General features: G+C 66.2%; 59 protein-coding genes and 1 tRNA gene (1 of these 60 only partly in view). 34 read left to right on the top strand and 26 right to left on the bottom strand.

Going from position 1 to position 55,470, the window contains the following annotated elements; translation table 11 throughout:
- The first annotated feature begins 211 nt into the window (after positions 1-211).
- From ACFWVD_RS19810 to ACFWVD_RS19820, 3 genes are all read left to right on the top strand, one after another.
- A complete protein-coding gene (locus ACFWVD_RS19810) occupies positions 212-799 on the top strand; it encodes a YdcF family protein (RefSeq protein ID WP_379244781.1) in 588 nt (195 codons plus the stop codon).
- A gap of 154 nt (positions 800-953) precedes the next feature.
- The gene (locus tag ACFWVD_RS19815; RefSeq protein WP_379244783.1) at positions 954-1,763 is read left to right on the top strand and encodes an SAM-dependent methyltransferase; all 810 of its coding nucleotides are present in this window, start codon (positions 954-956) and stop codon (positions 1,761-1,763) included.
- Positions 1,764-1,811: 48 nt separating this feature from the next.
- Entirely contained in the window at positions 1,812-3,092 is a 1,281-nt protein-coding gene (locus ACFWVD_RS19820) for a diguanylate cyclase domain-containing protein (protein ID WP_379244785.1), read from the top strand.
- An 18-nt stretch (positions 3,093-3,110) separates the two neighbouring features.
- Here ACFWVD_RS19820 and ACFWVD_RS19825 read toward each other — a convergent pair whose 3' ends face one another.
- Complete coding sequence (locus tag ACFWVD_RS19825) at positions 3,111-4,103, bottom strand: acyl-ACP desaturase (protein ID WP_379244787.1); 993 nt, start codon at positions 4,101-4,103, stop codon at positions 3,111-3,113.
- Positions 4,104-4,308: 205 nt separating this feature from the next.
- Here ACFWVD_RS19825 and ACFWVD_RS19830 point away from each other — a divergent pair, with 205 nt between their 5' ends.
- Positions 4,309-5,556, top strand: coding sequence for a KasA/KasB family beta-ketoacyl-ACP synthase (locus tag ACFWVD_RS19830; RefSeq protein WP_379245128.1), 1,248 nt, complete (start codon positions 4,309-4,311; stop codon positions 5,554-5,556).
- Between the two features lie 56 nt (positions 5,557-5,612).
- A complete protein-coding gene (gene fadD32, locus ACFWVD_RS19835) occupies positions 5,613-7,496 on the top strand; it encodes a long-chain-fatty-acid--AMP ligase FadD32 (protein ID WP_379244789.1) in 1,884 nt (627 codons plus the stop codon).
- Between the two features lie 39 nt (positions 7,497-7,535).
- Here the strand turns inward: fadD32 and ACFWVD_RS19840 are convergent, their stop codons facing one another.
- The 4 genes from ACFWVD_RS19840 to ACFWVD_RS19855 form a co-directional block, all read right to left on the bottom strand.
- The gene (locus ACFWVD_RS19840) at positions 7,536-8,822 is read right to left on the bottom strand and encodes an LCP family protein (RefSeq protein ID WP_379244791.1); all 1,287 of its coding nucleotides are present in this window, start codon (positions 8,820-8,822) and stop codon (positions 7,536-7,538) included.
- Positions 8,819-10,027: an Ig-like domain-containing protein gene (locus tag ACFWVD_RS19845; RefSeq protein WP_379244793.1), complete on the bottom strand. Its 1,209-nt coding sequence runs from the start codon at positions 10,025-10,027 to the stop codon at positions 8,819-8,821. The genes ACFWVD_RS19840 and ACFWVD_RS19845 overlap by 4 nt, the downstream gene beginning before the upstream one ends.
- Positions 10,028-10,051: 24 nt before the next feature.
- Positions 10,052-10,597: a YceI family protein gene (locus ACFWVD_RS19850; RefSeq protein WP_379244795.1), complete on the bottom strand. Its 546-nt coding sequence runs from the start codon at positions 10,595-10,597 to the stop codon at positions 10,052-10,054.
- 113 nt (positions 10,598-10,710) lie between these two features.
- Positions 10,711-11,931, bottom strand: coding sequence for an MFS transporter (locus tag ACFWVD_RS19855; RefSeq protein WP_379244797.1), 1,221 nt, complete (start codon positions 11,929-11,931; stop codon positions 10,711-10,713).
- Positions 11,932-12,058: 127 nt separating this feature from the next.
- On the opposite strand from ACFWVD_RS19855, the gene ACFWVD_RS19860 reads away from it, so the two are divergent.
- Complete coding sequence (locus ACFWVD_RS19860) at positions 12,059-12,889, top strand: DUF72 domain-containing protein (RefSeq protein ID WP_379244799.1); 831 nt, start codon at positions 12,059-12,061, stop codon at positions 12,887-12,889.
- A 350-nt stretch (positions 12,890-13,239) separates the two neighbouring features.
- Positions 13,240-13,605, top strand: a complete 366-nt coding sequence (locus tag ACFWVD_RS19865; RefSeq protein ID WP_379244801.1) for an Rv3235 family protein — start codon at positions 13,240-13,242, stop codon at positions 13,603-13,605.
- A 2-nt stretch (positions 13,606-13,607) separates the two neighbouring features.
- Here ACFWVD_RS19865 and ACFWVD_RS19870 read toward each other — a convergent pair whose 3' ends face one another.
- The 4 genes from ACFWVD_RS19870 to ACFWVD_RS19885 all read right to left on the bottom strand — a co-directional run bounded on the left by ACFWVD_RS19870 (position 13,608) and on the right by ACFWVD_RS19885 (position 17,609).
- Complete coding sequence (locus tag ACFWVD_RS19870; RefSeq protein ID WP_379244803.1) at positions 13,608-14,981, bottom strand: metallophosphoesterase; 1,374 nt, start codon at positions 14,979-14,981, stop codon at positions 13,608-13,610.
- 127 nt (positions 14,982-15,108) lie between these two features.
- Positions 15,109-15,633 (bottom strand): DUF4254 domain-containing protein, encoded by a 525-nt coding sequence (locus ACFWVD_RS19875; protein ID WP_379244805.1) that lies wholly within the window; start codon positions 15,631-15,633, stop codon positions 15,109-15,111.
- A 157-nt stretch (positions 15,634-15,790) separates the two neighbouring features.
- The gene (locus ACFWVD_RS19880; RefSeq protein WP_379244807.1) at positions 15,791-16,936 is read right to left on the bottom strand and encodes an acyl-CoA dehydrogenase family protein; all 1,146 of its coding nucleotides are present in this window, start codon (positions 16,934-16,936) and stop codon (positions 15,791-15,793) included.
- A gap of 112 nt (positions 16,937-17,048) precedes the next feature.
- Entirely contained in the window at positions 17,049-17,609 is a 561-nt protein-coding gene (locus ACFWVD_RS19885) for a hypothetical protein (RefSeq protein ID WP_379244809.1), read from the bottom strand.
- Between the two features lie 321 nt (positions 17,610-17,930).
- Between ACFWVD_RS19885 and ACFWVD_RS19890 the strand changes: the two genes are divergently transcribed.
- Positions 17,931-19,217 (top strand): hypothetical protein, encoded by a 1,287-nt coding sequence (locus ACFWVD_RS19890; protein WP_379244811.1) that lies wholly within the window; start codon positions 17,931-17,933, stop codon positions 19,215-19,217.
- Between the two features lie 4 nt (positions 19,218-19,221).
- Here ACFWVD_RS19890 and ACFWVD_RS19895 read toward each other — a convergent pair whose 3' ends face one another.
- Positions 19,222-19,800: a hypothetical protein gene (locus ACFWVD_RS19895; RefSeq protein WP_379244813.1), complete on the bottom strand. Its 579-nt coding sequence runs from the start codon at positions 19,798-19,800 to the stop codon at positions 19,222-19,224.
- A gap of 302 nt (positions 19,801-20,102) precedes the next feature.
- Here ACFWVD_RS19895 and ACFWVD_RS19900 point away from each other — a divergent pair, with 302 nt between their 5' ends.
- The gene (locus ACFWVD_RS19900) at positions 20,103-21,389 is read left to right on the top strand and encodes a hypothetical protein (protein ID WP_379244815.1); all 1,287 of its coding nucleotides are present in this window, start codon (positions 20,103-20,105) and stop codon (positions 21,387-21,389) included.
- Between the two features lie 29 nt (positions 21,390-21,418).
- On the opposite strand, the gene ACFWVD_RS19905 is transcribed toward ACFWVD_RS19900, so the two are convergent.
- Positions 21,419-22,867, bottom strand: a complete 1,449-nt coding sequence (locus tag ACFWVD_RS19905) for an AIM24 family protein (protein WP_379244816.1) — start codon at positions 22,865-22,867, stop codon at positions 21,419-21,421.
- Positions 22,868-23,015: 148 nt separating this feature from the next.
- Between ACFWVD_RS19905 and ACFWVD_RS19910 the strand changes: the two genes are divergently transcribed.
- Positions 23,016-24,440, top strand: coding sequence for an amidase (locus ACFWVD_RS19910; RefSeq protein ID WP_379244818.1), 1,425 nt, complete (start codon positions 23,016-23,018; stop codon positions 24,438-24,440).
- Here ACFWVD_RS19910 and ACFWVD_RS19915 read toward each other — a convergent pair whose 3' ends face one another.
- Together ACFWVD_RS19915 and ACFWVD_RS19920 are read right to left on the bottom strand one after the other, a co-directional pair.
- Positions 24,441-24,665 carry a hypothetical protein gene (locus ACFWVD_RS19915; protein ID WP_379244820.1) on the bottom strand — a complete coding sequence of 75 codons (225 nt, stop codon included), beginning with the start codon at positions 24,663-24,665 and terminating at the stop codon, positions 24,441-24,443. It abuts the gene before it with no gap.
- A gap of 216 nt (positions 24,666-24,881) precedes the next feature.
- Complete coding sequence (locus ACFWVD_RS19920; RefSeq protein ID WP_379244822.1) at positions 24,882-25,331, bottom strand: MarR family winged helix-turn-helix transcriptional regulator; 450 nt, start codon at positions 25,329-25,331, stop codon at positions 24,882-24,884.
- Between the two features lie 70 nt (positions 25,332-25,401).
- On the opposite strand from ACFWVD_RS19920, the gene ACFWVD_RS19925 reads away from it, so the two are divergent.
- The 8 genes from ACFWVD_RS19925 (at position 25,402) to ACFWVD_RS19960 (ending at position 30,494) form a co-directional block, all read left to right on the top strand.
- Positions 25,402-25,776, top strand: a complete 375-nt coding sequence (locus tag ACFWVD_RS19925; RefSeq protein WP_379244824.1) for a cupin domain-containing protein — start codon at positions 25,402-25,404, stop codon at positions 25,774-25,776.
- A gap of 67 nt (positions 25,777-25,843) precedes the next feature.
- On the top strand, positions 25,844-26,785 hold the full coding sequence (locus ACFWVD_RS19930) for a metal ABC transporter substrate-binding protein (RefSeq protein WP_379244826.1): 942 nt from the start codon (positions 25,844-25,846) through the stop codon (positions 26,783-26,785).
- Complete coding sequence (locus tag ACFWVD_RS19935) at positions 26,782-27,516, top strand: metal ABC transporter ATP-binding protein (RefSeq protein WP_379244828.1); 735 nt, start codon at positions 26,782-26,784, stop codon at positions 27,514-27,516. The genes ACFWVD_RS19930 and ACFWVD_RS19935 overlap by 4 nt, the downstream gene beginning before the upstream one ends.
- On the top strand, positions 27,513-28,388 hold the full coding sequence (locus ACFWVD_RS19940; RefSeq protein ID WP_379244830.1) for a metal ABC transporter permease: 876 nt from the start codon (positions 27,513-27,515) through the stop codon (positions 28,386-28,388). Before ACFWVD_RS19935 ends, ACFWVD_RS19940 begins: the two co-directional genes overlap by 4 nt.
- 116 nt (positions 28,389-28,504) lie before the next feature.
- Positions 28,505-29,026: a hypothetical protein gene (locus ACFWVD_RS19945; RefSeq protein ID WP_379244832.1), complete on the top strand. Its 522-nt coding sequence runs from the start codon at positions 28,505-28,507 to the stop codon at positions 29,024-29,026.
- Positions 29,027-29,138: 112 nt separating this feature from the next.
- Complete coding sequence (locus ACFWVD_RS19950) at positions 29,139-29,576, top strand: hypothetical protein (protein ID WP_379244834.1); 438 nt, start codon at positions 29,139-29,141, stop codon at positions 29,574-29,576.
- On the top strand, positions 29,560-30,120 hold the full coding sequence (locus ACFWVD_RS19955) for a hypothetical protein (RefSeq protein ID WP_379244836.1): 561 nt from the start codon (positions 29,560-29,562) through the stop codon (positions 30,118-30,120). Before ACFWVD_RS19950 ends, ACFWVD_RS19955 begins: the two co-directional genes overlap by 17 nt.
- 38 nt (positions 30,121-30,158) lie before the next feature.
- Positions 30,159-30,494, top strand: a complete 336-nt coding sequence (locus ACFWVD_RS19960; protein ID WP_379244838.1) for an MmcQ/YjbR family DNA-binding protein — start codon at positions 30,159-30,161, stop codon at positions 30,492-30,494.
- A gap of 2 nt (positions 30,495-30,496) precedes the next feature.
- On the opposite strand, the gene ACFWVD_RS19965 is transcribed toward ACFWVD_RS19960, so the two are convergent.
- Complete coding sequence (locus ACFWVD_RS19965) at positions 30,497-30,682, bottom strand: hypothetical protein (protein WP_379244840.1); 186 nt, start codon at positions 30,680-30,682, stop codon at positions 30,497-30,499.
- Between the two features lie 423 nt (positions 30,683-31,105).
- Here ACFWVD_RS19965 and ACFWVD_RS19970 point away from each other — a divergent pair, with 423 nt between their 5' ends.
- On the top strand, positions 31,106-31,960 hold the full coding sequence (locus ACFWVD_RS19970) for a YaeQ family protein (RefSeq protein ID WP_379244842.1): 855 nt from the start codon (positions 31,106-31,108) through the stop codon (positions 31,958-31,960).
- A gap of 79 nt (positions 31,961-32,039) precedes the next feature.
- Complete coding sequence (locus ACFWVD_RS19975; RefSeq protein ID WP_379244843.1) at positions 32,040-32,942, top strand: alpha/beta hydrolase fold domain-containing protein; 903 nt, start codon at positions 32,040-32,042, stop codon at positions 32,940-32,942.
- 2 nt (positions 32,943-32,944) lie between these two features.
- Here ACFWVD_RS19975 and ACFWVD_RS19980 read toward each other — a convergent pair whose 3' ends face one another.
- Entirely contained in the window at positions 32,945-33,526 is a 582-nt protein-coding gene (locus ACFWVD_RS19980; protein WP_379244844.1) for a TetR/AcrR family transcriptional regulator, read from the bottom strand.
- Between the two features lie 89 nt (positions 33,527-33,615).
- Between ACFWVD_RS19980 and ACFWVD_RS19985 the strand changes: the two genes are divergently transcribed.
- The gene (locus ACFWVD_RS19985; RefSeq protein WP_379244845.1) at positions 33,616-34,653 is read left to right on the top strand and encodes a beta-ketoacyl-ACP synthase 3; all 1,038 of its coding nucleotides are present in this window, start codon (positions 33,616-33,618) and stop codon (positions 34,651-34,653) included.
- Here the strand turns inward: ACFWVD_RS19985 and ACFWVD_RS19990 are convergent.
- The 5 genes from ACFWVD_RS19990 to ACFWVD_RS20010 form a co-directional block, all read right to left on the bottom strand.
- Entirely contained in the window at positions 34,650-35,162 is a 513-nt protein-coding gene (locus tag ACFWVD_RS19990) for a DUF1990 family protein (protein WP_379244847.1), read from the bottom strand. The two genes, ACFWVD_RS19985 and ACFWVD_RS19990, sit on opposite strands and share 4 nt — an antisense overlap.
- Before the next feature lie 26 nt (positions 35,163-35,188).
- On the bottom strand, positions 35,189-35,518 hold the full coding sequence (locus ACFWVD_RS19995) for a hypothetical protein (RefSeq protein ID WP_379244849.1): 330 nt from the start codon (positions 35,516-35,518) through the stop codon (positions 35,189-35,191).
- Between the two features lie 165 nt (positions 35,519-35,683).
- Positions 35,684-36,265, bottom strand: coding sequence for a TerD family protein (locus ACFWVD_RS20000; RefSeq protein WP_379244851.1), 582 nt, complete (start codon positions 36,263-36,265; stop codon positions 35,684-35,686).
- A 50-nt stretch (positions 36,266-36,315) separates the two neighbouring features.
- Entirely contained in the window at positions 36,316-37,182 is an 867-nt protein-coding gene (locus tag ACFWVD_RS20005; RefSeq protein WP_379244853.1) for a phosphatase PAP2 family protein, read from the bottom strand.
- A gap of 28 nt (positions 37,183-37,210) precedes the next feature.
- The gene (locus ACFWVD_RS20010) at positions 37,211-37,498 is read right to left on the bottom strand and encodes a hypothetical protein (RefSeq protein WP_379244855.1); all 288 of its coding nucleotides are present in this window, start codon (positions 37,496-37,498) and stop codon (positions 37,211-37,213) included.
- A gap of 109 nt (positions 37,499-37,607) precedes the next feature.
- Between ACFWVD_RS20010 and ACFWVD_RS20015 the strand changes: the two genes are divergently transcribed.
- From ACFWVD_RS20015 to ACFWVD_RS20050, 8 genes are all read left to right on the top strand, one after another.
- The gene (locus ACFWVD_RS20015) at positions 37,608-38,519 is read left to right on the top strand and encodes a crotonase/enoyl-CoA hydratase family protein (RefSeq protein WP_379244857.1); all 912 of its coding nucleotides are present in this window, start codon (positions 37,608-37,610) and stop codon (positions 38,517-38,519) included.
- Positions 38,520-38,591: 72 nt separating this feature from the next.
- Positions 38,592-39,770, top strand: a complete 1,179-nt coding sequence (locus tag ACFWVD_RS20020) for an acyl-CoA dehydrogenase family protein (RefSeq protein WP_379244859.1) — start codon at positions 38,592-38,594, stop codon at positions 39,768-39,770.
- The gene (locus ACFWVD_RS20025; RefSeq protein WP_379244861.1) at positions 39,767-40,867 is read left to right on the top strand and encodes an acyl-CoA dehydrogenase family protein; all 1,101 of its coding nucleotides are present in this window, start codon (positions 39,767-39,769) and stop codon (positions 40,865-40,867) included. Before ACFWVD_RS20020 ends, ACFWVD_RS20025 begins: the two co-directional genes overlap by 4 nt.
- Before the next feature lie 312 nt (positions 40,868-41,179).
- The gene (locus tag ACFWVD_RS20030; protein ID WP_379244863.1) at positions 41,180-42,220 is read left to right on the top strand and encodes an acetyl-CoA carboxylase biotin carboxylase subunit family protein; all 1,041 of its coding nucleotides are present in this window, start codon (positions 41,180-41,182) and stop codon (positions 42,218-42,220) included.
- 26 nt (positions 42,221-42,246) lie between these two features.
- The gene (locus tag ACFWVD_RS20035; protein WP_379244865.1) at positions 42,247-44,277 is read left to right on the top strand and encodes a hypothetical protein; all 2,031 of its coding nucleotides are present in this window, start codon (positions 42,247-42,249) and stop codon (positions 44,275-44,277) included.
- Between the two features lie 59 nt (positions 44,278-44,336).
- Entirely contained in the window at positions 44,337-44,747 is a 411-nt protein-coding gene (locus ACFWVD_RS20040) for a helix-turn-helix domain-containing protein (RefSeq protein ID WP_379244867.1), read from the top strand.
- 69 nt (positions 44,748-44,816) lie between these two features.
- Positions 44,817-45,809, top strand: a complete 993-nt coding sequence (locus ACFWVD_RS20045; RefSeq protein WP_379244869.1) for a DUF3039 domain-containing protein — start codon at positions 44,817-44,819, stop codon at positions 45,807-45,809.
- 92 nt (positions 45,810-45,901) lie between these two features.
- Positions 45,902-46,303: a nuclear transport factor 2 family protein gene (locus tag ACFWVD_RS20050; RefSeq protein WP_379244871.1), complete on the top strand. Its 402-nt coding sequence runs from the start codon at positions 45,902-45,904 to the stop codon at positions 46,301-46,303.
- Between the two features lie 3 nt (positions 46,304-46,306).
- Here ACFWVD_RS20050 and ACFWVD_RS20055 read toward each other — a convergent pair whose 3' ends face one another.
- Entirely contained in the window at positions 46,307-46,642 is a 336-nt protein-coding gene (locus ACFWVD_RS20055; RefSeq protein WP_379244873.1) for a TfoX/Sxy family protein, read from the bottom strand.
- Between the two features lie 259 nt (positions 46,643-46,901).
- Between ACFWVD_RS20055 and ACFWVD_RS20060 the strand changes: the two genes are divergently transcribed.
- Positions 46,902-47,423 (top strand): hypothetical protein, encoded by a 522-nt coding sequence (locus ACFWVD_RS20060; RefSeq protein WP_379244875.1) that lies wholly within the window; start codon positions 46,902-46,904, stop codon positions 47,421-47,423.
- Positions 47,424-47,457: 34 nt separating this feature from the next.
- Here the strand turns inward: ACFWVD_RS20060 and ACFWVD_RS20065 are convergent, their stop codons facing one another.
- Positions 47,458-48,621: a serine hydrolase domain-containing protein gene (locus ACFWVD_RS20065; protein ID WP_379244877.1), complete on the bottom strand. Its 1,164-nt coding sequence runs from the start codon at positions 48,619-48,621 to the stop codon at positions 47,458-47,460.
- 129 nt (positions 48,622-48,750) lie between these two features.
- Here ACFWVD_RS20065 and ACFWVD_RS20070 point away from each other — a divergent pair, with 129 nt between their 5' ends.
- Positions 48,751-49,140 carry a hypothetical protein gene (locus tag ACFWVD_RS20070; RefSeq protein WP_379244879.1) on the top strand — a complete coding sequence of 130 codons (390 nt, stop codon included), beginning with the start codon at positions 48,751-48,753 and terminating at the stop codon, positions 49,138-49,140.
- 55 nt (positions 49,141-49,195) lie between these two features.
- Here the strand turns inward: ACFWVD_RS20070 and ACFWVD_RS20075 are convergent, their stop codons facing one another.
- A complete protein-coding gene (locus ACFWVD_RS20075) occupies positions 49,196-49,504 on the bottom strand; it encodes a MerR family transcriptional regulator (protein WP_379244881.1) in 309 nt (102 codons plus the stop codon).
- Positions 49,505-49,640: 136 nt separating this feature from the next.
- Between ACFWVD_RS20075 and ACFWVD_RS20080 the strand changes: the two genes are divergently transcribed.
- Both ACFWVD_RS20080 and ACFWVD_RS20085 read left to right on the top strand, forming a co-directional pair.
- Positions 49,641-50,075, top strand: a complete 435-nt coding sequence (locus ACFWVD_RS20080) for an Hsp20/alpha crystallin family protein (RefSeq protein WP_379244883.1) — start codon at positions 49,641-49,643, stop codon at positions 50,073-50,075.
- Between the two features lie 310 nt (positions 50,076-50,385).
- On the top strand, positions 50,386-50,796 hold the full coding sequence (locus tag ACFWVD_RS20085; RefSeq protein WP_379244885.1) for a DUF4189 domain-containing protein: 411 nt from the start codon (positions 50,386-50,388) through the stop codon (positions 50,794-50,796).
- 143 nt (positions 50,797-50,939) lie between these two features.
- Here ACFWVD_RS20085 and ACFWVD_RS20090 read toward each other — a convergent pair whose 3' ends face one another.
- The 3 genes from ACFWVD_RS20090 to ACFWVD_RS20100 form a co-directional block, all read right to left on the bottom strand.
- Positions 50,940-51,764 carry a PIG-L deacetylase family protein gene (locus ACFWVD_RS20090; protein ID WP_379244887.1) on the bottom strand — a complete coding sequence of 275 codons (825 nt, stop codon included), beginning with the start codon at positions 51,762-51,764 and terminating at the stop codon, positions 50,940-50,942.
- Positions 51,765-51,811: 47 nt separating this feature from the next.
- Positions 51,812-52,273, bottom strand: a complete 462-nt coding sequence (locus ACFWVD_RS20095) for an NUDIX hydrolase (protein ID WP_379244888.1) — start codon at positions 52,271-52,273, stop codon at positions 51,812-51,814.
- 332 nt (positions 52,274-52,605) lie between these two features.
- Positions 52,606-52,687: transfer RNA gene (locus ACFWVD_RS20100), tRNA-Leu, on the bottom strand.
- Between the two features lie 393 nt (positions 52,688-53,080).
- On the opposite strand from ACFWVD_RS20100, the gene ACFWVD_RS20105 reads away from it, so the two are divergent.
- A protein-coding gene (locus ACFWVD_RS20105) for a fatty acid synthase subunit beta domain-containing protein (protein ID WP_379244890.1) crosses the window boundary here: on the top strand, positions 53,081-55,470 show its 5' end (the start). 6,937 nt of this gene lie beyond the right edge of the window; 2,390 of the gene's 9,327 nt are visible here — the first part of the coding sequence; its start codon is at positions 53,081-53,083; the stop codon falls past the right edge of the window.

Genomic DNA, 55,470 nt, shown 5'->3' on the forward strand with positions numbered 1-55,470 from the left:
ATGGTACTGCACTCGACAGGGTGTGGGAGAGTAGGACACTGCCGGAACATCATTGCGAAAGGCCCCCAACCATTGGTTGGGGGCCTTTTTGCGTTCCCGAACCATGTCGGCGACCCGCGGCTCGCGGTCCGAACCATCGATATTTCAGAAAACCCGCGTGCCCGAAGTGCTGGTGAGCGACGATGATCCCACGTCGCTTCGGGAGGTCACCATGGATTGGCTCTTCACACGTCTCGTACTGCCGGCCGCACTGATCGGTGCCGTCGTTGCCACCGCGGCACCCAGTGTCGCCGCCCCTGATCCGCTGATCGGCGTGGCCGACTCCATCGCCGGTATCGCCGGCATCGAACTGCCCGCTACCTACGGACCCGAGACCGCGATCGTGGTGCTGGGATACGGGTTGCTGCCCGATGGCACGATGCGCGCCGAACTGGGAAATCGCTTGCACGCGGCGCTGATTCAGGCCTACATGTCACCCGAGTCGCCGGTGATCGTGACCGGCGGCAACCCGCGCAACGGCATCACCGAGGCGCAGGTGATGGCCGACTGGCTCAATATCCGCGGCGTTGCCCGGCACCGGTTGCACGCGGAGACCGAAGCCGGTTCCACGGTGCAGAATGCCGAGTTCTCGGCGCGGATGATGGAAGCGCTCGGTGTGACCAAAGCGGTCCTGATCACCTCCGCCGACCATATGCGGCGTGCACTGGACAACTTCGTGGCGGCGGGCATCCCCGTGGTGGCCACCATGACCCCGGACGTCGCCCCTCTCTGGGCGCAGCCGTTCGGCACGGAGAAGTAGACACCGAGCCCTGGATCCTCGCGGCATTGTTAGTTATGTACATGAGCTGTGCTAACTGATCGCCGCGCTGATGTCGGTGCTGCCGTCTACTATGCGACTGGCGTTACTGCGGGGTTGCGCTGTCGAAGTGTGGTTGGCAGATAAGGGGATTCGAATGGACAGGCCTACGTGGGCACCCGAAGGCGTCGACATGCAGAAGCCGAGCCCGGCTCGGATGTATGACGCGCTGCTGGGTGGTTCGCACAACTTCGCGGTGGACCGGATGGCCGCGGAGATGGGCATCAAGCTCGTCCCCGACCTGCCGCGCCTTGCGCTGAGCAATCGCGCCTTCCTGCGCCGGGCGGTCCGGTTCATGCTCGATGCCGGGATCCGGCAGTTCCTCGACATCGGATCGGGCATTCCCACCGCGGGCAACGTGCACGAGATCGTCCACGAACTGGACCCCGAAGCGCGGGTCCTCTATGTCGACATCGACCCGGTCGCCGTCGTGCATTCGCGGACCATTCTGGCGGGCAACGACCGGGCTGGCGCGATCGAAGCCGACCTGCGCAAGTCCGACGACCTGCTGGCCGCGGTCCGCGAGACCGGGCTGATCGACTTCGACGAGCCGGTCGGACTGCTGCTCATCGCGGTGCTGCACCTGGTGGCCGACGACGAGGACCCGGTCGGCAAGGTGGCCGCCCTGCGTGAGGCCGTGGCACCCGGCAGTTTCATAGCCATTTCACATCTCACGTCAGAGCTTCGGCCCGAGGACGCCGGTAAACTGGGTGAGCAGTCGGCGACCGTGAACAAGATCGGCATCATCTTCCGGTCCAAAGACCAGATCGTCGAGTTGTTCCAGGGTTGGGATTCGGTCGAACCCGGCGTGGTCGAGCTGCCGTTGTGGCGGCCCGAGTCGCAGCGTGATCAACACGAGCAGCCGGGCCGTTCGTTGGGTCTGGGCGGGGTTGCGCGCAAGGTATGAGCCGCCCGACGGTGGCGGTGCGATAGACGATGGACAGGTGGAGCAGCAGTGGGGTCGTGGGAGTTGGCGGCGCGATGGGCTGATGCCCTCGACGGCGTCGTCGCCCCCACTCTCAATCGCACGCAGATCGAGGAGATGCTGGCCGCGCTGGGCAGCGGCTTGATCAACGCGGCGCGTGGCGGCGAGGATGGCGATTCCGCGCGCCGGGCGGCGCGGATGCTGGTCGCGGCCAACTATCGAGATCCCGCCGCGGTGAGTCGTTCGGTGCGGGTGATCTGCACCGACCTGGTCGACATCGCCACCGACGGCCCCGACGACCCCGCGCTGCCGCAGATCCGCGACCGCGCGATCGGCCTGGCCGCCGACTTCGCGGCCGGGTTCACCGCCGCCCTACGGGCCGCCGCACTGGCCGAGCAGGAAGCCACGCTGGCCGCGGTACTGGCCGCCGCCAGGGAAGCCGACCAGCGCCGGGCTCTGTCGGAAGCACGTTTCGAGGCGGTCTTCGACGGCGCCTCGGTCGGGATCGGCACGGTCGACATGACCGGTCAGGTGGTGAACTGCAACGCCACCCTGGCCCACATGATCGGCCAGACCCCGGAGACCATGCCCGGGCGCACCGTCGCCGACATCCTCGGCCCACAGAACCTGAACGACGCGTTCGACCAGTTACAGCGCATGGTCGCCGGCGAATCCGAGAGCTTCCGCACCGAGACCGAACACCTGCATACCGACGGTCGGGTCACCGCGATCGACCTGTCGATGTCGGCCGTTCGCGACGCGGACGGTGGCATCCAATTCCTGATCGGTGTCGCGGTCGATGTCACCGAACGCAAGCAGCTGGCCGACCGGTTGTGGCACGAAGCCAATCACGACGCGCTCACCGGCCTGCCGAATCGTCCGCACCTGTTCACCCGGTTGGGCAGTGCCCGGGCCCCGATCGGGATCTGCTATCTGGACCTGGACGGTTTCAAGGAGATCAACGATCTGTGGGGGCACATGATCGGGGATCGTGTACTGCGGGTGGTCGCCGACCGGATGGTGGCCGCGGTGCGTGGAGCCGATGCCATGGCCGCCCGTATCGGTGGTGACGAGTTCCTCGTACTGGTCGAAAACTGTTCGGGTGAAAAGCAATTGGCGCAACTGGCCGACGAGTTGATGGCCGCGCTGACCGAACCGCTGGAGGTCGACGGGCACATGCTCGCGGTCGGGGTGAGCATCGGCACCGCGTTCTTCGAGCAATTGCCCTGTTCCGTAGACGAATTGGTGCACGCCGCGGATACGGCGATGTACCGCAACAAGAATCACGCGCGCCGCGACCCGGCCCGGTAGCGGCCGGGCCGGCGTCGATCAGACCAGTTGCGCTTCGCGTGCGGCCGCGCGTGCCAGCGAGCGATCGCGTTGCTCCTCGAAGCGCAGCACGTCGCCGCGCAACCGCTCGAGGAACGCCGCCAGATCCTCGCGGGCCTGTTCGCCGCGCGGCCCGAAGTCGGTGCGCTCGAACACGTTCCACTTGCGCAGCACCGGCAGCAGTACCTCTTCCAGATGCTGGCGCAGGTCGTAGATGCCGTGCTTGGCCATCAGCACTCCGTTGCGTCGCCAGCCCGGCATCCCGGCGCCGGGCATCTGGAAGTTCTGCACGATGGTGTTGATCGCCTCCATGGTCTGGTCGGGGGCCAGGTCCAGCGAGGCGGCGCACAGGTTGCGGTAGAAGATCATGTGCAGGTTCTCGTCGGCGGCGATGCGGGCCAACATCTTGTCCGCGATCGGGTCGTCGCACACGCGACCGGTGTTGCGGTGACTGACCCGGGTGGCCAGCTCCTGGAAGGTCACATACGCCACCGAGAACAGGAATCCCGCGCCCGAGGCGGAGTTGATGTCGAAGCCAGGGGCCTTGTCATCGACCACGGCCATCGCCGAATAGCCGTTGGTCATGTGGATCATTCGCGCCTGTTCCAGCGCCACGGGGTCCACGCCACGGGTCACCACGAGGTAGTCGCGGAGCACGATGCCGTGCCGGTTCTCCTCGGCGGTCCAGCGGCCCACCCAGGTTCCCCATGCGCCGTCCTTGGAGAAGTTCTCGGCGATCTCGCGATGGTAGGAGGGCAGGTTGTCCTCGGTGAGCAGGTTGGTGACCATCGCCGCCTTGGCCAGCTCGCTCAACGCGGATTGCTCTGGGTCCCAATCGATTCCGCCCAGCGCGGCGAAGTTGCGGCCACGGTCCCACGGCACATAATCGTGGGGGTGCCAATCCTTGGCCATCGACAGATGTCGGTTGACATTGCCCGCGGCGATGGGTTCCAGCTCGATCAGTAGTTCCAGTTGGGTCAGGTTCCTGGCCACGCTCGTTCGCCCTTTCCGGTTAGTGAAAAGCTCCCAAGTTGCGTCGGTCCGGTAGTGTTGCCCGTCGTCACAATAGACCCGGCGCATCGCGCCTGGAAACGACACGGTGCTCTTACGCACTGTTCGAAGAATTTGGGCGCGTCGCGCCGAGTGCATATACGCTCCACCAGTTCAGCTCCATCAGCGGTTCCCGTTCAGTCGTGGCATAGCTAGAGAGAGTGAGCGAAAAATTATGACGGACATCGTGGTCACGAGCCTGGCGGCGACCACGTCGATCGCGGGCGACGTCGATTCGACCTGGAAGGGTCTGCTCAACGGCGAGAGCGGTATCGACGTCCTGGAAGATTCCTTCATCGACGATTTCGAACTCCCGGTGCGGATCGGCGGACACCTGGCGGTGTCGCCCACCCTGTCGCTCACCCGCGAAGAGGCGCGCAAGCTTTCGTATGTCGAGCAGATGGCCGTGGCGCTGGGCCGCGAGGTGTGGCGCAACGCGGGCAGCCCCGAGGTGGACCGCGACCGGCTCGGCGTCTCGATCGGCACGGGTCTCGGTGGCGCGGAATCGCTGATCTACGCGCGTGATCGGCTGCGCAACGGCGGTTATCGGAAGGTCTCGCCGTTGACCGTGCAGGCCATCATGCCCAACGGTCCCGCTGCCTGCGTCGGCATCGAATTGGGTGCGCGCGCCGGGGTTTCCACGCCGGTGTCGGCGTGCTCGTCGGGCTCGGAGGCGATCGCCAATGCCTGGCGGATGATCGTGATGGGCGATGCCGACATGGTGGTCACCGGCGGTGTCGAGGGGTCTATCCAAGCGGTGCCGATCGCGGCGTTCACCCAGATGCGGGCCATGAGCACGCGCAACCATGATCCCAAGGCGGCCTCGCGACCGTTCGACCGCGACCGCGACGGGTTCGTGTTCGGCGAGGCCGGCGCGATGATGGTGATCGAGACCGAGGAGCACGCCAAGGCGCGCGGCGCCACGATCCACGCGCGACTGCTGGGCGCCGGCGTCACCTCCGACGGATTCCACCTGGTGGCACCGGATCCCGAGGGCACCGGCGCCGCGCGGGCGATGACGCGGGCGATGCAGACCGGCGGGATCACCCGCACCGACGTGACCCACATCAACGCCCACGCCACCGCCACGCCCATCGGCGACACCGCCGAGGCCAATGCGATCGGCAAGGCGATCGGTTCGCACGCCTCGGTGTACGCGCCGAAATCGGCACTGGGACATTCGATCGGCGCGGTCGGTGCGCTGGAATCGGTACTGACCGTGCTCAGCGTGCGCGACAGCATCATTCCGCCCACCCTGAATTTGGACAATCAGGACCCCGCCATCGATTTGGACGTGGTGTCGGGTCAGGCACGGCGCGGGCGTATCGATTACGCGGTGAACAACTCCTTCGGATTCGGTGGTCACAACGTCGCCCTGACGTTCGGTCGGTACTGACGATTCGGCGTTGTTGGCGGCGGCCTCTGGTCATGGTGCGTTGAAAAGGATGGGGAATGATCGGCGAGACATTCGACGACTATGTAGACGAACTGGGGACAATTCGGATTCCCGGTGATCAGACCTTGATCGACTTCGTCGACAAGCACAGCGAGGCCAACGGGGACGATCTGGCCTACCGCTTCATCGACTATTCACGGGAACGCGAGGGCGAATACCAGGAACTGACCTGGCGCGAATTCGGCGTGCGGTTGCGCGCGGTGGCGGCGCGCTTGCAGCAGGTGACCCAGCCCGGCGACCGGGTGGCGGTGCTGGCGCCGCAGGGTCTGGACTATGTCGTCGCGCTGTTCGCGGCGGTGTACGCGGGCAATGTGGCGGTGCCGCTGTTCGATCCGGAGGAGCAGGGCCACAGCGACCGGCTGCACGCGGTGCTGGGCGACTGCGAGCCCGCCGCGGTGCTCACCGTCGGCAGCGCGGCCGCGGGCGTGCGCAACTTCTTCCGCGAACAGCCCGCCGCGCAACGGCCAAGAATCATTGCGGTGGAAGCGATTCCGGACGCGGTCGGGTCGCGGTGGCGCAGGCCCGACATCAACATCGACAGCGTGGCGTATCTGCAGTACACCTCCGGGTCCACCAGGGTTCCGGCCGGTGTGGAGATCACGCACCGCTCGGTGGGTACCAATCTGCTGCAGATGATCGACGCCATCGGGATCACCGAGAACGCGCGCGGGGTCACGTGGCTGCCGCTGTTCCACGACATGGGGCTGCTCACGGTGATCCTGCCGACCATCGGCGGCAAGTTCATCACCATCATGTCGCCCAGCGCGTTCGTGCGCAGGCCCTCGCGGTGGATCAAGGAGCTGGCCGCGCAGGCCGACGGCGCCGAAATCTATTCCGCGGCACCGAACTTCGCGTTCGAACACGCGGCGACGCGCGGGCTGCCCAAGGGCGACGAGAGTCTTGACCTGTCGAATGTGATCGGGCTGATCAACGGCAGCGAGCCGGTGTCGGTGGCCTCGATGCGCAAGTTCAACGAGGCGTTCGCGCCGTACGGGCTGTCCAAGACCGCGATCAAGCCCTGCTACGGGATGGCCGAGGCGACGCTGTTCGTGTCGGCGACCAAGCGCGACGACGAGGCTCGGGTGGTCTACGTCGATCGCGGGCAGCTCAACGAGGGCCGGATGGTGGAATGTGACGAGCACGCCGCGAACGCGGTGGCGCAGGTGTCGTGTGGGCATGTGGCGCGTTCGCAGTGGGCGGCGATCGTGGACCCGGACACCGGGATCGAGCGCCGTGACGGCGAGGTCGGCGAGATCTGGTTGCACGGTGACAATATGGGCATCGGGTACTGGGGACGGCCGGAGGAGACCGCGGAAACCTTCCACAATCGCGTGATCGCGCGTACGCAGGCGGGCAGTCGGGCGCAGGGTGCGCCCGATGACGCGAAGTGGATGCGGACCGGCGATTTCGGTGCCTATCACGATGGTGAACTGTTCATCACCGGTCGGGTGAAGGACCTGGTGATCGTGGATGGCCGCAACCACTATCCGCAGGATCTGGAATATTCGGCGCAGGAAGCCAGTACGGCGTTGCGGCCCGGTTTCATCGCGGCGTTCTCGGTGCGGGCGGGGGAGTTGCCTGCGGCGGTGCAGGCTGCGGGCAGTGCGTCCGATCCCGACGCGGAGCAGTTGGTGATCGTGGCCGAAAGAGGCACCGGCGCTGCGAAATTGGAGCCGGGGCCGATCACCGAGACGGTGCGGGCGGCGATCGCGCGCAGGCATGGGGTGATGGTGCGCGATCTGCTGCTGGTGCCGGCGGGGTCGATTCCGCGGACGTCGAGCGGGAAGATCGCGCGGCGGGCGTGCAAGGCGGCGTACCTGGACGGGACGTTGCGGGGCGGATACCGGCAGCAGGCGTATCCGGACGCTCCCGAAGAGTGAAAGACGGTCGGCCACTGGGTATTCCGGTGGCCGACCGGTTCAGTTGACGCAGGGGATGGTGTCGCCGAGCTCGGTGGAGATCGGTTGTCCGGCGTCGGGTAGTGGCATCGCGTCGGGCAGCGGCATGGTGTCCGATGTTGTTGTCGGCGGGGAAGTTGTCGCGCTCGGCTCGGCGGGTGGTGTTTCCTGGCCGAAGGCCGCGCGCACCTCACGTTTGATCGCGTCCGGGTCGACGATGTTCACGTCCTGTCCGTCGATCACGTCGTAGCGCACCACCGGCAGCGTGCGGAACTCCACCGGCACCGAACCGGCGGCGCCGAGGTCGCGGGCGAAGTCGAACAGATTCCAGCCCTGCGACAACACCACATCGCGATGCGCCACATCCATCAGCTCCGACAGCTGGTGCAGGTTGGTCAGCGTCCCGGAATCCCTGAGCGACTTGGCCACCGAGGTGAGAAAGGCCTGCTGGCGGTGGGTGCGGTCCAGGTCGCCGTTGAACAAGCCGTGACGTTGACGCACGAACGCCAGCGCTTGCGCACCGTCGAGATGCTGGTGGCCCGCGGGGAAGACCGCGCCGGAGAACTCGCTGTCGTCGACGGCATTGTTCAGGCACACGTCGACACCGCCGACCGCGGTGGCCAGGTCGTAGAAGCCGGCCAGGGAGATCTCGGCGAAGCGGTCGATCGGCACGCCGACCAGATTGCGCACCGTGGTCACGATGGACGCGCGCCCGGCCTCACGACCGCGACGCTCCAGGACCACCGGGTCCGTCTCGCCCCGCTCGATCAACATCGCCTGCACCGCAGCCTTTTTCAGCCCGTAGGCTTCTTTGATCTTGAGCTGGGTGTAGCCGGGGATACCGGTGACCGGGACGTAGTTGTCACGAGGGATCGAGAACGCGACCACCTTGCTCGCATCGGCCGGAATGTGCAGCAGGATCAGCGAATTCGCGTTGTAGCCGCCCTCGGTGCCGTCGCCCGCGTGCAACTGGTCCAGTATCTGTTGCGGTAAGTCGTTGCCGTTGAGGTCTTTTCGGGTATCGAGGCCGATCAGCAGGATGTTCACGGCGCCGCCGCGCGATCGTGGCGGGTCCTCGCCCAGCGCGGTGGAGTGGGTGAAGCCGGTGTCGATATCCTGCTTGGCCGACCAGGCCAGGCCGGTGCCCGCGAGCACGGCCAACGCGGTGCTGGCCACCAGAAGCCTGGCCGCGATCATCGCGACTCGGCGCGCACGGCCCGATTTGGTCGCGCGGTGGCTGGCGGCCACGCGCTTGCCCACCCGCTGTGGCCCGCGGCGCGGCGGCGGAAAGTCGTTGTGCGCGTTCACCGTAGCGCGCTACCCGCCTGCCACTGTGCCCACGGCACACCCCAATCACCGTTCTGCCACACCTCGAGCGGGGCGCCGCCGGTGTTGCGGATCTCGACGACGTCGCCGGGTTGGGAGAAGTTGTAGAACCAGCGGGCGTTCTCGCCGCTGAGGTTGAGGCAGCCGTGCGAGACATTGGTGTTGCCCTGCGCCCAGACGGTGTCGTCGAGTTGGTGCAGGTAGATGCCGTCGGTGCTGATCTTGGTCGCCCAGCCGATGGTTTCCTTGTAGCCCAGGCGCGAGTTCACCGGCAGGCCGTAGGTGGAGGAATCCATGATCACCGGATTGGCCTTCTCCATCACCGTGTAGATGCCCGGCTGGGTCCAGAAGGTGATGGTCTTGCCCGCGACGGTCTCGCTGCCGCCCCGGCCCAGCGAGGTGGGCATGGTCTTGATCAGGGTGCCGTTGTCGAAGACCTGCACCTGCTTGTCGTTGTCGTCGACGATCGACACGTGCGAGTCGCCGATGGTGAAGCTGGTCTTGGTGTCCTGCTGGCCGTAGAGGCCGCCGCCCAGGTCCTTGCCGTAGATGTCGGCGGCGAGGGTGACCTTGGTGCCCGAGGCGAAGTACTTCTCGGGGCGCCAGTGCGCGTTGCGGTTGTCGGTCCAGTACCAGGAGCCCACGACCGGCGGCTCGGTGGTGACGGCCAGGTGTTTTTCGGCGGTCGCGCGGTCGGGGACGTCTTCGTCGAAATGCGCGACCACGACCGTGCCGACACCGAAGGTGGTCGACGTCGACAGTGGGACGCCGCCGGTGGTGCGGAAGGACACCACGGTCTGATTGTTGGGTGCCAGGGTGGAGAACGAGGAGGTGATCGGGCCGACCGTGCCGGTGACGGTGACCGCCTCGGCGGTGATGGTGTACGTGCGGCCGTAGCCCAGCGGTTCAGAAGGTTTCCAGGCCGACTGGTCGGGGGTGAGCAGGCCCTCGACGGTGCCCCCGTCTTCGTTGGTCATGGTGACCGAGGTGAGTTGCCCGTCGCTGGTACTGACGCGGACCGGGCCCAGCGGGTCGATCTCGGTCGCACCGTCTTGTGGCGCGACCGAGATCGTCGGGACAGGTGGGGCCGCGGATTCGAAGTCGGGGTCGGTGGGTGTGCCACCACAACCCGCGACCAGCACGAGCAGCCCGGCGGCGAGCCAGGCTCGGAAACGTCGTCGCGACATGCGCCCTCCTGACCTGCGCGCGGGTCAGCTCTGGAGGCCGACCTCGACATCGAGCGAGAGGTTGATCTTGTCGCCGATCACGGCGCCGCCGTCGGCCATCGGCATCTCGGTGGTGAGGCCGAAATCGCGGCGGTTGATGGTGGCGGTCGCGCTGAAACCGGCGACGGGGGCGTCGGCCATGCCGGGGCCGGTGCCGAGGAATTCGACGTCGAGGGTGACCGGGTGGGTGTTGCCGCGAATGGAGAAATCGCCGGTGACCGAGAACTCGGTGCTCAGAGCCTTGAAACCGGTGGCTTTGAAGGTGGCGATCGGGTGGTTGGCGGAGTCGAAGAAGTCCGCGGTGGCCAGATGCCCGTCGCGTTGCGCGTTGTCGGTGGTGACCGAGGCGACGTTCATCTGGACATCGGCATCGGCGGTGCCGTCGGGATGGACCACGAGCGTGCCGGAGAAATCGGTGAAGCGGCCGCGCACCTTGCTCACCATCAGGTGGCGCACGGAGAACTGCAGCGTGGAATGGGCGGGGTCGATGACCCAGGTACCGACGGGCAGGCCTTTGGACGGTGCCGACATGATCTCTCCTCACTGGGCGATCCGGCCGATGCCGACCGGCGGGCGTGAAGCGATAACGCCAACCAGCCTAGCCCGCTCGATCACGTGCGGGCCGGTGCTGACAGTCGGTGCGTTCAGGTTGTTTCGCGATAATTCACCGCGACCAGTGCCAGGCAGCAGGCGGTGATCGCGGCGGTGACCAGGTACATCGCGGGGTAGCCGAAACCAGCACCGCTGTGCAGGGCGGACAGCAACGCGGGGACGCCGAAGCCGAGGTAGCTCACCGAGTAGAAGACCGCGGTCAGGCCGGCCAGGTCCTTGGGGCCCGCGATGCGTTCGATCTGCTGCAGGCCCGCGACCAGGCCGATGCCGTAGCCGCTGCCGAGGACCACCGCGGTCAGCAGCGTGACCCCGATGCTCAGGGTGGTCGCGGTCCACGCCGCCATGACCATGCCGGTGGTGAGCAACACCAGCGCGACCACCGCGGCGCGGGCGGTGCCGGGGCGGTCGATGCGGCGGGCCACGGATTGGATAGTGAAACCGCAGCCCAGCGTCACCATGGTGACCAGGGCGGAGAAGGCGATCGGGGCCTGTTGCACGCGCGGCAGTAGGAGGGTGGGTAGGACGGCGTAGGCGGTGGCGTTGGCGGTGAACAGCCACAGGGCGATCGGCACCGCCACGCGCAGGAATCGTCGATGTCCGGCGGCGGGGATCTTCAGGTCGTCGCGCAATCGGCCCGAATCAGCTTGCCGGGTCACTGTTTCCGGTGTTCTGAACACCCAGAACGCGGTCGCCAGACACAGCGTCGCGTTGACGAGATACGCGGTGGAATCGGGCAGCGGACCCCACTGGGCCAGGGTGCCCGCAACGCCCGCGCCCAGCGCGAAACCGGCGGTGAGGCTCATCGCGGAGCGGCGAGCGCCCTTGCCCGCGACTGCTTCGGCGAACGGCGGTTGCGACAGTTCCTTGAGCCAACTCCCGCCGACCGCCATCGCCAATCCGAGCGCGACACCGCTGAGCAAGCGACCCGCGGCCAGCATCGGCACCGAGTCGGCGCCCGCCGCCAGCAGCAGCGAACCGGCCGCGGCGATCAGCGGGGCGGGCAACATCAGGGGGCGGCGGCCGAAGCGGTCGGAGAGCGGGCCACCGATGAGTAGCGCGGGCACGATGCCGAAGACGTAGTAGAACAGCAGCAGGTCGACCGCGGTCAGCGGCAGGCCGTTGAGTTTGTACATCACCAGCAGCGGAGTGAACTCGTTGCCGCCCCACGCGATCGCGACCATCGCCGCGCAGACGCCCAGCCACGCGCGAGTCGCGGTGACAGCGCCGGGCCGTTCGGTGGTGAGAATCGCCATCACAGGCCCTTTCCGTCGTGCGCACCGGAAGATCGGCGGGGGTCGATACCCCGCCACCGCGCACAGGGCGAATGGTGGCAACCGGTCTCATTTTAGGTGCGGGCGGTGGCTGTATTACGGTCGGGCTGTGCGTGAGCTGCGGGTTGGGTGTGCGATGTGGACGCACCCGCAGTGGCCCGCGCCCCGGGAACGGTTGCGGGCCTATGCCGGGCACTGTGGGGCGGTCGAGGGCAACACGACCTTTTACGCGACACCGTCCGCGTCGACCGTGCAGTCGTGGGTCGCGCAGACCGCGCCCGATTTCCGGTTCGTGCTCAAGCCGCCGCGTTCGGTGACCCACGAGCGTCGGCTGGTCGACGCCGAGGGTGAGCTCGGGGCTTTTCTCGACGTGATGGCACCGCTCGGGTCGCGGGTGCACGCGCTGTGGATCCAGTTGCCCGCTTCGTTCGGGCCCAATGATCTGGGTGCGCTGGCCCGGTTCCAGCGGGCGCTGCCCGATGGGTTGCGTTGTGCGGTGGAGGTTCGGCATCCAGCCTTTTTCGACGACGAGCGAGCCGCGGTCCAGTTGGAACGGGTGCTCGGGCGGATCGACGCGGAGTGGGTGCCTTTCGATACGACCGTCCTGTTCGACGGGCCGCCCGGTGATCCGTCGGAGTACGAGCCACGGGCGAAGAAGCCTCGGGTGGCGCGGCGGATGCGGGCGTTGACCGAGTACCCGATCGTGCGCTATCACGGCCGCGCCGACACCGAACGCACCGTGGCGGGCTGGGCGCCATGGGTCGACACCGTCGCCGGCTGGCTGCGGGAGGGTCGCTCGCCGACGGTGTTCGTGCACACTCCCGACAACGCCGCCGCCCGAGAGCTGGCCCGCCGCTTTCACGATGAGGTCCGCGCGGTCGTCCCGGATCTGCCCGCGCAGCCGACTCCCGCACCGGACGAACCGATGACGTTGTTCTGAGGCGGTTCGTCCGATTCGGGGTTTATGCCGAGAGTCGGTGTTACGCGCAGGTTTCCGGCTGGTCGGGAGGTGGACAACGTGAGGTGACCTGCGTTGATTTCGCGCCCACTTGTCGTACCCCCGTGTCATGCTGTGCGCCACCACTGGGGAGTGGGAGGGCGGCCGAAGGGGACGGGCTTATGTCTACGGAGGAATTGGTGTTGTCGCCTGCACCGCATTGCGAGCCGCAGTTGGAGAACGGGGCCATCGTGTCGCGATCCGGGTCGACGAATGTTGCTGCGCCACATCGTGTTACTGGATCGGCTCGACGACGAGCGCCGGGTGGTACACCGGCCAGTATCCGCAGGGCTGTGCGTGCGTCATGCCCGCAAGCCCTGCCTCCCACGGTCGAATCAGCTTCGGGGGCAAAACGATTCACCGAGCAGGTCCTGCGCCTGCTGCTCGAGGTGGTCGACCGACGGAGATCGCCGGGCCACCTGCGCGCCTTCGTCGACGCACGCGCCCTGGCCGCCATCAACACCATGCTCACCCAAGACCTGGTCCCCGGACGAAACCTGGGCAGCGCCACGCTGTCTCGCGTGAAACTCACGCCCACCGACGACGGCGCAGCAGAGGTCTTCGCGTCCTATCAACGCGGCCCGCGCACGCTGGCCATCGCGGGCCGCGTCGAATCCACCAAGGACGGTTGGCGTTTGGTGGCAGTGCGCATGTTCTGAGATCAGTGCACAGTCGTGACGCCCGAGAAATCATGGCGTGCACCGTGATTTCGGTCCGTGAGGCTGCCCAGAGCGTGATCGGGGTGCAGGCCGAAGTACTGCTTGCGGGTTCTGCTGGTCCAGGCCAGCGCTGCCGCGGCGGCGATGCGGTGGAAGTGGACGGTGTAGCCGCGCTCGTAGACGCGCAGTAACGCGTAGCCGCCGGGGTATTCCTTCACCGCGGCTACCTCCAGGTATTCGACAGAATCGGGACGGGAGCGGCGATTTCGGTGAGTGTGACCGCTGTGATGAAGGAAGACGCCGGGTGCCGTTCGGTAGCACGCCTGCAGGGCGGCCGCGCTCGCGCGATCGAGGACGAAACCGGGGCCACCCGGATTGCTCAGCGCCGCATGGCGACTCGCGGGGTGATGGCCGAAGACCAGGGTCGGCATGTCCGAGTCGGCGGCCAATATTGCGCGCAGGTGGGCGATTTGGTCGGCGCTGATCGTGCCACCGGCACCTCGTCGACGGGTGGTGTCCAGACCGATCAAACGTAAGCCGCCCAGTTCATGGCAACTCAGCCGGCCGACCGGCCCGAACACCGCACCCCAGTGGTCACCCGACTCGCGTGGCGCGTCGTGATTGCCGCGGCAGACGAAGTAGTCGCGACCTCGCACACCCCACTCGTCGAGGCGAGCACCCACACCGGCGCACTGTTCAGCACTCCCGCAATCGGTGAGATCGCCCGCGATGACCAGGTGATCGGCCGCGCGCTCGGGACGACGGACATCGTGGAGCAGTGCCTCGGTCATGACCTGCGGGTAATGACCGTCGTCGTGGCGTAGACCAGGTGGCAGTCCGGCCAGGATCAGACCGCTGCGTTCCTCACCCCAGTGCGTGTCGTTGGCGAGCGCGATCGTGCGCAGCAGCCGTCCCGGCGGTGGCGGTGCGGTCGTGAACACGCCCGTGACCTCGGGAGTTTCGGGGCGACGGGTCACCCACGTGCGTCCTGGCACCGCGGTTTCACCGTCGGAACAGGCGGTGAACCGATAGCGGCGACCCGGCTCGAGGCCGCGCAGCTCGGCGTAGTGATGCGCGGTGCGGCGGGCATCGAAGTAGCGGGTCACCGGCGGGGCCGCACTGTCGGCCGGTGCGAGTCGAACCTCGGTGTCCGACGCCGCCGGGTGCCACCGTCCTGCGCGATCACGTCGATGGGTGGACCAGGTGAGGATCGCCGTGTCGTGGGTGACCGTCACGACCTCGAGATCGGTGACGACCAGCCGATCGCGCACGCCCGTCCACGAGAACGGCCTGGCCATCGGTGCCCGCACTGTCGCCGCGGCGGCACCCGATGCCGCGTTGACCAGCCAGGTGGTGTGCAGTCGCGGATCGAGCATGTCGGGCTCCGTTCGCCGTCTACCGGTGACGGTACGGCGGCGGACTGAACGCGCGTGGACGGCGATGTGGCCGGAAACCGCCGAGGTGGCGACCGGGCAGTGATGCGACCCGTCGCCGGGAAACCGACTACTCCGAATGCGGCAGGTTCCGGCTCGGTTGGGGGCCATCGCTTTCCGGGGTGTCGCCGTCGAGCCCGTCGGGGAGACGGCGCGCGCCGCTGGCGACTTCACCGATGAGATCGGCGTAGCCGCAAGCTAATTCGTGCAGGCGTTGTTGGGCGGCGTGCAGGTCGGCTTCGGCACCGCAGGCCAGGGCACGGTAGGTCAGGGCGGCGAAATGGGCCATGCGATCCACGACGGCGCCGATGCTTTCGGTGTGGATCGGCGCCGAGATGGCGGGAGTGGGGGAGCGCAGAACCACCCAGCGGTCGATTTCGCACACCAAACGCGCACGCGCCCAATCGATGTCGCTGGTGTCACCGGGGAGCTGCTGTTCGCGGCGTTCGTGCAGGGTGGCGAGTTCGTGCGCGGCGCACAGCACGGGGTCGGCATCGCCTGCCACCCCGCAGACCGCCTGCATCATCTGCGCACGGTCCGGCAGTACCGGTTCCTGTTCGGGTCGTCCCGTCGAACCGTCGCCGTCCGTGTCCACTGTCGCCGCACCATCCCCTGCTCGTTGTCCAACTTCTTCCGAAGGACATTCGGCTCGGTCGTGGCGCCGGATAGGTCACGAAATGGCCTCTCAACAGCGAAAACCGGCCGCGAACAGGTGTTCGCGGCCGGTGCGGATCGTCGAATCCGAAGCGGTACTACAGGCTTCGGGCGATGATCTCCTTCATGATCTCGTTGGTGCCCGCGTAGATCAGCTGCACGCGGTTGTCGACCCACATGCGCGCGATCGGGTACTCGTTCATGTAGCCGTAGCCACCGAACAGCTGCAGACAGGTGTCGGCGATCTGCATGGCCTTGTCGGTGGTCCACCACTTCGCCATGGCCACGGTGGGGATGTCGAGTTCGCCGCGGATGTGCTTCTCGACGCAGTCGTCGATGAACACGCGCGCGATGCGGGCCTCGGTGGCGACCTCGGCCAGCTTGAACTTGGTGTTCTGGAAACTGAACACCGTGCGACCGAACGCCTCGCGCTCCTTGGTGTAGCGCAGGGTGTGATCCAGCGCCACCTCCATGCCCGCGACCGCGCCCATCGACACGATCAGGCGTTCCTGGGGCAGCTGCTGCATCAGCTGGATGAAGCCCTGGCCCTCCTGGTCGCCGAGCAGGTTGGTCACCGGGACGCGCACGTCCTCGAAGAACAGCTCGGAGGTGTCCTGGCCCTTCTGACCGATCTTGTCCAGCACGCGGCCGCGACGGAAACCTTCGCGGTCGGCCTCGACCAGCACCAGCGAGACGCCCGACGCACCCTGGGTGGGGTCGGTCTTGGCGACCAGGATGATCAGGTCGGCCTGCGCGCCGTTGGTGATGAAGGTCTTGGAGCCGTTGATGACGTACTCGTCGCCGTCGCGGATCGCCTTGGCCTTCACGGCCTGCAGGTCGGAACCGGTGCCGGGCTCGGTCATCGCGATCGCGCCCACGACCTCGCCGCTGGCCATCTTCGGCAGCCAGTGCTTCTTCTGCTCTTCGGTGCCGTAGGCGAGCACGTAGTGGGCCACGATGCCGTTGTGCAGGCTGATGCCCCACGAGGTGTCGACCGCGCGGGCCTGCTCCTCCATGAGCACGGCCTCGTGCGCGAAGGTGCCGCCACCGCCGCCGTACTCCTCCGGGATGGAGATGCACAGCAGGCCGACCTCGCCCGCCTTGTTCCACAGGTCACGGTCGACGTGGTGCTGTTCGCGGTACTTGTCGATATTGGGGACGAGTTCCTTGGCCATGAACGCACGAGTCATGTCACGCAGGGCGTCCAGGTCCTCGTTCATCCAGCTGGACCGATTGGCGGCCATGCAGTCTCCTAGTTCGGCTCGGCACAGCACCGGTCCAGGCGTGACCGGTGGTTACGGTCACCAGTGTGCAGCAGTATTGGCGCGGTGACAATAGTGGCGGCGAATCAGCCTCTCACCAGCGGATCATCGGCAGCGGTGACAGCGGATGGATCAGTGCGCGCCGGATCGTGAGCTCCACCAGCTTGTAGTGGAAGCCGCTGTCGGGGTAGCGCCGCGTCAGGTTCGAGTAGGCCGAATACGGCAGGCCGAAGCGGATCGCACCCAGGGACACGTCGATCAGATCGGCGCGCCGGAACAGTTCGACGGGATCAGTGGGTTTGCCGGCCGGGCGGATGCGGTGGTGGTCGTGGATCATCGAGCCGACGACCTCGGTGAGATCCTCGCGACGCTGCGCGATCAGCCAGTCGCACGACAGCGCGCACGACGGTTCGAGATAGTCGAAAGTGCCTGCGGCCCAGATGCCGAGATCGTGGAAGACCGCCGCGGTGCGGAACTCCTCGCGAGTGCTCGGCGGTGCACCGGGCTCGCCGCTGTGGGCGAACAGCAGGTCGGTCAGGCGCAGCACTCGCAGCACGTGATGGAAGTAGGCCTTGCGGTCGTCGCCCAAGCGCGCGGTCCACGGCTCGAGTCGGTGCGCGATCGTCTGATCGAGTTCGCTTGTGTGCTGGGTCAATTCGTCACTCCGCCATCGATCTCACGGGCGTGCGCGAACCCCCCGGCACCCCCGGACCCAACCCTAGGTGCCGCCGGTTGCCGCCGCCCGGCGAACCGACGATTCCCGCGCAGGATCGACGCCTGCGGCGGCGGGCGATTATCTTCGCCTATCCGCGCTCTGACCGAAAATGTTGCGCGTGTCGCGCGCGGCGCGCCGTATGCGAGGCGCTGTGGGGGAGCATCGGTTTCACACTCGAGGGTATATCGACTAAGAATGGTCCGTGCCGTTCACACGTGTGGTCACCTGCCTGCCTTTGCGCGCCCTCGGCGGTGGTCTGGCATGACGATCGAGTCAGGTCCCGCCACCGACGACGTCAGCCAGCTCGCCCTGCGAGTCGAACGTGCCCGGGGGCGTCTGGCCTACCAATTCGATCCCGCGCTGACCGACGCCCTGTCGGAGTCCGAGCTCGCCGCCGAACGTGAACTCGCCGAACGCATCCGCGAACAGGATCGCGAACAGCGCTGGAAGCACACCCAGGCGATGGCGTCCGCGTCGGACCGCAGCCGTCAGACCACCGAAGCGATCGAGAAGGCCGACATGCGAGATCTGCTGCTCGCCAGAAAGGCGATGGCCGCCCAACGGCGCGAATCCAGCCCGCACGCCAGGCTGGCCTCGCTGTACCGGCACCGGTCGTGGTCGCTGAAGGCGCTGGCGGGCGTGGTCGGCGCTGGCATGCTGTGGTCGGCGGTGAACGTGCAGCAGAACATCGCGCCCGGTGGGCCCAGCGATCCGCTGTTCTGGTTCAGCTACCTGCTCGAGGCGATGATCAGCGTGTGTCTGATCATCATCATGGTCGGCACGAACAAGGTCGCCGAGTGGGGCGTGATCGACAACCGTCGGCAGGTCGCGCTCGCCGAACTCGCGCTGCTCGGACTCACCGTCACCCTGAACACGTATCCCTATGTGCGCGACGGGCGTTGGTACGACGTCGCGGTGCACGCGGTCGCGCCGGTGATGATCGGCGTGGCGCTGCTGATCCATGACGCGGTCAGTGCCCGTTACGGCCTGGCGATCACCCGCGCGACCAGCCAGGTCAGGGACCTGCCCGACCCGGCCGACACCATCCTGGCCCGCCAGACCACCGAGGGTATCCGCCTCACGTACACCCCGCCGATGACCGGCATGGCTCGCGCCGAGGCGCCTGCTGCCCTCGAACCCGCTGCTCCCGTTACCCGCGAACCTGCCTGGACGCCTACGGAACCGGTCGCGGCCACCCGTCCCGCGGAGAAGCGCAAGCGTTTCGGCATCGGCAAGCCCGCCGCTACGGACAAGGCCACCAAGCGGGTTCCGGCCGCTCCGGTGGTCGCGCCCGAACCGCCCAAGGCACCGGTGGAGCCCGAGGCGGTCAAGCCCGCCGAGGTGGTCCCCGCAGCCCGCAAGACCGCCATCTCCGATATCGAAGCCCGCGTCGAAAAGGCTTTCGCGGAAGCCAATTTCGGGTATGAGGCGATCGAGCCGACCAGCATCTACGACACCGGGCAATTCCGGATCGCGGAAAGTCTGGAGCAGGAACTCAACGATATGCGTGAGGCTCGGCGTCAGGCGCGCAAGGAGCGCACGGGTTAATTAGTCATTCGATCGCGAAGAATGACTTATCGCTGCTCATGTCCATGAGTTCCTCGACTATGACAGCACCTCCGTCGATTTGGTCGGCGGGTACTGCGAAGCACACGTTTCCTTCGCCGCCCGCGTCCGGATAGAGCTCGTTCACTTCGCTGAGGGGATTCGGGATCACACCGCAGGAGTCGTCCGAGTCGTAGGTGGTGTAGGTATTTCCTTTCGAACCGTAGAACTTGTAGGTGAGATCGAACCCCGGCGAACCGGTCTCTTCGCCGACGTATTTCGTGGTCGTACGTACGAGCACGAACTGTCGGCCAGCTGGCGGTGGATCGTTGAACTGATTTTCGGCGAGCACGTCAGCGGTCGCGTTCGAGTCGACCGTAACGACGCTGACCTGCCAATCCTCGCCCACATCAAAGGTCTCACCGAGCGGAACCGGCTTCTCCCGAGTCCCGAGATCCTCACTGTCCTGCATCAGCACAACACTGTGCTCCTGCGCCGCGGGCACCTGCCCGAGCGTGGAATATGCCACCGGCAGCACAAGCGCGCCCCCGATAGCGGCTGCGGTGATCAAACGATTCTTCATCATGATTACTTCTCCCCAACGCGCACAACTCGTGCGACATAGTTCGAAAGTCCGACCGCGCCCCGCAGCGATCCGTCGGTGACCATGCCTGAACAACCGGACATCCGTCCGGCGCCGGAACAGCCCTGTCGTGGCAATTGACCACGGCGAAGCGCTTGCACCGCAACGCAATTACCACCGCGGCACAACACGCCCGTTCGAGTATCCTCCGCCCGACAGCAGTTCTAAACCTTTGTCCGCCCGATCGTTATGTTGGTATCGACTAACACAGCGGCTACCGTGCTCAGGCGAAGAGAGGGGCGCCGATGAATGCGCGAAAGATTTCGGCCATCGCTGTCGGAGTGCTGTGTGGATATCTGGTCGGGTACGCGATCGGTCATACGAAGTCCAGTTTTGCGGTAGTGGTGCGTGGCGGCATGGGCTGGTTCGGACCGGCGGCCACGCCCACGGCGATCGGGGCTGCCATCGTGGGGCTGATCGTGGTCGGCCTGATCGGATCGCTCCGACTGCCGTACGTTGTCGCGGCGGCGTCGGGATTGGTCGGACTCGCCATGCTCGTCGTCGTGGCGGGGTTGGCGGCCGAGGGGACATCGTCGGAACAGCAGTTGTTGGTGATTGTGGCAGCGGGGTTGCTCATGGCCGCAGCGGTGATTCGACCTGATTCGCAGGTGTGGTTCGTCGTCGGGTTGCTGGTCGCGATGCTGTACGGGACGCAGATCGACGAGGTCTTTGCGCTATCGGCGCACTACCTCGAGCAGCGAAGTCTGCCCGATTTGTCGGACGGCTGGCCATTGCTGGCTGCGGTCGCTGCGGCCCTGCTCGCTTTCGGGTTCATCACGGGCAAGGAACGCTGCGATGCGCGAGTGACGGGCCGTGGCTTTGCCGCCGCGGTGGGCGTTTCGCTCGGCATCGGGTTGCTGATCTGGGTGACCGGACAGTCGGTCGGCGATCCGCCGGTGGTGATCGCGGTCGGCATGATCATCGGGTCGATCGTCTGGGCTGCGTGGCTGCGCAGGCCCGATGGGGTGGCGGTGCTGACGATGCTCGCGGTCGCGGCAGTGATCGCTATCGATCCGTCGGAGAAGTACCAGATCGACCAGTTCGGCTCGGAAACGCAGATCGTATTGCTGGTGCTCGCCGCGATCGGGGGCATGAGGTGGCGTCGGCCGGTGGTCGGGATCGGCCTGTGCGCGGTTGTCGCAGTGAGTGCGCTGGTGCCCGCGCTGATCGAGAGCACGTCCGTCACCGCATTCGCTTTCCGCTTCCTGCTGCCGGTCGCCGTCGGCTTCGCGATCGGTGCGTGTCTGCCGGTGGCACCGACCACGCTGCTCGCACTGTCGATCGTTCCGGTGGTCGCCGGGCGTTTCGAGTTCAGTCCGGCTGCCGCGGCGTGGTTGGCGAAGGTTCGTTCGTCCGGCGCCGCCGCGACCGGGAAAGCTGAACTGGTGTGGCTGGAAAACGTTCCGGACACCTACTCGTTGACTTCGAACCGAGTAGGCCCGGTCATCGTGGCGACAGCGGTGATCCTCGGCTGCGCCGCCACGGTGCACTGGTGGCAACGGTCGACGGCTGAGGCGGCCGACAGCGTCTGACTCGAATACAGGCGTCGTGCGCCCGGCGATCAGCCGAAGAGGCCGCCGCCGGTTCCTGCTTGTTGGCCGGCGCCGGTGCCGCCGATCAGGCCGCCGGGTGGGAGTTCGGAAGGTTGGACGATGACGAAGCCTCGGCCGGTGAAGGTGAGGGTGCTGGCTTCGCCGGTGCTGCGGCCCATGAGGCGGCCCAGGCCGAAGGAGTCGTTGCGTTTGATGCCGGTTTGGAGACTGGAGGACCAGGCTACGGCGGCGTTGGGGTCGGCGTAGGTGGCCTGGTCGACGGTGAGGACTACCGGGGTGCCGTGGGTGGTGATCGCGATGCGGCCGCGGCCGGTGAACACGCAGTTGAACAGGCCGGCGTTGGAGGCGTAGCCGGCGGCGCCCTGGACTCGGCCGACGTCGTAGCGCAGGGTGGAGTCGAAGGCCAGGACGTTGGCGCCGTTGATGGTGAGGCCGTCGGTGCCGTCCAGGTCGATGATGTGCACGTCGGCGGCGGCGTTGGCCAGGAACAGGTCGCCGCGGCCGGTCACCTTCATCAGCGGTACGCCTTCGCCGGTGAGGTGTTGGCGGATGGCGCGGCCGATGCCGCCGGAGCCGAGCGCTTCGAATTTCAGGTCGCCCTGGTAGGCCACCATCGACCCGGCCCGCGCCATCACCTCCCCGTTCATCCCGACCTTGACCATCTTGCCGCCCTGCTTCTGGATGCCTTGGCCGCTGACCTCGGCATGGGAGGGGTCGAACAGGTCGCTGTGCACGGGGCGGACTCCTTGCTGAGAGGCATACGTCGGTTGTCGCGTCGGGGCGCCGGGGTTGTAGCCGGGCGCTTCTGCTGGGGAAGAGGAAGGTGGTGGGGCGAATTGGCCGGGTGGCGTCGGCGCGCTGGACCCCGGCTGGTGCGGATGGCCAGACGCGCTCTGCGGCGGATGGCCGGACCCCTGCATCGGGCCGCCCGAATTACCTTGCGGCGCTACCGGTTCGGGCTCGTCGTCGAGATTCACGCCGAAAGCCGAAGCGATACCGGCCAATCCGTCGTCGTACCCCTGCCCGATCGCCCGGACCTTCCACACCCCACCCCGCCGGTAGACCTCCACGCACACCACACCACTCTCGGTGGTGAGCCCGGAAATCGGGAAAGTCAGTGCGGTGGAACCGGATTCGATCGTGGTGGTCAGTGCGCCGACGGAGGCGAACGTAGCGGGCCCCCGCCCGTCGAGGCTGGCGGTGACAACCACCTTGTCCACATCGGCGGGCAACGCCGAGGTCTGAACCGACACCACATCCGACCCACCGTTGCCGTGCCGGTACACCACCCCGGGCCCGGTCGGCTGGTTGAAGAACACGAAGTCTGCGTCGGAGCGCACGGTGCCCGCCGCGTTCACCAGCAGCGCCGACACATCGACCGACGCGGAACTGGTCACGGTGACCGTGAGCTGATCGCCGGGCGTGGGCCGGTTTTCGCCGGGCGCCAGCACGGTCACGACACCACGCCCGAACAGGAGGCGGATTGTCCGATTCGCAGGAGTTCCACGAGTTCGATAGTGCCGTGTCGGGGCCCACCGCGCCACCATCGAACGCGGAATCTAGTTACCGCTGCGAAGGGCCACCGTTTCGGATTACGCTGCGGGGATGAGCTCTGCCGTGCACGGATTCACCGATGATGCCCTGGGAACGTTGGACGCAGTCGGTGTGGCAGCGGCCTTGCGTGCGGGGCACGTGAGCCGGTCGGAGGTGCTCGAGGCCGCGATCGCGCGCACCAACGCCGTCGACCCGAGCCTGGACGCCGTGCAGATGACGTGCTTCGAACGCGCCGCGGCGACCCCGGAAACCGCGGGCGTGTTTTCGGGAGTGCCCGCGTTCGTCAAGGACAACACCGACATCGCGGGCCTGCCCAGCTGCCACGGCTCGGCCGCGTTCACCCCGCGCCCGGCGACCGTGACCACCGGCCCCGGCGCGCAGTTCCTGCATTCGGGCGTGATCGTGCTCGGCAAGTCGACCCTGCCGGAATTCGGCCTGACCGCCAGCACCGAGTTCCTGCACCGAGCCCCGACCCGCAACCCGTGGAATCCGGACTACTCGGCGGGCGCGTCCTCGGGCGGTTCGGCCGCGCTGGTCGCCGCCGGTGTGGTGCCGATCGCGCACGCCAACGACGGCGGCGGTTCGATCCGGATCCCGGCCGCGGCCAATGGCCTGGTGGGACTGAAAGCCACCCGCGCCCGCTTGCTCGACCAGCCGGGCGCGCGTCGACTGCCGGTCAACCTGCTCGCCGAGGGCGTGGTCACCCGCTCGGTCCGCGACACCGCGCACTACCTCGCCGCCGTCGAACAGTTCGGCGCGAACCCGAAGCTCGAGCCGGTGGGCCTGGTCGAAGGCCCGAGCGCGCGCCGACTGCGGATCGGCCTGATCACCGCGGACATCCTGGGCCGCCCGGTGCATCCCGACAACGGCGCGATCCTGGCTTCAGCGGCGAAGGTCATGGCAGGTCTGGGCCACGAGATCGTCGAGATGCGCCTGGAAGTCGACCCGCAGTTCATCGAGGATTTCAAGCAGTACTGGGCGTTCATGGCCGCCGCGATGACCCTGTCGTTCCGACTGGGCCACCGCGGTCACTTCGACGCGAGCAAGCTCGACCCGTTCACCACCGGTCTGATCGGATTGGTGAAGCGCAATCCGCTGGGTGCGGCGGCGTCGGCGTGGCGGTTGCGCAGCGGCCCTGCCACCTACGACAAGCATTTCGCGCAGGTCGACGTGCTGCTCACCCCGGTGTTGGCGCATCCCGCGCCGCGCATCGGCGAACTCGCGCCGGGCCAGCCGTTCGACCAGCTGTTCACCAAACTGGCCGATTACGCGGGCTTCACCCCGCTCAACAATGTCGGTGGGGCCCCTGGCATTTCGCTGCCGCACGGCCTGCTGCCCACCGGTCTGCCCGGTTCGGTGCAGCTGGCCGGTCGTCGCGGTGACGAGCGGACCCTGCTCGATCTGGCCTACCAGTTGGAAGCGGCCAGCCCGTTCCCGCGGATCACCGACCGTCCGGCCGCCGCGGGTGCTGCCTGATCAGTTGTTGCGGGTCGCGACGTTGATCGGGCGCAGGCGGCCGGGGCTGTCGGTGCCGGCGTCGAAGGCCCAGTGCTCGCCGTCCCAGCCGGGGTGATCGATGCGCCACCGGTCGACCAGGCGCGCGTCTTCGAGCGAGGCGACGACGCCGGCCGAACCGGTGTACTGCAGTCGCTCGTACTTGTGCCGGGTGACGGTGTCGACGGTAGTGGCCAGTGCTGACATTGATCCTCCGAGATCGAGGGGGGAACGGGTGACGTGACGAGTGCGGGACCCAGACCTTTCGGTCTGAGTGCTGCGGTGGCGCGTCACCGCTCGCTTTCGAGAGTATTCCGCGCGCCGCGACCTCGCGCAGGTTTTGAAAATCCTGTTCTTCGGATTATTGGATATCCGGTATGAGATCGCCGCCGCACCCCGATTGGTTACGCCGGTGGTGACGATTCACCAGCTCGGGCGCACCCGACCGGGCGTGACCACACGCGCCAAACCCTTCCTGACCTGGGCGAGCGCGGTGGGGCCGAGGATGTCCGACCAATGTCGAGTGAATTCCGCCAGGGCGGCGTCGGCGGCGCGCGTACACGCCCAGCCGCGGTCGGTGAGCGTGATCAGCCGGGCGCGCGCATCACGCGGGTGCGGATTGCGGTCGGCATAGCCCTTGGTGACCAGCTCGTCGACGAGCTGGCTGGCGGCCTGTTTGGTGACGCCGAGGTGTTCAGCGAGCTCGCCGACCGTCGCGCCGTGCGGTGCCATCCGTGCGAAGGCGTACCCGTGCGTGGGCCGCACATCGGTGAAGCCCGCCGCCGCCACACCCGCCTGCACGGCGTCGGTCACCTCGGCCGCCGCGGCGAGCAGCAGCAGGGGCAGATCTGCGTTTTTCGGCACGACAGTCATTGTGGCACTTGACAGGATGGTCAACCTAATTGACTATATAGACAAGTTACTTGACCTTATGGAGGTTCGAATGCCGGTAATCCACGCCACCGACGCCCAGGTGCACGAGGTGCACAACACCCGCTTCACGTCCTTGATCCGCCCCGGTACCGGCAGTGCCGAGTTGTGCGTGTGGCAGACCGAGATCGCCGCCGATTCGGTCGGCCTGCCGCACCGGATCCTGGGGGAGGAGGCGTTCGTGCTGCTGTCGGGTGAGGTGACCATGTCGATCGACGGCGAATCCGCGCCGATGAAACCGGGCGACGCGGCGGTCGCGCCCGCCGGTTCGATGATCGGCATCGCCAACTCGACCAGCGAACCCGCCGTCCTGATGGTCACTGTCCGCGTCGGCTTCGCCGCGGAACTGCCCGATGGCTCGACTTTCACCCCGCCCTGGGCATCCTGAGCCGTCTACGTGGCTGTTTAAAGCCCAAAACTTGAAAGTTCGGCGACCCGAACAATATAATTCTGGGATGAAGGTTGGGTTCCACCGTTCGCCGGTGCGACGCCGAGTACTCGCGGCGTCAGTTCTCAGTGTCCTGGCGTTCGCGCTCACCGGCTGCGGTGGCATCACCTCCGCAGAGGACGACGGCAAGAAGGTGGTCCTCACGACCTTCACCGTGCTCGCCGATATGGCACGCAATGTGGCAGGCGAGCACCTGCGGGTGGAATCGATTACCAAGGTGGGCGCGGAGATCCACGGTTACGAGCCGACCCCGGGCGACATCAAGAAGGCCGCCAAGGCCGACCTGATCCTGGACAACGGGCTCAACCTCGAGGCCTGGTTCGGTCAGTTCGTCTCCGACCTCGACGTGCCGCACGCGGTGGTCAGCGACGGCGTGACCCCGATGAACATCGGCGAAGACGCCTACCGCGGCAAACCCAACCCGCACGCCTGGATGTCACCGGTGAACGCGCAGATCTATGTCGACAACATGGTCCGCGCGTTCACCGACCTCGACCCCGAACACGCCGACGCCTACCGTGCCAACGGTGACGCCTACAAAACCCAGCTCGGCGCCGTGCGCGACGATCTGGTCGCCGCGGTGAACGCGCTGCCCGCCGACCAGCGCGCCCTGGTCACCTGCGAGGGCGCGTTCTCCTACCTCGCTCGCGACGCGGGCCTGACCGAGAAATACATCTGGCCGGTCAACGCCGAACAGCAGGCCACCCCGCAGCAGATCGGCTCGACCATCGACTTCGTGCGGCAACGTCGGGTGCCCGCGGTGTTCTGCGAATCGACGGTGTCCGACGCGCCGATGCAGCGCGTGGTCGAAGCGTCCGGTTCGCGATTCGGCGGCGTGCTCTACGTCGACTCGCTGTCCGAAGCAGACGGGCCGGTGCCGACCTACCTGGACCTGATCCGCCACGACGCGAACGTCATCGCAACCGGACTCGCCGGAGCACCGAAATGACCGCGCCGGTAGTCGAAATCCAGGACGTGACAGTCCATTACGGTGACGTGCTCGCCCTCGACAACGTCGAACTGACCTTGAAGTCGGGCCGGGTCTGCGGGCTGATCGGCATGAACGGTTCGGGCAAATCGACCCTGTTCAAAACCGTGATGGGCCTGGTCACGCCCGATCGCGGCCGGGTGCTGATCAACGGCGCCGCACCGGCCGCCGCGCGCAAGGCGGGCAGTCTCGGGTACGTGCCGCAGTCCGAGGATGTGGACTGGAGTTTTCCGCTGTCGGTGCGCGATGTGGTGATGACCGGGCGCTACGGGAAAATGGGGTTCACCCGACGGGCGAGCAGAGCTGATCGTGCCGCCGTCGACGAAGCGCTGGCCCGCGTCGACCTCACCGAACTGGCCGACCGGCAGATCGGCCAGCTGTCCGGTGGTCAGAAGAAGCGCACGTTCGTGGCACGCGGCATCGCCCAGGAAGCCACGATTCTGCTGCTCGACGAGCCGTTCGCCGGTGTCGACAAGCGGTCCGAGGCGACCATCACGGCGCTGCTGCGCGACCTCGCCGCCGACGGCGCCACCATCCTGGTGTCCACCCACGACCTGCACGCCCTGCCCCGATTAGCCGACGAGGCAGTGCTTTTGAATCGCCGCGTGCTCGAACACGGCGACCCCGCGGTGGTGTTGCGGCCGGAGAACCTGGCCAAGGCCTTCGGCCTCGATGTGGAGGAGAACCGATGAGCCTCGAGGAGTTCTTCATCGAACCGCTGCGCTACCCGTTCATGGTGCACGCGTTGGCGACCACGGTCACCGCCGCGCTCGTGTGCGCGGTGCTGTCGTGCTGGTTGGTGCTGATCGGCTGGTCGCTGATGGGCGACGCCGTGTCGCACGCGGTACTTCCCGGCGTGGTGCTGGCCTACATCGTGGGCTGGCCGTTCGCGGTAGGCGCGGTGATCTTCGGGTTCCTCGCGGTGGCGTTGATCGGCGTGGTGCGCGACACCAGTCGCGTGAAAGAGGACGCCGCGATCGGCATCGTGTTCACCACACTGTTCGCCTTCGGTCTGGTCCTGATCTCGAAGACCCCCAGCCAAACCGACTTGAACCACATCGTTTTCGGCAACCTGCTCGGCGTGAGCCGCGGCGAAATGATCCAGATCATGATCCTGGCCGCGATCGTGCTGATCGCCCTGCTGCTCAAACGCCGCGACTTCACCCTCTACGCCTTCGACCCCACCCACGCCCACGCCATCGGCCTCAACCCCCGAATCCTGGGCACGGCCCTACTGGCCCTGTTGGCCCTGACCTCGGTAGTGGCCCTACAAGCCGTCGGCGTGGTCCTGGTGGTAGCCATGCTCATCATCCCCGGCGCCACCGCCTACCTACTCACCGACCGCTTCTCCCACATGCTGATCATCGCCCCCACCATCTCGGTCCTGTGCGCGGTCACCGGCCTCTACATCAGCTACCACCTCGACACCGCCGCCGGCGGCATGGTCGTTGTAACCCAAGGCATCGCCTTCGCGTTCGTCTACCTCTTCGCTCCCCGCCACGGAGTAATCGGCCGCCGAATCACCGCCGCCCGCGCCCGCACCAAGGTCGCTATCGCTGACTGAATTCAGTTCCCGCAGAACGGAACTCAGGTAGCCGAACACCAGAACGGCGACTACTGTCAGCCAGTTGTCCATGGGGTCATCCGACCCCGCGGTGAGCTGTGAAGGGTAGACGCTCGATGCTCGGTATGGGTGTGGTCGATTCGGTTGCGTTGGAACTGGATTCGTTGGGCGTGCGCCCACGACAGGTTCGGCGCGCACAACAGTTGGCGGTGTGGCAGTTGATCTATGGCACCGGGGCCGTCGTGCTCGCCGTGACGGCCGCGGCCATCCTCCCCCCGCAATCGCCGATGGTCGGCATGGCAGGCAGCGTGCTCATCGCCTGGCCGCTGACGGTCCTGCTGGCGGTGTTCACCCTGAGTTTCACCCAGCGTTCGCGATACGCGCACGCACTGGGCTGGTACGGGGCAGCCCTGGTGATCCCGTTCGCCGCACTCGGCCTGCTCACCCTCCCGATCGCCGTCACGTCGGTGGCGATGATCGTCCTGCTCGACCGCCCCGCCTCGAAGCAGTGGTTCGAGGTTGCCGAAACCCCCGAACTGCGCGCTTTCCGCAACCACACCACCACCCTGCCCGCATGGACCGACAGGTTCGTCACCCCGATCCGCGTCGGCTGGACCGCGCTGCTCGGCGAGCGCTGAGGGCATCATCGGGTCGGTATCGACCTGCACGGCAGGCAGTACGCGTTTCCCGCCAGTCACGGCCCGAAAATCGATCGTCCCCGTCGAGATGGTCAGCTAGCCTTCCGATGCGATGCACGAAGATTCAATCGAAGACCTGGTCACGCCGTTCCTCGGCGGCGAGGTCGGCGAGCCTCGGCTCCTCGACAGCGGCACGCTGCGTCTGCAGTTGTTCCGTGGCGGTGAGGTCATGCGCTCTGGGCCCGTCTTGAGTGTGGGGACTCGGTCATGGCGGATCGATGGGGATTCGGGGCCGATTGTTGCGGGAGGTGACGCGCCCCGGTTCATCCGCGACACCGTCTCGATCCTGGATGGGTGCGAATTTCGGGCGTTCGAGGCGCACCGCCCGAGCTGGGACGCCACATTCTGGTTCGGCGAGTACGCACTTCGAGTCTTTCCGACCGTGTTCCGAGGGCCTGACGCAGACGTGCCGACCTGGTCGTTCACGCTCGGCGGGAGGCGCGCGTTGCGTGTGGGCGTGCGGGGTGGTTGGGGTGTTGACCATTACTGAGCTCGATGTTCCCGAGGCCATCATGCGGGCGGCAACCACGCGGTCCTGGGGAGCGAAATGGCTACTGGGCAGCATGTTCTCGGTACGTTTCGATCCGCACGACAGCGCGGAGCCGAAGCCGCTGGTCCAGTCGACAGCCCTGCTGGTCGGCAGCGCGGATTGGCGCATCGAGACCGATGAGCAGGTCATCCTCGCCTGCGGAGACCCGCACGAATACATCGCCGACGCCATCAAGATCCTCGACGGACGCACGCTGACAGCCATCACCCCGATTTCCCGCGGCGGCGACATCACTTTCGTCTTCGACGACCTCCGCCTCCACCTGTTCCCCGGGTACTCCGGCAACGTCGTCGAATCGCTCACTGGCGAGGAAGAACCGGACACCCAGGAACACTGGAACTTCTGCCTACCCTGCGGCGACGTCTTCATCGGTGTCAGCGGAACCTCGGTCCTTGTCGGCCAGAGCTCGACCTTGAAGTGGGCATTCAGCCGACGCTGGAAGATGCAGGGCCGCAACCTTCACCTTCTGAGCGACGACGGCTAGGCACTGTTCATGTCGGTGCCCGCTGTCATCATGGCTCCATGAATGTCACCGGGGATGACGTCCGCGCCTACGTCCTGTCGCTGCCGCAGACCGCAGAGCAATTCGCCTGGGGTATGCCGATTTTCAAGGTCGCGGGCAAGCTGTTTCTCACGTTGCCGGAGGAGGAGACCTCGATGGCGGTGCGGTGCCCGATCGTCGAGCGTGATGAGCTGGTGCTCGCCGAGCCTGCGAAGTTCTGGATCGCGTCGCACGAGGCGGGCAACCCCTGGGTGCGGGTCCGGTTGGCTGCCCTCGACGACCGCGAGGAGTTGCAGGCCATCGTCACCGACTCGTGGCGCCAAGCCGCCCCGAGGGAGCTGCTCGACAATAGGTGAAGCTAAGCGGCGAGCAGCTCGCTCTTGCGGTACAAGCCATTGACGGGCTCGTCGGAACCTTCGACTGAAAATGTGACGTGGACGTTGTCGCCCGAGACGCTGGTCACCACCGCATCCATCACATACAGGCTCCATCGGACTCGGACCGGATCTCCCGGCTTCACCTCGGTGTTCTTCGCCTTTGCCATCGAGCCCACCTCCTATCCGTGCCAGCCGGTGCTTGCTACCTCTGTCAAGTATGCCCCGGTCACTTTGTCGAATCCAGTGGCAGCGCCGTCCAACGATCGGCGCCATCGTTTGAAGGTGGCCAGGTCGAGCGGTTGTGCTGCTTTTACTGCGGCCAGCTGGGCGTCATTGCGATGTGCGATGGCGTTGCGTGCACTGTTCAAGCTGGTCAGAGTCGCGTTCCAGCCCTTGCCCCGCGATGGGTAGGCGGCATGCACCGCTGACCACAGTGGGAATCCGAGGAGTTGGAAGTCCGCGCCGAGTGCGCTCGGCTGTGCGTTGCCCTGATCGAGCTTCCGCCCACGAACGAGGGTTGCCCGCAGAGCGGTGATTCGAGGGTCGGTCGCAGGGCCGAGACTGAGCGCGAAGACATTTGCTGCGTCGTCGTGGAGGTCACGGCAGTAGCCCTGGAACTCTGCCGCGAGACTGACGAACAGGGCCAGGTTCAAATGTTCGGTCGCGTACTGGCGTCCACGGCGCCGACCCGTGACAGCACCATGGACTGCTTCCAAGCTGTCGAGTGCGGCGCAGCGTCGATTGGACCATCTAGCGAGCGCAGCGGAATGGGTGCGTGGCACGCGAGGACAGTAGAGCGCTCCACGCGTGCCCGTCAAATCATTTGGCTATCAATCGCTTACGGTGAAAATGTGCTGGTGGCGGTGGGTGGGTTCGTAGCGACCGGTAGGCTCGGACCTCCTATGGCACTCAGCGCAACACTGCACAACTTCGCCGTTCAGCTCGCCGATGTGGATCGGGGGGTGTATGAGGATCTGGAATTGCGGGTCGCTCGGCATCCTTCGGAGACGGCGGAATACATGATCACCCGGATCCTCGCTTACTGCTTGCAGTATGAGGAGGGGATCGTGTTCAGCGATGGGGGGATTTCGGCTACCGATGAGCCCGCGGTGCAGGTGCGGGATATGACGGGGCGCACCACCGCGTGGATCGAGGTGGGGGCGCCGGACGCGGATCGGATTCATCGGGGGAGCAAACTCGCTGGTCGGGCGGTGGTTTATACCCATCGGGATCCGGCGAAGGTGCTCGCGCAGTATGCGGGCAAGAAAATTCACAACGTCGCGCAGATTCCGCTGTTCAGTTTCGATCGTGCGTTCATCGATGAGGCGGCCGCGCTGGTGGACCGGCGCAATACCGCCACCTTGTCGGTCACCGAAGGGGTGCTGTATCTGGACCTCAACGGCACCAGTTTGCGCACTGATGTCACCGAGCAACCGCTGGGCTGACACCGGCACGGAGTAACTTGGCGGGCACCGGTGATGTGCGAGCCGGTGTCGTGGAGTGGAGGTCGCGGTGCCCGGTGTGATGAGTCGGTTCGTGATTCCGGGATTGCTGCGGGTCACCCGGCGCAACCGGAACTATCTCGATGCGCAGCGCGCGACGGCGTATGTGCGTGAGCGGGCGTTGCGGCCGGTCGCCTACGGTCCGCCGACCAAACTTCGCGGTGTCGAGGTCTCCGTGGTGCACGACCGTGGTTGGCCGATCTACACGCTGACCCCGTCGGATGGGATCTCCCGCGGCGGCCTGGTGTACGCGCACGGTGGCGGCTGGGTGGGCGAAATCGCTTCGGCCCATTGGCAACTCGCGGCCCGCATCGCCGCGCAGACCCACCTCGTGGTGACGGTCCCGATCTATCCGCTGATCCCGTTCGGCACCGCGGCCCAGGTGGTTCCGCGCGTCGCTGAACTGGTCACCGCCTCCGCCGAACGGTACGGCCCGACCTTCCTCGCCGGCGATTCAGCGGGCGGTCAGATCGCACTGTCGGCGGCCCTGCACCTGCGCGACGCCGGCCACACCGTGCCCCGCACAATCCTGATCTCGCCTGCACTCGACCTCACCCTGGAAAATCCCGAGATCGACGACGTCCTGCTGCGCGACCCGTGGCTGGGGCGTGACGGCGGCTTGGTGTTCGGCAGGCTGTGGAGCGGCGAACTGTCGATGAAAGACCCCCTGGTCAGCCCGCTTTTCGGCGACTTCGAGGGGTTGGGTCCGGTGACGGTGTTCACCGGCACGCACGACATCCTCAACCCCGACGCCCGACTGTTGGCGGCGAAGATGCGCCAGGCCGACGTCGACCTCGACTACAGCGAGGAACCCGGCCTCGTGCACGTCTACCCGCTGACCCCCAGCACGGAAGGCGCACAGGCCCGCCGCCGGATCATCACCACACTGCGCGCCGAACTCGATGCGGCACACAGCATTTCGTGAAATCAGCGCGCGGACAAATGCACGTTGAACAGAATCGTCAACTGAGTAACCGCCTGGTCGAACGGATGCGGTGACTTCAGCGCCCGACTGTGCACAATCGTGCCCTCGATAGTGGTGAGCAGAAACCCCGCCAGCGACACCGCCGTGGACCGCTCGATCCCCGCGGCCACGATCCCGTCCGCCAGCCGAGCAGTCCATTCGGCAAACGCCTGACCTGCGATGGACTGCAAGCCGGGGTCCAGTTCGTCCAGCGCCGCGGCCATCATGAACGACCCCGCCGCATAGTCGGATTTCTCCAGCGGCACCCGCCAGAAGGCGAGCAGATCGGTCAACCACTGTTGCGCGGAAGGCGCGGTCTGCAAGGCATCGGCCATCGCGCTCACGTGCGAGTACACCAGGCGTGCCACGATCCGGGCCGCGGTTTGCACCAATTCGCCCTTGCCCGAAGGGAAGTGCTGATACAGCGAGTTGCGCGACGTGTTGCTGCGCTTGAGCAGTTCACTCAGCGCCGCCGCGTGGACGCCGTGTTCCTGGACGGTGCTGATGGTGTGTTCGATGAGTCGGGCGCGCGGTCCGGCTGCCATCCGATCTCCTCCTACCCCTTGATTGAACCGATCGGTTCATGTTAGACCTATTCCTACGTGAACCGATCGGTTCATACGGAGAGGATGTCATGCCCACCCCTATCGCCACCGCGGTTCCGGTCACCCACGCGGGAATCTGTGGTCTCGGTGTATATCGGCCGCGTCGCGTTGTGCCCAACTCCGAGATCGTCGAGGCGATCGAGTCCTCGGACGAATGGATCAAGACCCGTTCCGGGATCGCCGCCCGGCATTGGGCCGAACCCGACGAGACGATCGTGTCGATGAGCGTGGCGGCCGCCAGGGACGCGCTGAAAGCGGCCGGGCTCGACGCGGACCAGGTGGATGCGGTGGTGCTGGCGACGTCGTCGCAGATGGTGCTGGGCCCGTCGGCGGGCGCGGTGGTGGCCACCGAACTCGGTATGCACGACACCGCCGCGTACGACGTTTCCGCGGGCTGCGCGGGTTTCTGTTACGCGCTGGCCGACGCGGCGAACCTGGTGCGCGCGGGTCAGGCGCGGAATGTGCTGGTGATCGGGGTGGAGCGGCTGTCGGATCTGCTCGACACCACCGACCGTAGTTGCGCGTTCATCTTCGCCGACGGCGCGGGCGCGGTGGTCGTCGGCGCGGCCGAGCAGGAGGGGATCGGCCCGGTCGCGTGGGGCTCCGACGGCAGTCGCACCTCGGCGATCAAGCAGGACAAGGACTTCGCGCAATACTTCGCCGAAGTCGCCGCGGCCGAAGCCAGTGGCGGCACCTCGCAGCGCCCGTACATCCGGATGAACGGCACCGAGGTATTCCGTTGGGCTGTCACGTTTTTGGAGCAGGCCTGCCGCGCGGCACTCGACAACGCGGGCATCACCGCCGCCGACCTGGACGCGTTCGTCCCGCACCAGGCCAACATCCGCATCACTGACGCCCTGGTCCGCACCCTCGACCTGCCCGACACGGTCGCCGTAGCCCGCGACATCATCGACACCGGCAACACCAGCGCCGCCTCGATCCCGATGGCCATGGAACAACTGCTCCGCTCCGGCGCCGCCAACCCCGGCGACACCGCACTACTCCTCGGCTTCGGCGCAGGCCTGGCCTACGCCGGCCAGGTCGTCCACCTACCCCCGATCGCCTAATTCATCAACGCGCGCAGATACCGGCGACGGTAGAACCGTTGCGCGACAAGCAGTATCGGAAAGGCGAAACGCCAAGGTCCAGCCGGTGCCGGTCTGGTCAACGACCGCAGGGTCAGCGAAACGGCACCGTCCGAATCACGGTGGACGACAAACGCTTCCTCGCCGCTCACCGGATGCCCGGGCAGGGTGCCGTACGCGAACCCGCACCGGCTGTCGGTGGCGACCACTGCGACCACGCGAACCGGTTCGTGGATGGACAGCGGTCCCCATACCGCGCTGATCCGGTACTGCATGCCCGCCGTCACCGGCCCGTCCGGGGACACGCGAAAACCGCTGCGCCGCTTGATACTCCACCGCATCAGCGCTGCCGATGCCGCAGTCCATACCTGCGCGCCATGGCCGATCACCACCGTGGTCTCGAACCGGCGGAAACCGGGATATTCGCCGGTCCAGTCGTCGTCGGCGGGGCTGGTCGCGCCGGCGGGTTCGTAGGTGAGCGCCTCGTGCATGAGGGTGACGATAGGCGGCTCCCGTTTCAGGCGTTCGCCTTCTCGCGCTCCGACCGCTGGGTGACCGGGATGGCGTAGGCCGCGCCGTCGCGGATGCCGAATTCGAAGCGGCAGGGGAACAGCGATGGCAGGCCGGTGGCGCGCAGGTCGAAGTTCGCGGCGAGGGTTTGCATGGCCCAGTTCTGCAGGGAATCCGGGAGTTGCAAAGTGGTGCCGTCGACGCAGCACACGTAGCAGTGGGTTTGTTCGCCGTCGATGGGCAGGGGGTTGCGCAGGCCCACCGCGCCGATTTCCAGAATGCGTCCGGCGTTGTGTGAAGTAGGCACGCTCGGCAAATCCAACTCGATGTCGTCCATGCGGAAAACCGTATCGCAGCAACTATTCAGGGAACACCGAAATCGCGTGCCCTTGACGAAATTCGCCGATGTCGCACATGTGCGAAGACAGTGCGACTTCGCGGTGGAGACAACAAAGGGGCGCGGCGCATCACCCGCCGGGCCCCTTCGTTGTGGAAGCTGTGGTTATCCGAGGGCGAACCGCAGCAGAGCCTGCCGGTCACCCTGCTTGATCTTGCCCTTGCGGTCGAGGACCTCGAGCTGCCAGATCGCGCCGTTGCGGAAGGTCCGCGCGATCGCGTTGGCGTTGTCGGAGCCCAGCAGCGACGGCCAGATGTCGGCCACGGGCTGGGTGTCGCCGCCGGTGGCGTCGTAGATCTTGAACGAAACGTTGTTCGCCTTTTCGAAAGAGGAGCCCTTCTTGAATGCCGCCGCGACGAACACGATTCCGTCGATGCTGGACGGAATATCGGCGAATGTCACGTGCACGGTTTCGTCGTCGCCCACGGCCGCGCCGGTCTGCTCGTCACCGGTGTGCAGTACGGCGTTGTTGCCGATGGGGTCCAAAGAATCCAGGCCTGCGAAGCGCACCGGCTCGCTGCCCTGCATGAGAATGGCGATCAGGTCCAGGTCGACACCGCGCTTGCGCCGCGCCATTCCGAGAATTCCACCGCTGGCACCCGCCGACGGATCCCAACTCACCCCCACGCTCATCTTGGTGATACCGGCGAGATCGGCTGCGCCGTCTTCCTTCTTGAGAGTAATCACGTTTTTCAGGCTACGGACTCCGCTGCCCGCGTGCACCCCGGCGACAACGGTCACGGTTCGAGGCGACGCCACGCGGCGAGAAATGTCAGCGCCGTCAGCACGGACCCGGCCGACGCGAACGCTGTTGCGCCGAGGTAGATATTCCACTCGTCGTCATCGATCACGGTGTGCACGCCTTCCTCGGCCAACGGCACGCCCCACAGCACCGCGCCCATCGTCAGCGTGAGTAATGCCGAGCCCGCCATCACCACCGTGACCACCACCGGAATCACCTTCGCCCGCCCGGTATATCGGCGCACCGACCCGCGACGCACCAGCCACCAGGAGAACACGCACGCGATCGCCAGCGAGATCGCGTCGGCGGCGAGAGTGTCGCTGAGCCGATGCCATTTCGCGGTGAGTGTGTAGTGCCCGATGCTGATAGCCCAGGTCAACACCACGAGCATGGCCAGGCCTCGCCATCGATACGGCACCACGATCAAGGTCGCGAACAGCACGGTCATCGCGATGGTGGTGTGTCCGCTGGGCAGGCTGTTGGCCGCGAAATGCCCTGTCACTTCGACCAATTCGGGTCTCGGAAGGATGTACCGTTTCAGCCCCTGCACGACAACCTGCCCGGTGACGATGATCCCCACCCCCGCCACCATCAAGTCCACGCGCCGCCGCACCGCCCCGATCGCCGCGATCACCACCACCGCGATGACCAGCGAATACACGGTGATCTGCGCAAGATGCTGCGACGCCGACGTGGCATCGCGTGTTGCCGCCTGATCCGCTCCGCGCAGTGCCGCGTTCTCCAACGCCTGTCCGGTCGTTGTCCATACAGCGAGTAGGTAGGTCAGCACGGCGATGACCGTCGCGGCCAACGCCAACAGGGGCCAACGACGGACCGGGACAGCGGCTTCGACGGCGGTCATCCGGTCAACGTAGCGCGCGAGCCGCCTGTTACCCGGAGTTGCTGCCGTGTGTTGCCAAGTACACGAGCACGATCACCGCCAGCGCCAGCGCGCCGAGGATCCCGCCCGCGATGGTGTCGGCGCGGTTGGTGGCTGTGCCGTGCTCGATGCGGTCCCAGCTGATGAACGCCGCCGCCACGGCGCCGACAGCGGCGGGCGCGGCGAGGAACTCGCTGAGAAACGGAATGAACGAGAAGACACAGGCGGTGATGCCCAGGATCAGCGCCGCCAACCCCATGCCGTTGCGCGGCGGGGGCGGGGCCTGCGGTTCGGGCATGGCATGAGGATAGTTCAGCGGTGCGGTGCGAGGACGGCCGTAAGCGCCGCTGAGTCGGGACCGGCTGTGAAAACATGGCGCACATCACTGCGAATACAGGGGGAATCCCATGGCGTACCAGGGCAATACCGTCTTCTCGGAGGTTCGCGATCGCATCGCCTACCTCACCTTGAACCGCCCGGACCGGCTGAACGCGATCACCGCCGAGATGGCGCGCGAGATCAGCGAAGCCGTCGCCGACGCGAACGCCGATGACGAGGTTCGGGTCATCGTGCTGCAGGGAGCGGGGCGGGCGTTCTGCGCGGGATACGACCTGAAGATCTACGCCGAGGGTGGCGCGGAACATCAAGGGCCCGTGTGGGATCCGATCAAGGACTTCCGGGCGATGAAGACCGTGACCGACTATTTCCTGTCGCTGTGGCGTTCGCCGAAGCCGACGATCGCGAAGGTGCACGGGTACGCGGTTGCCGGTGGTTCCGACATCGCGTTGGCGTGCGACATGGTCGTGATGGCGCAGGACGCGCGGATCGGCTATATGCCCGCGCGGATCTGGGGCTGTCCGACCACCGCGATGTGGGTCTATCGGCTGGGCGCCGAACGGGCCAAACGGATGCTGCTCACCGGCGACACCATCGACGGGATCAAGGCCGAGCGATGGGGACTGGTGATCGACACCGTGCCCGCCGACGAACTCGACGCCGCGGTCGATCGCCTGGCGCGGCGGATGTCGGGCGTGCCGACCAACCAGCTGGTCATGCAGAAAATGACGATCAACCAGGCCTACGACAACATGGGCCTGCAGAGCACCCAGAACATGGCCATCCTCTTCGACGGCATCACCCGGCACTCGCCCGAGGGCCGCTGGTTCGTGGACTTCGCGCAGGAGCACGGCTTCGAGGCCGCGGTGCAGTGGCGCGACAGCGGCCGCTTCATGCCCGATGGTGGCGGGGAGGTTCCGCAGCGCGACGAGATCGACGAGATGCGGCGTGAGCTGGAGGCTCGACGGTCCTCGAACTCTTGAAATTGACGCCGACTTCAACTATACCCAGTAGGGATTGCACCCATTGCGAGAGTGGATTTCGAGGGCGATGAGTTGACTGACGTCATCAAGGACGACCTGACCAGGCGGATCGCGGCGTTGCTCGCGGCCAACGACCCGGCCGACGAGACCGAGTTTCTCGGCGCACGGTTCGACGCGGGGTTGGCCTGGGTCCATTATCCGGTGGGACACGGCGGGCTCGGGCTGGCGCAGACCTACCAGGGTGACGTCGACGCGGCGCTGGCCGCGGCCGGTGCGCCGGGCCCGGCGACGGGGCGCAACGGGATCGGCTTGGGCATGGCCGCGCCGACCATCGCCGCCTTCGGCACCGAGGAGCAGAAGCGAAAGTTCCTGCGGCCGTTGTTCATCGGTGACCACATCTACTGCCAGCTGTTCAGTGAGCCCGGTGCCGGATCGGATCTGGCGGCGGTGGCCACGCGGGCGGTGCGCGACGGCGCGGACTGGATCGTGGATGGGCAGAAGGTGTGGACGTCGGGCGCGCAGAACGCGCAGCTGGCGATCCTGGTCGCGCGCACCGATCCGTCGGTGGCCAAACACGCTGGGCTGACGTACTTTCTGTGCAATATGAGCGACCCCGGTGTCGATATTCGTCCGCTGCGGCAGATCACCGGTGAAGCGGAGTTCAACGAGGTCTTCCTCACCGGGGTGCGGATTCCGGACGAGAACCGACTCGGTGCCGTGGGGGAGGGGTGGCGGGTGGCCACCACGACGCTGAACAACGAACGGGTGGCGATCGGCTCCGGTGCGCCGCGCGAGGGCGGCATGATCGGCAAGGTGGCGCAGGCCTGGCGCGACGAACCGCAGCTGCGTGATCCGGCCATGCACGACCAGTTGCTGCAACTGTGGGTGGAGTCCGAGGTCACCCGGCTGACGGGGATGCGGTTGCGTCAGCAGTTGGCCGCCGGACAGCCGGGGCCCGAAGGTTCCGCGATGAAACTAGCTTTTGCCCGCCTGGCACAACAACTTTCGGGCTTCGACATCGAACTGCACGCCGAATCCGGTCTGCGCTACGACGATTGGACGATGCGTCGACCCGAACGCACCGACTTCACCGGTCGCGGAACGGGTTACCGCTACCTGCGCGCGAAAGGTAACTCGATCGAGGGTGGTACCTCGGAGATCCTGCGCAACGTCATCGCCGAGCGGGTGCTGGGTCTGCCGCCGGAGCATCGCGTCGACAAGAACATTGCCTGGAAGGACCTGCCCCGATGAGCACCGCCGACTTCGCCTATTCCGATACCGAAGAGGCGCTGCGCGACAGCGTCCGCAAACTGCTCACCGATCGGTGTCCGCCCGCTGCGGTGACCAGTGTCTATGACGGTGCACCGCACGACTTTTCGCCGTTGTGGACGGAACTGGCTCGCGATCTGGGCGTTGCCGGATTGCTGGTGCCCGAGGAACTCGGTGGCGCGGGCGCCGGTGCGCGCGAAGCCGCGGTCGTGATGGAGGAGATCGGGCGGGCCGTGGCGCCGGTGCCGTTTCTCACCAGTGCAGTGTTGGCGACGGTGGCATTGCTTCGCGCGGGTGACACCTCGCTGGTTCGCGAACTCGCCGAGGGCAATCGCACTGCGGCACTTACGGTTCCGTTGTCGACAACACCCGGAGCAGTCTCCGCTCAAGTGCTGGTCGTCGACGGTATGTTGACGGGCGTGGTGACCAGTGTCGCCGGTGCGCTGGAAGCCGACCTGCTGGTGGTTCCAGCGCACGGTCCTGACGGTCTCGAGCTGCACGTGGTCGACCGCGACGCCGCCGGAATCACCGTGACCGCGGTTCCGTCCTTGGACATGACAAGGCCGCTGGCCGACCTGTCGTTCGCCGCTGTGCCCTCGGTGCGAGTCGGAACCAACGGGGCCGAAGCGGTCGCCGAAGCCATCCGCTGCGGCGCCGTGCTGCTGGCCTCCGAACAGTACGGTCTCGCGCGCTGGTGCTTCGAGACCACGCTGGCATATGTGAAGCAGCGCAAGCAGTTCGGCCGAGCCATCGGCTCGTACCAGGCGATCAAACACCGCCTCGCGGACCTGTATCTCGAGCTGGGGTCGGCCGCGTCGGTGGCCCGCTACGCCGCCGACACCTACGCCCGCGGTGACGCCGACACCGACATCGCCCTCGCGCTGGCCCAGTCATACTGCAGCGACATCGCCGTCCACATGGCCGAGGAATGCATCCAACTCCACGGCGGAATCGGCATGACCTGGGAATATCCGGCGCACCTTTACCTGAAGCGAGCCAAGAGCGACCAACTCACCTTCGGCACCGGCTACCGTCACCGCGCGAACCTGGCGGACCTGATCGACCTCCCCGCGGCATAGACCCCCGGCGGCCGGTCACAGCATTGTCATGGTTGGTGTCGGCCGCCTCGGGTATTTCTCGGTGGTAGCAGCCTGTTCGGGCTGTGGATCGAGAAGGGATAAGGTTTGTCGATTTCCGCGGACGAATCGAAAAGTCGAAACCCGAACAAAGGTTATGTCGCCCTGCTGGGGTGGAGTCTGAACGCTGTCGAGGCGATCGATCGTTTCGACAGAAGGTATATTGTGGTCGCCCCGGAGTGGGCGGAACCCTATTGTGTAGAGCACGACATTCCCTATATTCCCTGGAATTTCGAGCGGCTCAACGATCGCTCGATGGAGATCGCGGAAACCCTGAAGGACAAGGGCGTCGACGTCGCGATTCCGATCTTCGAGGAAACCGTCGAATGGGCGGGCGCGATCAACTCCGTCCTGCTGGACAATCCCCGCCTGCTCGGGCAAGCCATGCTGCTGCGCGACAAGTCGTTGATGAAGCGACGCGCGCAACTGGGCGGTATCCGGGTCGGCATCTTCGAAGAGGCGCACGAACGCGACGACGTGATCCGGTTCCTGAAACGGGTCAATCAAACCCTGCTCAAACTCGACGGTGATCCCAACGATCCGATCCACCTCAAGGCGTTCGACAAGGCAGGGTGCCTGGGCCATCGGATCATTCGGACCCCCGACGAGATCGACTCGATCCCCGACGACGAGTTCCCGATGCTGATGGAATCGCACCTGGACGGTTGGGAGTTCGCCGTCGAGGCCTGGGTGCACAAGGGCAAGATCTGCTTCCTGAACATCTCCGAGTACGTGCGGCTGGGCTACTCGGTGTTCGTGCCCGCCACGCCCGAACTGGAGAAGTACCGGCCCGAGATCACCCGCCAGGTCGAAAAGCTGATCAAGACCTTCGATATCGAATTCGGCTTCATCCACCCCGAATACTTCGTCACCAGCGACGGCGAGATGTATTTCGGCGAGGTCGCCTACCGGCCACCGGGTTTCAAGGTGTTCGAACTGCTGGAACGAACCTACGGGTTCAACGCCTATCACGCCCTGGTGCTGGCCTTCGACCCGAAAACCACCGACGAGGAAATCGACGCGTTCTTCCCGAAGGAAGTCGTGGACGCCACCGGTCACGCGGGGTGCTTCGGGGTGTATCCGCGCAAACAAGTGGTCAGTGAACTGTCGGTGCCGGCGGAAACCGAAGATCACGATTACTTCGAATCGCACGAACTCACCGCACCGCAGGCCGAAAAAGTCACCAAACGCACCGCATTCGGCAACCACTGGGGCCTGCTCTATTTCTTCGGCGAGGATCCGTACGCTCTGCGGGATCTGTTGAAGCGACAAGAAGAACTCGACTTCTACATCTGATCAGCGTGCACGGGGAGGATCGGCGATTGAGCCAACACAGCAGCGGAACCACCCTGGACAGGCGCCTCGCGACGCTGGACCACGCCACGCGATCCCTGTCCGACGCAGGCGATTTCGGCAAGCAGGTGAAACTGCCCAGGGTGCTGGACGCGCTGCGGCGGGTGCTGTTGCTGCCCGGTGGGTGCGCCGCCGTGCGCGACCGCGCCGAACAGTTGGAGACGGCGGGTCTGTTCCTCGGTACCGATTGGGCGACACCGCAGATCCTCATCCCGGCGCTGAGCACCGGCTCGTTGCGCAGCGCCAATGCCGACACCGTGGTGGTCGAGGCGGTGAGCGATCTGCGGTTGCTCGCGGTTGCCAAGGGCGACTACGAGCATCCTTCGATCTCCGCCGTGCACGCCGATGATCATCTCTCGCAAGTACTCGCGGTCAATCTGTCGCTGCTGTTCACCCCGCCGTCCGAGGCCGAGCGGGCGCAGCAGGGGCGGATGGCGCAGGTGTCGCGGGAGTTGCTGCATCATCTGGTCGCCGAGGTCGGGTACGAGAAGGTACTAGAGAATCTGGTCGACGAGATCTGGCGGATTCTGCGGCAGCGGCCCATTCAGGTCGATTCGGTCAAGCGGATGATCACCCAGATCGCTGTCGCGCGTGCGAATCCCGATGTCGATCTGGGTGCCAGCAGTCTCGGAGCGGACCGGTTGATCAGCAGTCTCTACGGTACGACCGAGGGGTGCAGGGAAGATCCCGGCGTCGAAATCTACGCTGCGCGACTGGAATCCATGGACGACAGCGCGTTGCAGTACGAGGCAACAGGATTCGCGCGATCCATGCACGACACCGGGCTGGTGTCGCCGTATCACGCTGTGCTGCTTCGCTTTCTGCTCGGCCGAGGTGAGTACCTGCTCGGTGAGGCGATGGGCTTGTCCAGCACCGGGCGCGACAGTCTGCTGTGCTATCACGAACTTGTCCACGCCCTGATCGACCAGGCCGTTCATGTCGAAACCGCGCAGTGCGTCTACGGGCTCACGCTGATGCTCGAACGCGGCATCCTGTATCAACCGCCGGTCGCACCCGCGCTGTGGCGTCAACTGGCGCTGCGACTTTCACCGTATTCGCAGCAGCGATTGACCCAGGTCTTCGGCCCGACGCCGCACGCGCGGGCCTGGTTGCTGTCGGGAATGCTGTCGGTGCTCGGGCTGCCGTTGGGCATCGGGCAGGGCGACAATCCCACCTGCCAATCCGCGCGAGCACTGTCGATGTGGGCCTACAACGACCCCGACTACCTGCTGCAAACCCTGGTCTGGGCCGCCCGCGACGACGAAATCGTCATGCATTTCGAAGGCCAACCCCTGTCCTCCCGTCCCGACGGCGACGCGGCTCCCTTGCAGACCGACCTGGACCCGGTCTCGCTGCTGGTCGTCCCGCACCTGGACCGCATCTACGCGGAAATGGGCCGACGCTGCCTCGGCCGCGACGGCGACCCGCACCGCTGGATCAACCCCGAATTCCACGGCTGGTGGTCCGGCCGCGGCTTCCGCATCAACGTCGACGTCACCACCGGCCACCTCACCGACCTCGACCAATTCCAACGCCACTTCTACGCCGGCTACCACCCCTTCTACAACGGCAACCAACCGGTGATCCACCCCCAACCCGCCGGCATCGCCGTCACCGACAGCGGCGCCCGCTTCGTCGGCTGGCACGCCATCACCATCCTGCGCGTGAGCCTGGACCCCCAACAACAGATGCGGGTCTACTTCTACAACCCCAACAACGACAGCGGCCAAGACTGGGGCGACGGCGTCGTAGTAGGCACCGCAGGCCACGGCGAACGCTTCGGCGAAGCATCGCTACCCTTCGAACAATTCGCCTCCCGCCTCTACATCTTCCACTTCGACCCCCTCGAACCCGGCGAATCCGCAGCCGTGGACCCGGAGGAACTGGAACGCGTGATGGGCTACATCCGCCGCAGCTGGGGAGCCGACCGCCTACCGGAGGAGCCGGTCGCCCTCGACGAGGTTGACCCGGAGACCCACACCTCGTACCGTCATCTGTGACATTGTTTGCATCTGTGACATCTGCTGGCGAGGCGGATGCGGATTCAGGAGGGCGTCGCATGGCCGCTGCGATCCACCGTGTCGATGCGGGCCGGGTCTCCGCCGGGGAGCTGGCGCAGCTCGAGGGGCTGGTGCACGAGCTCGCGCCATCCGAGCTGCGAGACCTGTTGCAGGCACTGGTCAGCAGCGTCGGCGCCGGGGCGGACGTTGCGATGTTCGGTACCGGCGCGGTGTGGACGCCCGCGCAGGTCGCCGAACGCCTGGGGATGAGCAGGACACACCTGTACAAGCTGCTCGACTCCGGCGCGCTGCCGTCATTTCGGGTGGGGCGCGATCGCCGGATCAACGCCGAGGATGTCATCGAATTCGAACGAAACCGTCAGCGCGACCGCCGCGAACTCGCTGAGCGCTTCGCACACGTCGATCGGGTGCGTGCCGGGGCCATCGACGACCTGATGGATGAGATCTGATCGCACCGAACTGGTGAGTAGCACCGAGGCTGTGATGGTTGGCGGGGTTCTGCCTGGCAGCATCGCCGCGTGCCCCCACATCGGCGTGCTCGTCCCACTGTCCGCGTGCTCGCGGAGGACCTGTTCACGGATTGGACCGAACCACACGCGATGCGGGCGGTCGTGGACGGTCGATGGCGTGACCTACACCCTCTCAGCGAGCTCCCGCATCCGTTGCTGCGCAAGGCTGCTCAGCTTTACGGGCCCGACCCCGCGCACGACCCCCCACCTCGCTTGATCGCCTGCTCCGGCGACCTGAAGTTGCAGGAGTTGCGGAACGCACAGTGGCGTGCCGGCCTGTGGACGGATCCGGAGACCGGCGTCCGCTGGGTATGCGCAGCCGGGTTGGCGAAGGGCGGCCACAAGGACGGTGCGGACTTCTATCAATGGCTCGGCGCGATGGTCGAGCGAACTGATGGCGCGGCACTGTTGCCGACCGAACTCGATCGCACCTTGCACAAGATCGAGACAACCGCATGGCTGATCACCCAGTGGGAGCTGCGACTGCAGGATGCAGTCGCCGTTGCGCTCAACAGGGCGGACGAGAACTGGTGTTGCCGACTCGACCTCCCACATCCGGTGCGGGCGGATTCGATGGGATCTGCCCAGCTCACCGTTGCAGTCGTCGAGGACTGTGAAGAGCTGGTGGTCGAATTCGACCTGGACAGCGAGTTCGCGGCCAGCGAGCTCGGTTGGCTGCTGACCGTGCGTGTCCTGGTCTCACTGTCGCCGCCGGTACAGAGTTGGGATCGATACGGCGCGTCGTACTCGACTATCGCGGAGCTGGGCTACCGCGCGGCACAGCGGGAACGGCTGCAGGTCGCGTCCGCGCGTGAAGAACTTCTTGCCCAGGAGCTCGGCACGGTCAGTCACCGAGTCCACACCCAACATCTCGCCGCCGCGACCGTCGACGGCAGGGCTTCGCGCGCACTGTGCGGTGTGTTCTTCGTTCCGATGCAGGATCACGCGGAGATCGAGGAATGCGTCGAATGCGCCGAGCGATTGGCCTACCTGCCTCGATGAGGCGGTCACATCTCAAATCGCGGTGACGCCTGTACCCGATCGCGGTTCCAATCGTCCAAGACGCCCGAGGGTGTTGGTCATAGCGTGGGGTTATGACAACAACACGGATTTCCGGCGAGCGGTCGGTTCATGACGAACTCTTGGCTGTGCTCGATGAGTGGCAGGTGGCCATTGTGGCCAATGACGCTGATCGGATCGGGTCGTTCATGGCTGATGAGTGGGTGATGGTTTCGGAGAACGGGGTGACTACGGGGGAGCGGTTTCTGGCGTTCGTTCGGTCGGGGGATCTCACGCATTCGGCGATGCAGCGGGTGGGGCAGGCTCGGATTCGGTACCACGGGGAACTGGTGTTGCTGACTACGCGCGCGACCAATGTTGCCCACTATCAAGGGGTTCGGTTCGACGCCGATGAGTGGACCACCGACGTGTTCACCCGTCGCGACGGGCGGTGGTTGTGTCTGTTGACGCAGATCACCGCGACGAAGCTCGACTGAGCGCTACCGTTTTCGAGGCAGGGCTGCGGCGAAGTCGACGCCGCGGGCGACCCATTGCTGTAGGGCGGTGTCGTCCTCGACGAGTTCGGGGGCGACGTAGAGCCAGCCGTGCCTTTCGCGCCCGCCCATCACCATCGGAACGACCGCCTCACCGTCGATGAGTGCCTCGCTGTCGGCGGGATCGACCCGCACCAGTAACCCACCCTTCCTGCTGGCGGCAACGGCCATATTGCCGCCGATCAGGAAGGCGAGGCCGCCGAACATCTTCTTCTCGGCGAGATCGCCGCGCGAGAACACGAACTCTCTGACCCGCTCGGCCAGCTCCTCGTCGTATGCCATGAGCACAGTGTGCGCCAGGGCACTGACAAGTACTGGCGCAATCAACCTGCTAACTGACTGATGTGAGTGGCAACCAGGAGGCGGCGATCGGCGATGATGGCTGGAACAGCACGAATGTGATTTTCGTCGGGTATGTCATCCGGCCGGGCTTCGGGGTGGTTCAATCTGTTCGGGCGTTTGTCGACAATCGGCAACGCAGTAGTTAATCGTGGTGGTCGAGTGCGGCATCGTCTCGACATGAGCAGAGGACCGAGTTTCCATGCGCAACTTGATGAAGCGTTCGTTGACCATCCTGGCGGGGGCAACCCTGGTGTTGGGTGCCGCGGCGTGTTCCAACGACAGCTCGACACCGTCGCCGAAGCCCAGCACCACGACCGCCACCACCACCGCAGCGCCGGCCGCGACCACCACCGCTGCGCCGCAGCCCACCACCGAGCAGCGTGGCGCCGACGGCTCGACCGGCAACAACCTGGGCGCGGAGTACTGCGCGAAGAATCAGGATCCGGGCTGCCCGGTCGGCAGCTACGTCGGCCCCGACGCGATCCCGAATCCCAACGGCAACGGCACCTGGGTGCCGTGCGAGGGCTCGATCTGCACCAACCCCAACCACGGTGCGGGCACCCCCGAGCCGACCACCCCCGCCCCCGTCGTCACCCCGACCTCCACCCCGGCGGATTCCGCGCCGGTCGCGGGCGCACCCTGCGAAGGCGACGGCCGCTGGGTCCATCTCGAAGGTGGCAACGCCGGGCATTACGGCACCGAATGGATGTGCCAGCACTGACGCACGGCGTGATCGCTCCGGTTGTCCGGAGCGGTCACGCGCCGCACAGCGCGTGACCGACCAGCTCGCTCGCCCGCACTTCCTGGTCGAGCATCTTCTCCTGGAGGGCCGAGGTCTGTGAGACCACGACGCTGCGTTTCCCGTCTGCGGTGACGCCGTCGCTGGTGATGAATCCGGCATCGCCGCCACCGTGTCCCCAGTACTCACCGCCACAGGCGAGCGGGCGTTTCACCAAACCCAAGCCGTATTGCCCACCGGGCCACAGCATTTCGATCTCCTCGGAGACCTTGACCGTCTTCTTCATCTCGTCCAGCTCGGCAGGGCGCAACAGTGTGCCGCCAAGCAGCGCGCGGTAGAAGGTGTTCATGTCCGCGGTGGTGGAGATCAAATTCTCTGTGCCGTCGAGGATTTCGGTGGTGTCGACGAAGGTGGTGGTGCCCGCGAACACCGAGTAGGCGCGGGCGTGCGGTTCGGGCAGAGTGGTTTTTCCCTTCGGCCACACCGAATTTCGCATGTCCAGTGCCTGGAAGATTCGCCGATCGGCCTCGGCCTGCCAACTGTTGCCGGTGACCTTCTCGATGATCGACTCGGCGAGCAGGAAGTTCGTATTCGAATACGCCCACCCTTCGCCGGGCGCGAAAGCGGGAGCTACCGCCATCGTCCGCTCGATCAACTCCTCGCGCGAGTAGGCGTCGAACCGGTGCTCGAGGTACTGCTGTTCGGAGTCGAAACCCGGATAGTCGTCGAGCAACCCGCTGGTGTTCTGTAGCAAGTGGCGAACCGTGATCTTGTCGCCTCCGGTGACCACCGCAGGTAGGTGCTTGTCCACGCTGTCCTCCAGCGACAACTTTCCCTCGCCCACCAGCTGCAGAACCACGGTCGCAACGATCGGCTTGGTCGCACTGGCGATCCGGAAATACCCGTCGTCGGGCACCGGTGTCTCCGTCCCGACCTGCGCCACCCCGCTCACGGCCACCGAGCTACGACCAGCCTCGTCCACCGCTCGGGCCTGCGCGCCACTGACGCCGAGCGCGGTGATCGCGTCCAGATCTCGCTGCAGAACCGCAGTGCTGTCGCCCGGCGCGCTCTCGTCGGAACCCTGCTCGCAAGCCGCAACGCCGAGCATCAAAGCCACGGCGACACCAGCCATCCGATACCGCCGAACCGTCGCGTGCCGACGCGCCATATACGCGAACATGGTTGTCCCCTAACGTCTCTCACGACCCTAGTGACCCGTCGAGAACGTTCATGTTCACCGATTGACGGCTGGTACGAGCCCTCAATTGTCACGTCTTCACAGAAGATGTTCGTTGTGTTAAGCATGTGTATGACAAAATTCAAGATCGCCAGTGCGGCAACAGGTTTCGCTGCCGCGATGATGATGCTGGCAGTCCCCGGCACCGCTGCCGCCGCCGATGCCGCGCGTGTCACCGGGGGTCCAGGGAAGATCACCGTGTCGGCGGAATCCGACTACCCGTGCTGGAGCGCGTACGCCCTGATCGACGGTCAGCTTCAGAAGCCGCTCGCCCAGGCCCCCAACCCGGAGTTCGTCATCACCGGTGTCGCACCCGGCAGTCATCACGTCGTCGTGGTCTTGCAGGTCGCCGAGGGTGCGCAGTGCTTCGACAACCCGCACGGCATCGAGGTCTACAACGGTCGAGTCGAGGTCACCGCATCCAATCCGATCCTCGACCTCATCGAAAGTGGCAGCGCTTAACCAAGATTCACACCGGTGGCCGGATTCGATTGCGCAGCAAGGCAATCGAATTCGGCTACTTTCGTTTCGCGCGCAGGCGATCGCGTTCCGCGCGCAGCGACGCCACGACGTCCTCGAGTTCGAGGATGCGGGCTACCGCGGTGAGGTTGACGCCTTCGTCGGTGAGGGTGGTGATGCGGTGCAGGCGGGTGAGGTCGTCGCCGCTGTAGCGGCGGGTGCCGCCTGCGCTGCGGGCGGGCGCGATCAGGCCGTGCTGCTCGTACAGGCGCAGGGTCTGGACGCCGATGCCTGCCAGTTCCGCGGCCACGGAGATCGCGTACACCCCTTGGGCGGCCGATGGTGTGTTGTCGTGCGGGGCGGCCATCCGTGTCCTCGATTCCTTCGACTGTTTACAAGATTACTTGTTTCCGACACTTGCACTCACCTAGGTCGAGTGCTAAATAATATCTATGTCAGATGACAGAGGTTATCTGATGAAGAACCTACCGAGAATGGAGTAGTTGGAGGTGGCGACCATGTTGATGCGTACCGATCCGTTCCGTGATCTGGACCGCTGGACTCAGCAGGCGTTCGGCACAGCAGCACGGCCGACGGCGATGCCGATGGATGCCTGGCGCGACGGCGAGGAGTTCGTCGTCGAATTCGACCTGCCCGGAATCGACCCCGAATCACTGGACCTGGACATCGAACGCAATGTGGTGACCGTGCGCGCCTCGCGCCCCGCGATCGACTCCGATCGATCCATGATCGCCGCCGAACGCCCACGCGGTGTCTTCAGCCGCCAACTGTTCCTCGGCGAAAGCCTCGACACCGACCGCATCCGTGCCGACTACCGCAATGGCGTACTGCGCCTTGCCATCCCGGTCGCGGAAAAGGCCAAACCCCGCAAGATCGAGATCGTCCACGAACGCGAACCTCAGGTGATCAACGCCTGAGCCGGCGACGGGGATGATCGCGACCAGAAATGAACGCGAGGTGACCGATATCGAACGCTCGCGACCTCTTTCAGTGAGCTGACCCCTCAGTGGCCGGGTCCCGGTGGCCCGGCCATCACTGTTCGTGCAGTGGGCTTCTTCCACAGGACGCGGTGGAGGTCAGCGTGCAGTGGGGTGTCCACCACCCTGGGGGAACCTCGGCTGTTTGCCGTGACCCCAAGGTTTTTGGGGCGACCTCGCGTCCATGCGCTGCGGTATCTTCCATGCGATCGCCGCACCCTGATCGGCGCGCAGAGGAAGCACACACCACATGTTCAACAAGTCCATTGCGGTCGCCGCGCTGTCGGTGAGCGCCGCTGCCGTCCTCGCGGCACCGCCCGCCGCCGCCGACCCGGTCAACTGGGGCGCCTTCTCCCTCAGCGTGTGGGGCAATGTCTACGCGTTTTCGGTCAACCACCCGACGGAAGCCGACGCCGTTCGAGCCGCCGACCAAGCGTGCAAGGGTCAAGGCATCATCGACTGCCGGATGATGGTGACGTTCGCGAACGGCTGCGGCGCCGTCGTGACGAGCCCGCTCGCGATCGTCGCAGGGTTCCCGATCGTGGGCTTCGGTAAAGGGGCGACCCCAGCGGAGGCATACGCAGACGCCACCCGCAACCTCCCCACCGGCACCGGAAGCGCCGGCTCGTTCGATGGCGAGCACGCCTGCACCCGGCTTTGATCTCGTTCGCGCGCGGTCCTCGGAAGATGTGGGGCTGACGCCCCCTTGTACTGGCCCAGTCAGTGGCTCTCCCACTGTCCACGAAACCTCGAGGGCTCAGATTCCGCCGCTGAACTCTTGCTGGTGACGGCGATATCGTTCCTTCAGTGGATCGCGCCCGGTGAATCTCCGCGGGCTGTCGGTGCGGTTGGTTGCGTGAAGATGTCGTCGAGCGGGCCCGCGGCCGGGGAGTGGAAACCGTTCTCGGCGAACCAGTCCCACCGCAGAATCCGAGCCTGAACAGGTGTCGGAATTCGGCGCAGGACGCCTGCGATTCGCGCGAAGCGACCACCGCCTTCGAGGACGGATCGGTGTTGGGCCAGTGCGTTCATGCGTTGCGGTGCATACGCTCCGACATCGATGCGGTGGGTGATGTTCGCGCGGGCGGTGAAACCGTTGCTGATCTCGGTGGTGTCGTAGCCGAGCCAGCGTGCTGGTCGGGTCAGTCTCGCGAATAGTTCTCGTGGGATCGTCGCGTTGAGTACGCGGGGGATGCCTGCCTTTTTCGCGGCCAGGGCGCCGACCTCGTGGACACGAACGTGGTCGCGGTGGCCGTATCCGCCATTGCGGTCGTAGCTCAGCAGAATGTCCGCGCGTTCCTGCGCGAGGATTGTCGCCAGGCGTTCGGCGGCCTCGTCGACGGCGGCTCGGACGAATCGGGTTCGGCCGGGCGGATCCGGGTACAGGATCGAACCGTGTCCGCTATCGGCGTAGCCGAGGTGTTCCACCCTGCTCACGCCGAGAATCTCAGCGCTGCAGTGTAATTCGTGCAGCCGTGGTGCCAGGGCACCCTCGAACTGTTCCACATGGCCGTCGGTGGCAACCACGATGACGGTGCGGTGACCGGCGTGCGCAAGTTTCGCCAGCGTGCCGCCGGTCAGGATGATCTCGTCGTCGGGGTGGGCGTGGAATGCCACGACTGTCGCCATGAGGCCAGTATTGCGGCCGGAGGGCCGGGTGGCAGCCGATCAGGGAGCTAGTCGCGGGCGCGGCCCAGGGCTGGTTTGGTGCGCCACAGCTCAATTCCGATGTCGACGAGGTCGACTCGGTCGAGGTGCGCGACCTCGTCGAGCAGATGCCAGGCGGCGAGGTCGGTTGAGCCGTCGGTTTCGTTGCGGAGTTCGCCTCCGGTGACGCGGCCTTCGTAGACGATTCTGAGGCCATGGAAGTCCGCGAATTCGCCGTGTGGGCGCGGGTATTGGTGGTTGATCGAGTCGATGCCGAGGAGTCTGACAGGTTCGACGGTGTAACCGGTTTCCTCGGCGACCTCGCGAATGGTTGTTGCGATCGGGTCCTCGCCGTGGTGCATTCCGCCGCCCGGCAGTGTCCACTGCTTGCCGCCGTCAGGCGACACCCACCTGGCGAGCAGGATCTCAGTCGCGCCGGAAGATTCCCGAACGCATATGGCGTATGCGGCGACTCGTAGTTCTTTCCCCACCTTGCGAGCGTATCGGCAAGCGGCCCAACCCCGTCGCTCGGCAAGACCGCAAGCGGTACGGGCTACCACTCGGAAGTCGGGTTTGCGCAGTTCAGGAGCGTCTGACACTCACTGAGTGCTCGCGGAACAGGTCGTCACCCGTGGGAGCGAGAGTGCTACTCGCGTTCGAAAATCTGGCAGGCTCGCCAGTTCAGAAGAAGGCGATCGCCGCCGAAAACTGGCACAGCTGCCAGACGCGGATCGTGAACATGCAGGTCAGGGTCGTGCGCAGTGGCGCTCTGGGGGTGCGAGTGCATCTGAACACCCAAAAGGGCACCTAAGCCGTAAGTATGTGCGCGAGGGGGGACTTGAACCCCCACGTCCGTGGACACCAGAACCTAAATCTGGCGCGTCTGCCAATTCCGCCACTCGCGCTTGGTGCGTGCCCGATCCCTGGGGATTAGGTACGACCGTCCAAACTCTACCGGGCGAATCGCAGTGTGCGAAGCGTTGGGGCGGCGTGGCGTACTCGTGGGTAACACTACCTGGGATTATAACGATTCGGTAAACCCCAATGTGAGGGGTGCTCATGTTTGAGACTCGGGGTAACGGGCTGGACCTGCGGGTTCAAACGTGAGGTGGAGTCATGTTTCAGAAGGTTTTGGTACGGACGTACGGAAATACCGGGCAGTAGGGCGTGGCTGGGTGGGAAACGTGAGGCTTTCCTCATGATTTTGTGCGATTGTGGCTCTCAACAGGCCCTCGGGGCTGCCGGAAACGTGTGCGTGCCGACGGTGGCGGCACGCCAGGAGAAGGAAGTGCAGCGTCTTGACGATCAACGAGAGCACCGCAATCGGCACGGAAGCGGCCACGAAGACCAATGGTCGTGGGCCGGCCAGGGGTGCCCGCGCGGCGTTGCTGGAGCAGCTGCGCACCGGGGCGGGGTACGCGTTGGCGTTCGGTGGGCAGGGTGCGCAGTGGTTGCGCGAGCTCGAGGAGATCGGGCGCGACAGTGCGCTCGAGCCCGAGCTGACCGCGCTGGTCGACGAGGCGGCCGTGCTGCTCGAGCCGGTGGCGACGCAGTTGCTGGTGGTGCGGCCGGGCGGTTTCGACCCGATGGGGTGGCTGCTGGACAGCGAGCTCGACGAGCCGGAGGAACCGTCGTCGGCGCCCGCGGATTCGGTGCTGCGCTCGGTGCCGGTGTCCATGCCGGGCGTGCTGTTGGCTCAGCTGGCCGCGACCAGGGCTCTCAAACTGCAGGGCTTGGACCCGAACGAGAACGTGCCGGTCGCGATCATCGGACATTCGCAGGGCCTGTTCGCCGCCGCCGCGGTGGAGGCCGGTGGCACGCGGGACGCGGAGCTGCTGGCCATCGCGCAGCTGGTCGGGGCGGCGGCGGGGCTGGTCGCGCGTCGGCGTGGGCTGATGCCGGTGGGCGAGCGGTCGCCGATGGTCGCGGTGTCGAATGTGGATCCGCAGCAGTTGCGCGCGATCGTCACCGAGGTGGCCGAAGGGGTGGATCCGGCGATCGCCGCGGTGGTGTCGATTCGCAACGGGCGTCGGCGTGTGGTGATCTCGGGTGCGCCCGCGCAGATCGATCGGGTGCGCACGCGTTGCGCGCAGCTGCACGATGAACAGACTCGTGAGCGTGAGAGCAAGGCCCGCGGTGGTGCGGTGTTCGCGCCGGTGTTCGAGGACATTTCCGTCGACGTCGCCTTCCACCATCCGGCGCTGGCCGAGACGGTGGACCTGGTCGCCGGGTGGGCCCGGCACTGCGAGCTCGATGCCGAGCTGGCTGCCGCGCTGACCCAGCAGGTGCTGGTGGACCCGATCGACTGGGTCGCCACCGTCGACGCCGTGGTCGAGGCGGGCGCGCAGTGGATCCTGGATCTGGGCCCCGGCGACCTGCTGTCGCGGGTGACCGGCGGTTCGCTCAAGGGCACGGGTGTCGGCGTGATCGCGGCCGCCACCCGCGCGGGTCAGCGCAGCCTGCTCACCCCCGGTGCCGCGCCGGAACCGTCGACGCCGTGGTCGGCCTTCGCGCCCAAGCCGGTGCGTCTGCCCAACGGACGCGTGGTCGTGGAGACCGCGTTCACCAAGCTCACGGGTCGCTCGCCGATCCTGCTCGCCGGCATGACCCCGACCACCGTCGACGCGAAAATCGTTGCGGCCGCGGCGAATGCGGGGCACTGGGCCGAGCTGGCCGGTGGTGGACAGGTCACCGAACAGATCTTCGCGGACCGGATGACCGAACTGCGTCAGCTGCTGCAGCCGGGTCGCGCGGTGCAGTTCAACTCGCTGTTCCTCGACCCCTACCTGTGGAAACTGCAGCTGGGCGGCAAGCGTCTGGTGCAGAAGGCACGGGCGGCGGGTGCGCCGATCGACGGTGTGATCGTCACCGCGGGCATCCCCGAACTCGATGACGCGGTCGCGCTGATCGGTGAGCTGTCCGAGGCGGGCATCAGTCACGTCGCGTTCAAGCCGGGCACGGTCGCGCAGATCAACGCCGTGCTGCGCATCGCCGATGCCGTGCCGGACTACCCGGTCATCATGCACATCGAAGGCGGCAAGGCCGGCGGTCACCACTCGTGGGAAGACCTCGACGACCTGCTGCTGGCCACCTACGCGCAGCTGCGCGCGCACACGAATGTGGTGGTCTGCGTCGGCGGCGGCATCGGCACGCCCGAGCGCGCCACCGACTACCTCACCGGCACCTGGTCCACCGGTTACGGCTACCCGCTGATGCCGCTGGACGGCGTGCTTGTGGGCACCGCCGCCATGGCGACCCTCGAAGCGACCACCGCACCCGCGGTGAAGCAGCTGCTCGTGGACACTCCCGGCACTCCCGATTGGGTCGGTGCGGGTACCGCGAACGGCGGAATGGCTTCCGGCCGGAGCCAACTGGGCGCTGACATCCACGAGATCGACAACGCCGCTTCGCGCACGGGCCGTCTGCTCGACGAGGTCGCGGGCGATGCCGACGCTGTGGCCAGTCGTCGCGCCGAGATCATCGCGGCACTGGACGCCACCGCCAAGCCCTACTTCGGCGACGTCGCCACCATGACCTACCAGCAGTGGCTGGAACGCTATGTGTCCCTGGCTGTTTCGAGCGACGTACCGATCTCGTTCGATTGCGGCAGCGACATCGGTGACGCGATCCGCGACGCCACCCGCTCGGACTGGCTCGACATCAGCTGGCGCGACCGTTTCGCGGACAT

The organism is Nocardia sp. NPDC058666, assembly GCF_042714895.1.
Taxonomy (GTDB): Bacteria; Actinomycetota; Actinomycetes; order Mycobacteriales; family Mycobacteriaceae; genus Nocardia.

Coding starts and splice junctions, on each gene's coding strand:
- ACFWVD_RS19810 (WP_379244781.1), top strand. CDS start 212: ATGGATTGGCTCTTCACACGTCTCGTACTGCCGGCCGCACTGATCGGT.
- ACFWVD_RS19815 (WP_379244783.1), top strand. CDS start 954: ATGGACAGGCCTACGTGGGCACCCGAAGGCGTCGACATGCAGAAGCCG.
- fadD32 (WP_379244789.1), top strand. CDS start 5,613: ATGATCGGCGAGACATTCGACGACTATGTAGACGAACTGGGGACAATT.
- ACFWVD_RS19845 (WP_379244793.1), bottom strand. CDS start 10,027: ATGTCGCGACGACGTTTCCGAGCCTGGCTCGCCGCCGGGCTGCTCGTG.
- ACFWVD_RS19850 (WP_379244795.1), bottom strand. CDS start 10,597: ATGTCGGCACCGTCCAAAGGCCTGCCCGTCGGTACCTGGGTCATCGAC.
- ACFWVD_RS19855 (WP_379244797.1), bottom strand. CDS start 11,931: ATGGCGATTCTCACCACCGAACGGCCCGGCGCTGTCACCGCGACTCGC.
- ACFWVD_RS19870 (WP_379244803.1), bottom strand. CDS start 14,981: ATGCTCGATCCGCGACTGCACACCACCTGGCTGGTCAACGCGGCATCG.
- ACFWVD_RS19880 (WP_379244807.1), bottom strand. CDS start 16,936: ATGGCCGCCAATCGGTCCAGCTGGATGAACGAGGACCTGGACGCCCTG.
- ACFWVD_RS19890 (WP_379244811.1), top strand. CDS start 17,931: ATGACGATCGAGTCAGGTCCCGCCACCGACGACGTCAGCCAGCTCGCC.
- ACFWVD_RS19895 (WP_379244813.1), bottom strand. CDS start 19,800: ATGATGAAGAATCGTTTGATCACCGCAGCCGCTATCGGGGGCGCGCTT.
- ACFWVD_RS19900 (WP_379244815.1), top strand. CDS start 20,103: ATGAATGCGCGAAAGATTTCGGCCATCGCTGTCGGAGTGCTGTGTGGA.
- ACFWVD_RS19910 (WP_379244818.1), top strand. CDS start 23,016: ATGAGCTCTGCCGTGCACGGATTCACCGATGATGCCCTGGGAACGTTG.
- ACFWVD_RS19915 (WP_379244820.1), bottom strand. CDS start 24,665: ATGTCAGCACTGGCCACTACCGTCGACACCGTCACCCGGCACAAGTAC.
- ACFWVD_RS19920 (WP_379244822.1), bottom strand. CDS start 25,331: ATGACTGTCGTGCCGAAAAACGCAGATCTGCCCCTGCTGCTGCTCGCC.
- ACFWVD_RS19925 (WP_379244824.1), top strand. CDS start 25,402: ATGCCGGTAATCCACGCCACCGACGCCCAGGTGCACGAGGTGCACAAC.
- ACFWVD_RS19930 (WP_379244826.1), top strand. CDS start 25,844: ATGAAGGTTGGGTTCCACCGTTCGCCGGTGCGACGCCGAGTACTCGCG.
- ACFWVD_RS19935 (WP_379244828.1), top strand. CDS start 26,782: ATGACCGCGCCGGTAGTCGAAATCCAGGACGTGACAGTCCATTACGGT.
- ACFWVD_RS19940 (WP_379244830.1), top strand. CDS start 27,513: ATGAGCCTCGAGGAGTTCTTCATCGAACCGCTGCGCTACCCGTTCATG.
- ACFWVD_RS19945 (WP_379244832.1), top strand. CDS start 28,505: ATGCTCGGTATGGGTGTGGTCGATTCGGTTGCGTTGGAACTGGATTCG.
- ACFWVD_RS19950 (WP_379244834.1), top strand. CDS start 29,139: ATGCACGAAGATTCAATCGAAGACCTGGTCACGCCGTTCCTCGGCGGC.
- ACFWVD_RS19960 (WP_379244838.1), top strand. CDS start 30,159: ATGAATGTCACCGGGGATGACGTCCGCGCCTACGTCCTGTCGCTGCCG.
- ACFWVD_RS19965 (WP_379244840.1), bottom strand. CDS start 30,682: ATGGCAAAGGCGAAGAACACCGAGGTGAAGCCGGGAGATCCGGTCCGA.
- ACFWVD_RS19975 (WP_379244843.1), top strand. CDS start 32,040: ATGAGTCGGTTCGTGATTCCGGGATTGCTGCGGGTCACCCGGCGCAAC.
- ACFWVD_RS19980 (WP_379244844.1), bottom strand. CDS start 33,526: ATGGCAGCCGGACCGCGCGCCCGACTCATCGAACACACCATCAGCACC.
- ACFWVD_RS19985 (WP_379244845.1), top strand. CDS start 33,616: ATGCCCACCCCTATCGCCACCGCGGTTCCGGTCACCCACGCGGGAATC.
- ACFWVD_RS19990 (WP_379244847.1), bottom strand. CDS start 35,162: ATGCACGAGGCGCTCACCTACGAACCCGCCGGCGCGACCAGCCCCGCC.
- ACFWVD_RS19995 (WP_379244849.1), bottom strand. CDS start 35,518: ATGGACGACATCGAGTTGGATTTGCCGAGCGTGCCTACTTCACACAAC.
- ACFWVD_RS20005 (WP_379244853.1), bottom strand. CDS start 37,182: ATGACCGCCGTCGAAGCCGCTGTCCCGGTCCGTCGTTGGCCCCTGTTG.
- ACFWVD_RS20010 (WP_379244855.1), bottom strand. CDS start 37,498: ATGCCCGAACCGCAGGCCCCGCCCCCGCCGCGCAACGGCATGGGGTTG.
- ACFWVD_RS20015 (WP_379244857.1), top strand. CDS start 37,608: ATGGCGTACCAGGGCAATACCGTCTTCTCGGAGGTTCGCGATCGCATC.
- ACFWVD_RS20025 (WP_379244861.1), top strand. CDS start 39,767: ATGAGCACCGCCGACTTCGCCTATTCCGATACCGAAGAGGCGCTGCGC.
- ACFWVD_RS20030 (WP_379244863.1), top strand. CDS start 41,180: ATGGAGATCGCGGAAACCCTGAAGGACAAGGGCGTCGACGTCGCGATT.
- ACFWVD_RS20040 (WP_379244867.1), top strand. CDS start 44,337: ATGGCCGCTGCGATCCACCGTGTCGATGCGGGCCGGGTCTCCGCCGGG.
- ACFWVD_RS20050 (WP_379244871.1), top strand. CDS start 45,902: ATGACAACAACACGGATTTCCGGCGAGCGGTCGGTTCATGACGAACTC.
- ACFWVD_RS20055 (WP_379244873.1), bottom strand. CDS start 46,642: ATGGCATACGACGAGGAGCTGGCCGAGCGGGTCAGAGAGTTCGTGTTC.
- ACFWVD_RS20060 (WP_379244875.1), top strand. CDS start 46,902: ATGCGCAACTTGATGAAGCGTTCGTTGACCATCCTGGCGGGGGCAACC.
- ACFWVD_RS20065 (WP_379244877.1), bottom strand. CDS start 48,621: ATGTTCGCGTATATGGCGCGTCGGCACGCGACGGTTCGGCGGTATCGG.
- ACFWVD_RS20070 (WP_379244879.1), top strand. CDS start 48,751: ATGACAAAATTCAAGATCGCCAGTGCGGCAACAGGTTTCGCTGCCGCG.
- ACFWVD_RS20075 (WP_379244881.1), bottom strand. CDS start 49,504: ATGGCCGCCCCGCACGACAACACACCATCGGCCGCCCAAGGGGTGTAC.
- ACFWVD_RS20085 (WP_379244885.1), top strand. CDS start 50,386: ATGTTCAACAAGTCCATTGCGGTCGCCGCGCTGTCGGTGAGCGCCGCT.
- ACFWVD_RS20090 (WP_379244887.1), bottom strand. CDS start 51,764: ATGGCGACAGTCGTGGCATTCCACGCCCACCCCGACGACGAGATCATC.